Annotated in this window: 54 protein-coding genes and 2 pseudogenes (2 of these 56 cut by a window edge); 31 read left to right on the plus strand and 25 right to left on the minus strand. The window is 71.0% G+C overall.

The genetic code is table 11. The features are described 5' to 3' along the window. Both pgi and AB0B50_RS24010 read left to right on the plus strand, forming a co-directional pair. Positions 1 to 1,220: the 3' portion of a glucose-6-phosphate isomerase gene (pgi, locus tag AB0B50_RS24005; RefSeq protein WP_362335397.1), read on the plus strand. The gene continues 433 nt to the left of window position 1, outside the view; the window shows 1,220 of its 1,653 coding nt (coding positions 434-1,653); its start codon lies off the left edge, out of view; it ends in the stop codon at positions 1,218 to 1,220. Positions 1,221 to 1,498: 278 nt separating this feature from the next. Further along, on the plus strand, positions 1,499 to 1,780 hold the full coding sequence (locus AB0B50_RS24010) for a DUF2087 domain-containing protein (protein ID WP_362335876.1): 282 nt from the start codon (positions 1,499 to 1,501) through the stop codon (positions 1,778 to 1,780). Between the two features lie 144 nt (positions 1,781 to 1,924). On the opposite strand, the gene pgl is transcribed toward AB0B50_RS24010, so the two are convergent. Genes pgl through tkt form a run of 5 tightly spaced genes read right to left on the minus strand, consistent with a single transcriptional unit; the run spans position 1,925 to position 8,569 of the window. Beyond that, positions 1,925 to 2,728, minus strand: coding sequence for a 6-phosphogluconolactonase (gene pgl, locus AB0B50_RS24015; protein ID WP_362335400.1), 804 nt, complete (start codon positions 2,726 to 2,728; stop codon positions 1,925 to 1,927). After that, positions 2,725 to 3,783, minus strand: a complete 1,059-nt coding sequence (gene opcA / locus AB0B50_RS24020) for a glucose-6-phosphate dehydrogenase assembly protein OpcA (RefSeq protein WP_362335403.1) — start codon at positions 3,781 to 3,783, stop codon at positions 2,725 to 2,727. The genes pgl and opcA overlap by 4 nt, the downstream gene beginning before the upstream one ends. After that, on the minus strand, positions 3,780 to 5,312 hold the full coding sequence (gene zwf, locus AB0B50_RS24025) for a glucose-6-phosphate dehydrogenase (RefSeq protein WP_362335878.1): 1,533 nt from the start codon (positions 5,310 to 5,312) through the stop codon (positions 3,780 to 3,782). The genes opcA and zwf overlap by 4 nt, the downstream gene beginning before the upstream one ends. Beyond that, positions 5,309 to 6,427 carry a transaldolase gene (gene tal / locus AB0B50_RS24030; RefSeq protein WP_362335406.1) on the minus strand — a complete coding sequence of 373 codons (1,119 nt, stop codon included), beginning with the start codon at positions 6,425 to 6,427 and terminating at the stop codon, positions 5,309 to 5,311. The genes zwf and tal overlap by 4 nt, the downstream gene beginning before the upstream one ends. Before the next feature lie 45 nt (positions 6,428 to 6,472). After that, the gene (gene tkt, locus AB0B50_RS24035) at positions 6,473 to 8,569 is read right to left on the minus strand and encodes a transketolase (RefSeq protein ID WP_362335408.1); all 2,097 of its coding nucleotides are present in this window, start codon (positions 8,567 to 8,569) and stop codon (positions 6,473 to 6,475) included. A 420-nt stretch (positions 8,570 to 8,989) separates the two neighbouring features. On the opposite strand from tkt, the gene AB0B50_RS24040 reads away from it, so the two are divergent. The 3 genes from AB0B50_RS24040 to AB0B50_RS24050 all read left to right on the plus strand — a co-directional run bounded on the left by AB0B50_RS24040 (position 8,990) and on the right by AB0B50_RS24050 (position 11,585). Further along, positions 8,990 to 9,943 carry a heme o synthase gene (locus AB0B50_RS24040; RefSeq protein ID WP_362335881.1) on the plus strand — a complete coding sequence of 318 codons (954 nt, stop codon included), beginning with the start codon at positions 8,990 to 8,992 and terminating at the stop codon, positions 9,941 to 9,943. 95 nt (positions 9,944 to 10,038) lie between these two features. Next, positions 10,039 to 10,386 carry a hypothetical protein gene (locus AB0B50_RS24045; RefSeq protein ID WP_362335411.1) on the plus strand — a complete coding sequence of 116 codons (348 nt, stop codon included), beginning with the start codon at positions 10,039 to 10,041 and terminating at the stop codon, positions 10,384 to 10,386. 101 nt (positions 10,387 to 10,487) lie between these two features. Continuing rightward, on the plus strand, positions 10,488 to 11,585 hold the full coding sequence (locus AB0B50_RS24050; protein ID WP_362335413.1) for an amidohydrolase family protein: 1,098 nt from the start codon (positions 10,488 to 10,490) through the stop codon (positions 11,583 to 11,585). On the opposite strand, the gene AB0B50_RS24055 is transcribed toward AB0B50_RS24050, so the two are convergent. The 3 genes from AB0B50_RS24055 to AB0B50_RS24065 all read right to left on the minus strand — a co-directional run bounded on the left by AB0B50_RS24055 (position 11,565) and on the right by AB0B50_RS24065 (position 14,326). Further along, positions 11,565 to 12,572, minus strand: coding sequence for a COX15/CtaA family protein (locus tag AB0B50_RS24055; protein WP_362335416.1), 1,008 nt, complete (start codon positions 12,570 to 12,572; stop codon positions 11,565 to 11,567). The genes AB0B50_RS24050 and AB0B50_RS24055 overlap by 21 nt on opposite strands. Before the next feature lie 63 nt (positions 12,573 to 12,635). Further along, positions 12,636 to 13,406, minus strand: a complete 771-nt coding sequence (locus AB0B50_RS24060) for an ABC transporter permease (protein WP_362335418.1) — start codon at positions 13,404 to 13,406, stop codon at positions 12,636 to 12,638. Continuing rightward, on the minus strand, positions 13,403 to 14,326 hold the full coding sequence (locus AB0B50_RS24065) for an ABC transporter ATP-binding protein (RefSeq protein WP_362335421.1): 924 nt from the start codon (positions 14,324 to 14,326) through the stop codon (positions 13,403 to 13,405). The genes AB0B50_RS24060 and AB0B50_RS24065 overlap by 4 nt, the downstream gene beginning before the upstream one ends. A gap of 111 nt (positions 14,327 to 14,437) precedes the next feature. On the opposite strand from AB0B50_RS24065, the gene AB0B50_RS24070 reads away from it, so the two are divergent. Further along, positions 14,438 to 15,217 carry a formate/nitrite transporter family protein gene (locus tag AB0B50_RS24070; protein ID WP_362335424.1) on the plus strand — a complete coding sequence of 260 codons (780 nt, stop codon included), beginning with the start codon at positions 14,438 to 14,440 and terminating at the stop codon, positions 15,215 to 15,217. 25 nt (positions 15,218 to 15,242) lie between these two features. Here AB0B50_RS24070 and AB0B50_RS24075 read toward each other — a convergent pair whose 3' ends face one another. Then, positions 15,243 to 16,034, minus strand: coding sequence for an AAC(3) family N-acetyltransferase (locus tag AB0B50_RS24075; RefSeq protein WP_362335427.1), 792 nt, complete (start codon positions 16,032 to 16,034; stop codon positions 15,243 to 15,245). Positions 16,035 to 16,195: 161 nt separating this feature from the next. Between AB0B50_RS24075 and AB0B50_RS24080 the strand changes: the two genes are divergently transcribed. From AB0B50_RS24080 to AB0B50_RS24115, 8 genes are all read left to right on the plus strand, one after another. Next, entirely contained in the window at positions 16,196 to 16,957 is a 762-nt protein-coding gene (locus AB0B50_RS24080; protein WP_362335429.1) for a metalloregulator ArsR/SmtB family transcription factor, read from the plus strand. Continuing rightward, positions 16,954 to 18,375, plus strand: coding sequence for a Fe-S cluster assembly protein SufB (gene sufB, locus AB0B50_RS24085; RefSeq protein WP_362335431.1), 1,422 nt, complete (start codon positions 16,954 to 16,956; stop codon positions 18,373 to 18,375). The genes AB0B50_RS24080 and sufB overlap by 4 nt, the downstream gene beginning before the upstream one ends. A gap of 67 nt (positions 18,376 to 18,442) precedes the next feature. Next, entirely contained in the window at positions 18,443 to 19,636 is a 1,194-nt protein-coding gene (gene sufD, locus AB0B50_RS24090; protein ID WP_362335433.1) for a Fe-S cluster assembly protein SufD, read from the plus strand. Next, the gene (locus AB0B50_RS24095) at positions 19,633 to 19,977 is read left to right on the plus strand and encodes a bifunctional 3-phenylpropionate/cinnamic acid dioxygenase ferredoxin subunit (protein WP_362335436.1); all 345 of its coding nucleotides are present in this window, start codon (positions 19,633 to 19,635) and stop codon (positions 19,975 to 19,977) included. Before sufD ends, AB0B50_RS24095 begins: the two co-directional genes overlap by 4 nt. 7 nt (positions 19,978 to 19,984) lie before the next feature. Beyond that, entirely contained in the window at positions 19,985 to 20,749 is a 765-nt protein-coding gene (gene sufC, locus AB0B50_RS24100; protein WP_030784213.1) for a Fe-S cluster assembly ATPase SufC, read from the plus strand. Then, positions 20,746 to 22,002, plus strand: coding sequence for a cysteine desulfurase (locus AB0B50_RS24105; protein ID WP_362335439.1), 1,257 nt, complete (start codon positions 20,746 to 20,748; stop codon positions 22,000 to 22,002). Before sufC ends, AB0B50_RS24105 begins: the two co-directional genes overlap by 4 nt. A gap of 16 nt (positions 22,003 to 22,018) precedes the next feature. After that, a complete protein-coding gene (sufU, locus tag AB0B50_RS24110) occupies positions 22,019 to 22,498 on the plus strand; it encodes a Fe-S cluster assembly sulfur transfer protein SufU (RefSeq protein ID WP_362335442.1) in 480 nt (159 codons plus the stop codon). Beyond that, complete coding sequence (locus tag AB0B50_RS24115; RefSeq protein WP_361176177.1) at positions 22,495 to 22,842, plus strand: metal-sulfur cluster assembly factor; 348 nt, start codon at positions 22,495 to 22,497, stop codon at positions 22,840 to 22,842. The genes sufU and AB0B50_RS24115 overlap by 4 nt, the downstream gene beginning before the upstream one ends. A 67-nt stretch (positions 22,843 to 22,909) precedes the next feature. Here AB0B50_RS24115 and AB0B50_RS24120 read toward each other — a convergent pair whose 3' ends face one another. After that, entirely contained in the window at positions 22,910 to 23,986 is a 1,077-nt protein-coding gene (locus tag AB0B50_RS24120) for an oxidoreductase (protein WP_362335445.1), read from the minus strand. A gap of 135 nt (positions 23,987 to 24,121) precedes the next feature. On the opposite strand from AB0B50_RS24120, the gene AB0B50_RS24125 reads away from it, so the two are divergent. The 5 genes and pseudogenes from AB0B50_RS24125 (at position 24,122) to AB0B50_RS24145 (ending at position 27,081) form a co-directional block, all read left to right on the plus strand. Continuing rightward, positions 24,122 to 24,442, plus strand: coding sequence for a multidrug efflux SMR transporter (locus tag AB0B50_RS24125; RefSeq protein WP_362335448.1), 321 nt, complete (start codon positions 24,122 to 24,124; stop codon positions 24,440 to 24,442). Next, entirely contained in the window at positions 24,442 to 24,987 is a 546-nt protein-coding gene (locus tag AB0B50_RS24130; protein ID WP_362335451.1) for a TetR family transcriptional regulator, read from the plus strand. Before AB0B50_RS24125 ends, AB0B50_RS24130 begins: the two co-directional genes overlap by 1 nt. Before the next feature lie 23 nt (positions 24,988 to 25,010). Then, positions 25,011 to 25,334, plus strand: a pseudogene (locus AB0B50_RS24135) (MFS transporter); the annotation flags it as partial. 9 nt (positions 25,335 to 25,343) lie between these two features. Beyond that, positions 25,344 to 26,333, plus strand: coding sequence for a 2,3,4,5-tetrahydropyridine-2,6-dicarboxylate N-succinyltransferase (gene dapD / locus AB0B50_RS24140; RefSeq protein WP_362335454.1), 990 nt, complete (start codon positions 25,344 to 25,346; stop codon positions 26,331 to 26,333). Positions 26,334 to 26,466: 133 nt separating this feature from the next. Next, positions 26,467 to 27,081 carry a hypothetical protein gene (locus tag AB0B50_RS24145; RefSeq protein ID WP_362335457.1) on the plus strand — a complete coding sequence of 205 codons (615 nt, stop codon included), beginning with the start codon at positions 26,467 to 26,469 and terminating at the stop codon, positions 27,079 to 27,081. A gap of 468 nt (positions 27,082 to 27,549) precedes the next feature. Here the strand turns inward: AB0B50_RS24145 and AB0B50_RS24150 are convergent, their stop codons facing one another. Next, positions 27,550 to 28,314 carry a DUF6082 family protein gene (locus tag AB0B50_RS24150; protein ID WP_362335460.1) on the minus strand — a complete coding sequence of 255 codons (765 nt, stop codon included), beginning with the start codon at positions 28,312 to 28,314 and terminating at the stop codon, positions 27,550 to 27,552. A gap of 290 nt (positions 28,315 to 28,604) precedes the next feature. Between AB0B50_RS24150 and AB0B50_RS24155 the strand changes: the two genes are divergently transcribed. Together AB0B50_RS24155 and AB0B50_RS24160 are read left to right on the plus strand one after the other, a co-directional pair. Next, positions 28,605 to 29,168: a SigE family RNA polymerase sigma factor gene (locus AB0B50_RS24155; RefSeq protein WP_362335463.1), complete on the plus strand. Its 564-nt coding sequence runs from the start codon at positions 28,605 to 28,607 to the stop codon at positions 29,166 to 29,168. Continuing rightward, complete coding sequence (locus tag AB0B50_RS24160) at positions 29,165 to 30,397, plus strand: WD40 repeat domain-containing protein (protein WP_362335466.1); 1,233 nt, start codon at positions 29,165 to 29,167, stop codon at positions 30,395 to 30,397. The genes AB0B50_RS24155 and AB0B50_RS24160 overlap by 4 nt, the downstream gene beginning before the upstream one ends. On the opposite strand, the gene dapA is transcribed toward AB0B50_RS24160, so the two are convergent. After that, entirely contained in the window at positions 30,394 to 31,347 is a 954-nt protein-coding gene (dapA, locus tag AB0B50_RS24165) for a 4-hydroxy-tetrahydrodipicolinate synthase (RefSeq protein WP_362335469.1), read from the minus strand. The genes AB0B50_RS24160 and dapA overlap by 4 nt on opposite strands. A 185-nt stretch (positions 31,348 to 31,532) precedes the next feature. On the opposite strand from dapA, the gene AB0B50_RS24170 reads away from it, so the two are divergent. The 6 genes from AB0B50_RS24170 (at position 31,533) to AB0B50_RS24195 (ending at position 35,593) form a co-directional block, all read left to right on the plus strand. Continuing rightward, positions 31,533 to 31,691 (plus strand): hypothetical protein, encoded by a 159-nt coding sequence (locus AB0B50_RS24170; RefSeq protein WP_362335471.1) that lies wholly within the window; start codon positions 31,533 to 31,535, stop codon positions 31,689 to 31,691. Then, positions 31,688 to 32,356, plus strand: a complete 669-nt coding sequence (locus tag AB0B50_RS24175) for a hypothetical protein (RefSeq protein WP_362335474.1) — start codon at positions 31,688 to 31,690, stop codon at positions 32,354 to 32,356. Before AB0B50_RS24170 ends, AB0B50_RS24175 begins: the two co-directional genes overlap by 4 nt. A gap of 206 nt (positions 32,357 to 32,562) precedes the next feature. Next, on the plus strand, positions 32,563 to 33,363 hold the full coding sequence (locus AB0B50_RS24180) for an SGNH/GDSL hydrolase family protein (protein WP_362335884.1): 801 nt from the start codon (positions 32,563 to 32,565) through the stop codon (positions 33,361 to 33,363). Positions 33,364 to 33,453: 90 nt separating this feature from the next. Continuing rightward, the gene (locus AB0B50_RS24185) at positions 33,454 to 34,191 is read left to right on the plus strand and encodes an antibiotic biosynthesis monooxygenase (RefSeq protein WP_362335477.1); all 738 of its coding nucleotides are present in this window, start codon (positions 33,454 to 33,456) and stop codon (positions 34,189 to 34,191) included. 71 nt (positions 34,192 to 34,262) lie between these two features. Continuing rightward, a complete protein-coding gene (locus AB0B50_RS24190; protein ID WP_362335480.1) occupies positions 34,263 to 34,862 on the plus strand; it encodes a helix-turn-helix domain-containing protein in 600 nt (199 codons plus the stop codon). Further along, positions 34,859 to 35,593: an SRPBCC domain-containing protein gene (locus AB0B50_RS24195; protein ID WP_362335483.1), complete on the plus strand. Its 735-nt coding sequence runs from the start codon at positions 34,859 to 34,861 to the stop codon at positions 35,591 to 35,593. Before AB0B50_RS24190 ends, AB0B50_RS24195 begins: the two co-directional genes overlap by 4 nt. Before the next feature lie 39 nt (positions 35,594 to 35,632). Here the strand turns inward: AB0B50_RS24195 and AB0B50_RS24200 are convergent, their stop codons facing one another. Further along, positions 35,633 to 37,492: an endonuclease/exonuclease/phosphatase family protein gene (locus AB0B50_RS24200; RefSeq protein WP_362335486.1), complete on the minus strand. Its 1,860-nt coding sequence runs from the start codon at positions 37,490 to 37,492 to the stop codon at positions 35,633 to 35,635. A gap of 313 nt (positions 37,493 to 37,805) precedes the next feature. On the opposite strand from AB0B50_RS24200, the gene AB0B50_RS24205 reads away from it, so the two are divergent. Beyond that, on the plus strand, positions 37,806 to 39,260 hold the full coding sequence (locus AB0B50_RS24205) for a hypothetical protein (protein ID WP_362335489.1): 1,455 nt from the start codon (positions 37,806 to 37,808) through the stop codon (positions 39,258 to 39,260). 119 nt (positions 39,261 to 39,379) lie between these two features. On the opposite strand, the gene AB0B50_RS24210 is transcribed toward AB0B50_RS24205, so the two are convergent. From AB0B50_RS24210 to AB0B50_RS24225, 4 genes are all read right to left on the minus strand, one after another. Next, positions 39,380 to 39,835, minus strand: a complete 456-nt coding sequence (locus AB0B50_RS24210; RefSeq protein ID WP_362335491.1) for a hypothetical protein — start codon at positions 39,833 to 39,835, stop codon at positions 39,380 to 39,382. A gap of 26 nt (positions 39,836 to 39,861) precedes the next feature. Next, positions 39,862 to 41,025 (minus strand): hypothetical protein, encoded by a 1,164-nt coding sequence (locus AB0B50_RS24215; RefSeq protein ID WP_362335494.1) that lies wholly within the window; start codon positions 41,023 to 41,025, stop codon positions 39,862 to 39,864. A 66-nt stretch (positions 41,026 to 41,091) separates the two neighbouring features. Then, complete coding sequence (locus tag AB0B50_RS24220; RefSeq protein ID WP_362335497.1) at positions 41,092 to 41,331, minus strand: hypothetical protein; 240 nt, start codon at positions 41,329 to 41,331, stop codon at positions 41,092 to 41,094. A 178-nt stretch (positions 41,332 to 41,509) separates the two neighbouring features. Next, positions 41,510 to 42,280, minus strand: coding sequence for an SDR family oxidoreductase (locus AB0B50_RS24225; protein ID WP_362335500.1), 771 nt, complete (start codon positions 42,278 to 42,280; stop codon positions 41,510 to 41,512). Positions 42,281 to 42,395: 115 nt separating this feature from the next. On the opposite strand from AB0B50_RS24225, the gene AB0B50_RS24230 reads away from it, so the two are divergent. Beyond that, positions 42,396 to 43,859, plus strand: coding sequence for an alkaline phosphatase PhoX (locus AB0B50_RS24230; protein ID WP_362335503.1), 1,464 nt, complete (start codon positions 42,396 to 42,398; stop codon positions 43,857 to 43,859). A gap of 12 nt (positions 43,860 to 43,871) precedes the next feature. Here AB0B50_RS24230 and AB0B50_RS24235 read toward each other — a convergent pair whose 3' ends face one another. From AB0B50_RS24235 to AB0B50_RS24245, 3 genes are all read right to left on the minus strand, one after another. Further along, a complete protein-coding gene (locus tag AB0B50_RS24235) occupies positions 43,872 to 46,199 on the minus strand; it encodes a protein kinase (protein WP_362335506.1) in 2,328 nt (775 codons plus the stop codon). Further along, entirely contained in the window at positions 46,196 to 46,345 is a 150-nt protein-coding gene (locus AB0B50_RS24240) for a hypothetical protein (protein WP_362335509.1), read from the minus strand. The genes AB0B50_RS24235 and AB0B50_RS24240 overlap by 4 nt, the downstream gene beginning before the upstream one ends. A gap of 218 nt (positions 46,346 to 46,563) precedes the next feature. Further along, positions 46,564 to 48,966: a PQQ-binding-like beta-propeller repeat protein gene (locus AB0B50_RS24245; RefSeq protein ID WP_362335512.1), complete on the minus strand. Its 2,403-nt coding sequence runs from the start codon at positions 48,964 to 48,966 to the stop codon at positions 46,564 to 46,566. Between the two features lie 593 nt (positions 48,967 to 49,559). Between AB0B50_RS24245 and AB0B50_RS24250 the strand changes: the two genes are divergently transcribed. Both AB0B50_RS24250 and AB0B50_RS24255 read left to right on the plus strand, forming a co-directional pair. Continuing rightward, a complete protein-coding gene (locus AB0B50_RS24250) occupies positions 49,560 to 51,143 on the plus strand; it encodes a TROVE domain-containing protein (protein WP_362335514.1) in 1,584 nt (527 codons plus the stop codon). A 155-nt stretch (positions 51,144 to 51,298) separates the two neighbouring features. Beyond that, positions 51,299 to 51,526 (plus strand): CarD family transcriptional regulator, encoded by a 228-nt coding sequence (locus AB0B50_RS24255; RefSeq protein ID WP_362335517.1) that lies wholly within the window; start codon positions 51,299 to 51,301, stop codon positions 51,524 to 51,526. Between the two features lie 140 nt (positions 51,527 to 51,666). Here the strand turns inward: AB0B50_RS24255 and AB0B50_RS24260 are convergent, their stop codons facing one another. The 5 genes and pseudogenes from AB0B50_RS24260 to AB0B50_RS24280 form a co-directional block, all read right to left on the minus strand. Next, positions 51,667 to 52,896 carry a TerD family protein gene (locus AB0B50_RS24260; protein WP_362335520.1) on the minus strand — a complete coding sequence of 410 codons (1,230 nt, stop codon included), beginning with the start codon at positions 52,894 to 52,896 and terminating at the stop codon, positions 51,667 to 51,669. 107 nt (positions 52,897 to 53,003) lie between these two features. Then, complete coding sequence (locus AB0B50_RS24265; protein ID WP_362335903.1) at positions 53,004 to 53,147, minus strand: hypothetical protein; 144 nt, start codon at positions 53,145 to 53,147, stop codon at positions 53,004 to 53,006. Between the two features lie 39 nt (positions 53,148 to 53,186). Then, complete coding sequence (locus AB0B50_RS24270) at positions 53,187 to 54,176, minus strand: zinc-dependent alcohol dehydrogenase family protein (protein WP_362335523.1); 990 nt, start codon at positions 54,174 to 54,176, stop codon at positions 53,187 to 53,189. Then, positions 54,173 to 54,968 (minus strand): annotated as a pseudogene (locus tag AB0B50_RS24275) (carbohydrate ABC transporter permease). Before AB0B50_RS24275 ends, AB0B50_RS24270 begins: the two are co-directional and overlap by 4 nt. An 89-nt stretch (positions 54,969 to 55,057) precedes the next feature. Continuing rightward, positions 55,058 to 55,094, minus strand: partial view of a sugar ABC transporter permease gene (locus AB0B50_RS24280; protein WP_362335526.1) — the end only. Its footprint extends 926 nt past the window's final position; only the last 37 of its 963 coding nucleotides appear in the window; its start codon lies off the right edge, out of view — the gene reads right to left on this strand; its stop codon occupies positions 55,058 to 55,060.

Here is a 55,094-nt window from a genome sequence, read left to right on the forward strand (position 1 = left end):
CCGGCAAGCGCATCAAGAACGTCGTCAACATCGGCATCGGCGGCTCCGACCTCGGCCCCGCGATGGCGTACGAGGTGCTTCGCTCCTTCACCGACCGCGACCTCACGGTCCGCTTCGTGTCGAACGTGGACGGGGCGGACCTGCACGAGGCCGTGCGGGATCTGGACCCGGCGGAGACGCTCTTCATCATCGCCTCGAAGACCTTCACCACCATCGAGACGATCACGAACGCGACGTCCGCGCGCGAGTGGCTGCTCACCGAGCTGAAGGCCGGTCAGGAAGCCGTCGCCAAGCACTTCGTGGCGCTGTCGACGAACGCCGAGAAGGTCGCGGACTTCGGCATCGACACGGCCAACATGTTCGAGTTCTGGGACTGGGTCGGCGGCCGCTACTCCTACGACTCGGCCATCGGTCTCTCCCTGATGATCGCCATCGGGCCCGGCCGCTTCCGCGAGATGCTCGACGGCTTCCACCTCGTCGACGAGCACTTCCGCACCGCGCCCGCCGAGTCCAACGTTCCTTTGTTGATGGGCCTGTTGGGCATCTGGTACGGCAACTTCCACGACGCGCAGTCGCACGCCGTGCTGCCGTACTCGCACTACCTCTCCAAGTTCACCGCGTATCTGCAGCAGTTGGACATGGAGTCCAACGGCAAGTACGTCGGGCGTGACGGCGAGCAGGTCGACTGGCAGACGGGGCCTGTCGTCTGGGGTACGCCGGGCACCAACGGCCAGCACGCGTACTACCAACTCATCCACCAGGGCACGAAGTTGATCCCGGCGGACTTCATCGGCTTCGCCGAACCCGTCGCGGACCTGCTGCCGGGCCTTGTCGCCCAGCACGACCTATTGATGGCCAACTTCTTCGCGCAGACGCAGGCGTTGGCGTTCGGCAAGACGCCGGACGAGGTGCGGGCGGAGGGTGTCGCGGACGAACTGGTCCCGCACAAGACGTTCAAGGGCAACCACCCGACGACGACGATCCTGGCGAAGTCCCTGACCCCCTCGGTCCTCGGCCAGCTCATCGCGCTGTACGAGCACAAGGTGTTCGTCCAGGGCGCCGTGTGGAACATCGACTCCTTCGACCAGTGGGGCGTCGAGCTCGGCAAGGTCCTCGCCAAGCGCGTCGAGCCCGCGCTCACGGAAGGCGCCGACGTGCCCGGCCTCGACGAGTCGACGAAGGCTCTGGTCGCCAAGTACCGCGCCCTGCGCGGGCGTTAATCGGATGCGGGGGTCCCGCCCGGCGGGTGACACTGCTTCGGCTCTGTCACCCGCCGGGAGGGAACCCCGTCATGGACCAGCTGCTCGCCGCGCTCGCCGATCCCGAGAGGCTGCGGCTGTTCGCGCGCATAGTCCTCGACGACCTGCCGCCCCGCGAGGCGGACTCTCCCGTCGCCCGCAAGCATCTGGGGCGCCTTCTCGCCGCCGGGGTCGTGGAGCGGCTGCCCGACGGTTCGCTGCGGGCCGACCCCGCCGTCTTCCGGCGGGCCCCCGCCCCGGTGGACGCCCATCCCACCGTGCCGCGCCGCCTCACCGGTTTCTTCTCCCACGGCCGCCTGACGGCCATCCCCGTACGCCCCGTCGTACGCCACGAACTCCTCGTCCACCTCACGGACACCCTCTTCGACGCCGACCGCACCTACAGCGAGTCCGAGGTCAACGAAGCCTTCCGCACGGTCCACGACGACACGGCGGCACTGCGCCGCTACTGCGTCACGGACGGCCTCCTGGTACGGGAACAGGACGGGAGCACTTACCGACGCTGCTTCGCCGAAGTCTGAGGGTTTCGCCTCGCCAGAATGGGCCATGCGGGGGCGGTCCCGCCGCAGCGGAGGGGTTCGTCAAGGGCGGGACGCCGGCGCCGTGACCACGAGGGCCCCGCACCGAACAGTGCGGGGCCCTCAGGCGCGTGCGGCGGGGAACCGTTACGCCACCGCCGGCGGATACAGCTCCGGGGGGAGTTGGGAGGCCGCCGCTGTGTCCATGAGCCACAGGGTGCGGCTGCGGCCGTAGGCGCCCGCTGCCGGGGCCTGGATCTCGCCCGCGCCCGAGAGGGCGATGGCCGCGGCCCGTGCCTTGTCCTCGCCCGCCGCGAGCAGCCAGACCTCGCGGGCCGCGCGGATCGCAGGGAGCGTGAGCGAGATGCGGGTCGGCGGGGGCTTCGGCGCGCCGTGCACACCGACCACCGACCGCTCCGTCTCGCGCACCGCGGGCAGCTCGGGGAAGAGCGACGCCACATGGGTGTCGGGGCCCACGCCCAGCATCAGGACGTCGAAGGCCGGCACCGGGCTGCCCGTGGCGGCAGCCGCTGACTGATAGTGCTCCGGGCCCGCGGCCGCGGAGAGCTCGGCGGCGTAGGCCTCGGCGGCCGCCTCCACCTCGAAGGGGCCGTCCGACGCGGGCATCGGGTGCACCCGGGCCGGGTTCAGCGGCACCGAGTCGAGCAGCGCCTCGCGGGCCTGGGTGTAGTTGCGCTCGGGGTCGCCGTCCGGCAGGAAGCGCTCGTCGCCCCACCACAGGTCGAGGCGCGACCAGTCGACCGCGTCCCTGGCCGGGGACGAACTCAGCGCCGCAAGCAGGCCGTTGCCGTTGCGGCCGCCGGTGAGGACCACCGACGCGAAGCCCTTCGCGGACTGCGCGTCGACGATCTTCGTGATGAGGCGGGCCGCGGCGGCCTGTGCCATCAGCTCCTTGTCGCGGTGGACGACCAGCTGCGGTGCGGTGCTCACTTGGCCGCCGCCTTCTTCGCCGCCGTCTTCTTCGCGGAGGCGGCCTTGGCGGGGGCCGCCTTCTTCGGAGCCTCGGTCGCCTTCGCCTCGGTCGCCTTCGACTCGGCCGGCACCGTCTTCTGCTCCGCGGGCTCGCCCAGGCGCTCCACGCCGAACTTCAGCGAGGACGCGTAGGTGTCGTCCGGGTCCAGGCGCCGCAGCTCCTCGGCGATCAGCTCGGCCGTCTCGCGGCGCTTGAGCGCCACCGCGCGGTCCGGCTGCCCCTGGATGGAGAGCGTCGCGAGCGAGCCGTCGGCGCGGTCGAGCACGATGGGGCCGCAGTCGGTTTCCATGCGGACGCCGGTCAGGCCGGGGCCCGCCGACAGCGAGCGCTTCACGGGCACGTCGAGGCGGTCCGCCAGCCACATCGCGAGCAGCTCGCAGCTCGGGTTGAACTCCTCGCCCTCGACCTGCACCGAGGTGACCTTGCAGGTGACCTGGTCCAGGGCGGCGGCGAGCATCGAGCGCCACGGGGTGATGCGCGTCCAGGACAGGTCCGTGTCGCCCGGGTGGTAGGCGTCGGCGCGCGCGGTCAGCTCGTGGATCGGCTGCTCGGCCGCGTACGTGTCCGTGACGCGGCGCTGGGCCAGGGAGCCGAGCGGGTCCTTGGCGGGGTCCAGCGGGGCGTTCACCGGCCACCAGACGACCACGGGGGCGTCGGGGAGCAGCAGCGGCAGGACGACCGACTGGGCGTGGTTGAGTACCTCGCCGTACAGCCGCAGGATCACCGTCTCGCCGGTGCCCGCGTCCGCGCCGACCCGCACCTCGGCGTCCAGGCGCGAGGTGGTGCGGTCACGCGGCGAGCGCGCGGCGCGCTTGATGACGACGAGGGTGCGCGAGGGGTGCTCGCGGGACGCGTCGTTGGCGGCCTTCAGGGAGTCGTAGGCGTTCTCCTCGTCGGTGACGATGACGAGGGTCAGCACCATGCCGACGGCCGGGGTGCCGATCGCCCTGCGCCCCTGCACGAGCGCCTTGTTGATCTTGCTGGACGTGGTGTCCGTAAGGTCGATCTTCATGGCCGACGCCAGCTCCGTCCGTCTCGTGCGAGCATCTCGTCCGCCTCGGTCGGGCCCCAGGTGCCTGCCGGGTACTGCGCGGGCTTGCCGTGCTTGTCCCAGTACTGCTCGATCGGGTCGAGGATGTTCCAGGACAGCTCGACCTCCTCCGTGCGCGGGAAGAGGTTGGCGTCGCCCAGCAGGACGTCCAGGATCAGGCGCTCGTACGCCTCGGGGCTGGACTCGGTGAAGGACTCGCCGTACGCGAAGTCCATCGAGACGTCGCGGATCTCCATCGACGTACCCGGCACCTTGGAGCCGAAGCGGACCGTGATGCCCTCGTCGGGCTGGACGCGGATGACGATCGCGTTCTGCCCGAGCTCCTCGGTCGCGGTGTGGTCGAAGGGGGAGTGGGGCGCGCGCTGGAAGACCACCGCGATCTCCGTGACCCGTCGGCCGAGCCGCTTGCCGGTACGCAGATAGAACGGCACGCCCGCCCAACGGCGGTTGTCCACCTGCAACTTGATGGCCGCGTAGGTGTCGGTCTTCGACTTGGGGTCGATGCCGTCTTCCTGGAGGTAGCCGACGGCCTTCTCGCCGCCCTGCCAGCCCGCGGAGTACTGCCCGCGCACGGTGTCCTTGCCGAGGTCCTTCGGCAGCTTCACCGCGCCGAGCACCTTCGCCTTCTCGGCGACGAGCGCGTCCGCGTCGAAGGAGGCGGGCTCCTCCATCGCGGTCAGCGCCATCAGCTGGAGCAGGTGGTTCTGGATGACGTCACGGGCGGCGCCGATGCCGTCGTAGTACCCGGCGCGGCCGCCGATGCCGATGTCCTCGGCCATGGTGATCTGCACATGGTCGACGTACGACCGGTTCCAGATCGGCTCGAACATCTGGTTGGCGAAGCGGAGCGCCAGGATGTTCTGGACGGTCTCCTTGCCGAGGTAGTGGTCGATCCGGAACACCTGGTCCGGGGCGAACACCTCGTGCACGATCGCGTTCAGGTCCTGGGCGGACGCCAGGTCGTGGCCGAACGGCTTCTCGATGACCGCGCGGCGCCAGGAGCCCTCGGGGGCGTCGGCGAGGCCGTGCTTCTTGAGCTGCTGGACGACCTGGGGGAAGAACTTCGGGGGCACCGACAGGTAGAAGGCGAAGTTGCCGCCCGTGCCCTGCGCCTTGTCGAGCTCCTGGATGGTCGCCTTGAGCTGCTCGAAGGCGTCGTCGTCGTCGAAGTTGCCCTGGACGAAGCGCATGCCCTGGATGAGCTGCTGCCAGACCTCCTCGCGGAAGGGCGTGCGCGCGTGCTGCTTGACGGCGTCGTGCACCTCCTGCGCGAAGTCCTCGTCCTGCCACTCGCGGCGGGCGAAACCGATGAGGGAAAAGCCCGGCGGCAACAGGCCTCGGTTGGCGAGGTCGTACACGGCCGGCATCAACTTTTTACGGGACAAATCGCCCGTGACGCCAAAAATGACCAGGCCCGACGGCCCCGCGATACGCGGGAGCCGTCGGTCTGCGGCGTCACGCAGCGGATTGCTGCTTGACAAGGTGGTCAGCCCTCCGAAGGGGTGAGGCGCTGAAGCTCTGCCTCGGTGGACTTGAGCAGGTCGTTCCAGGACGCCTCGAACTTCTCGACGCCCTCGTCCTCGAGGAGCTGCACGACGTCGTCGTACGAGATGCCGAGCTTCTCCACGGCGGCGATCTCGGCGCGCGAGGCGTCGTACGTGCCCGCGATGGTGTTGCCGGTGATCTGCCCGTGGTCGGCGGTGGCCTCCAGGGTCGCCTCCGGCATGGTGTTCACCGTGTTGGGCGCGACGAGGTCGTCGACGTACAGGGTGTCCTTGTACGCCGGGTCCTTGACGCCGGTCGAGGCCCACAGCGGACGCTGCTTGTTGGCCTGCGCCTTGTCGAGGGCGGCCCAACGGTCGGAGGAGAAGACCTCCTCGTACGCCTCGAAGGCGAGGCGGGCGTTGGCGAGCGCGGCCTTGCCCTTGAGGGCCTTGGCCTCGTCCGTGCCGACGCCGTCCAGACGCTTGTCGATCTCGGTGTCCACGCGGGACACGAAGAAGGACGCCACGGAGTGGATCTTGGAGAGGTCCAGGCCGCGCTCCTTGGCCTTCTCCAGGCCGGCCAGGTACGCCGCCATGACCTCGCGGTAGCGCTCCAGCGAGAAGATCAGCGTGACGTTGACGCTGATGCCCTTGCCGATGACCTCGGTGATCGCGGGCAGGCCCGCCTTCGTCGCCGGGATCTTGATGAGCGTGTTGGGGCGGTCCACCAGCCAGGCGAGCTGCTTGGCCTCGGCGATCGTCGCCGCCGTGTTGTGGGCGAGGCGCGGGTCGACCTCGATCGACACGCGGCCGTCCTGGCCGCCCGTCGCGTCGAAGACCGGGCGCAGGATGTCGGCGGCGTCGCGGACGTCCGCCGTCGTGATCATGCGGATGGCCTCTTCGACGGTGACCTTGCGGGCGGCGAGGTCGGCGAGCTGCTGCTCGTAACCGTCACCGGACGAGATCGCCTTCTGGAAGATCGAAGGGTTGGTCGTGACGCCCACGACGTGCTGCTGGTCGATCAGCTCGGCGAGGTTGCCGGACGTGATCCGCTTGCGCGACAGGTCGTCCAGCCAGATCGCGACGCCCTCTTCGGAGAGGCGCTTCAGTGCGTCTGTCATGGAAAATACATCTCCCGATTTCTGAGATTTCGTCGTATGTCGGCGTCAGCGCTGCGCGGCGTCGATGGATTCCCGGGCCGCGGCGGCAACGGCGTCGGCGGTGAAGCCGAACTCGCGGAAGAGCACCTTGCCGTCCGCCGAGGCACCGAAGTGCTCAAGCGAAACGATGCGGCCGGCGTCGCCCACGTACTTGTGCCAGGTCAGGCCGATGCCCGCCTCGACCGCCACACGCGCCTTGACGGACGGCGGCAGCACGCTGTCGCGGTACCCCTGCTCCTGCTCCTCGAACCACTCGACCGACGGCATCGAGACGACCCGCGTCGGGACGCCCGCGGCCTGCAGCTGCTCGCGCGCCTCGACGGCGAGCTGCACCTCGGAGCCGGTGCCGATGAGCACGACCTCCGGCTCGCCGCCTTCGGCCTCGAACAGGACGTAACCACCCTTGGCGGCGTCCTCGTTGCGCTCGTACGTCGGCACGCCCTGGCGGGTCAGCGCGAGGCCGTGCGGGGCGCTCTTGCCGTAGTTCGCCACACCGGGCTTGCCGCGGCGCAGGATCTCGCGCCAGGCGATGGCGGTCTCGTTCGCGTCGGCCGGGCGGACCACGTTCAGGCCCGGGATGGCGCGCAGCGAGGCCAGGTGCTCGACCGGCTGGTGCGTCGGGCCGTCCTCGCCGAGACCGATGGAGTCGTGCGTCCACACGTACGTCACCGGGAGGTGCATCAGAGCGGACAGACGGACGGCGTTGCGCATGTAGTCGGAGAACACCAGGAAGGTGCCGCCGTAGATACGGGTGTTGCCGTGCAGCGCGATGCCGTTCATCTCCGCGGCCATGGAGTGCTCACGGATGCCGTAGTGGATCGTGCGGCCGTACGGGTTCGCCTCCGGCAGCGGGTTGTCCGCGGGCAGGAAGGAGCTCGTCTTGTCGATCGTCGTGTTGTTCGAGCCCGCGAGGTCGGCGGAGCCGCCCCACAGCTCGGGGATCACGGCGCCGAGGGCCTGCAGGATCTTGCCGGACGCGGCGCGCGTGGCGACGCCCTTGCCGGTCTCGAACTCCGGGAGCTTCTCCTCCCAGCCCTCGGGCAGCTCGCCCGCGGCGATGCGGTCGAAGTCGGCGGCGCGCTCGGCGTTGGCGGTGCGCCAGGCGGCGAAGCCCTTCTCCCACTCGGCCTTGGCCTCACGGCCGCGGTCCAGGGCCTTGCGGGTGTGCGCGATGACCTCGTCCGAGACCTCGAAGGTCTGCTCCGTGTCGAAGCCCAGGACGCGCTTGGTGGCGGCCACCTCCTCGTCGCCGAGCGCCGAGCCGTGCGCGGCCTCGGTGTTCTGCGCGTTCGGGGCGGGCCAGGCGATGATCGAGCGCATCGCGATGAAGGACGGCTTGTCCGTGACGGCCTTGGCGGCCTGGATCGCGGCGAACAGCGCCTGCGGGTCCAGGTCGCCGTTCTCCTTGGGCTCCACACGCTGCACGTGCCAGCCGTAGGCCTCGTACCGCTTCATGGTGTCCTCGGAGACCGCGGTCTCCGTGTCGCCCTCGATCGAGATGTGGTTGTCGTCCCACAGCAGGATGAGGTTGCCGAGCTTCTGGTGCCCGGCCAGCGAGGACGCCTCGCCGGAGATGCCCTCCTGCAGGCAGCCGTCACCGGCGATGGCGTAGACGAAGTGGTCGAACGGGGAGGAGCCTTCGGCCGCCTCCGGGTCGAACAGGCCGCGCTCGTAGCGGGCGGCCATCGCCATGCCCACGGCGTTGGCGACACCCTGGCCCAGCGGGCCCGTGGTCGTCTCCACGCCGACCGTGTGGCCGTACTCCGGGTGGCCCGGGGTCTTCGAGCCCCAGGTGCGGAAGGCCTTCAGGTCGTCCAGCTCCAGGCCGAAGCCGGCCAGGTAGAGCTGGATGTAGAGGGTCAGGGACGAGTGGCCCGCGGAGAGGACGAACCGGTCGCGGCCGGTCCACTCGGCGTCCGCCGGGTCGTGACGCATCACCTTCTGGAAGAGCGTGTACGCGGCGGGCGCGAGGCTCATGGCCGTACCGGGATGGCCGTTGCCGACCTTCTGTACGGAGTCCATGGCCAGGACACGAGCGGTGTCAACGGCCCGCTGGTCCAGTTCGGTCCACTCGAGGTCTGTGGTGGTCGGCTTGGTGCTCACCCTGAGTCAGGGCTCCTCTCCACATGTCGAATGCCGGCGATGGAGATCCCAGCCGGCCGATGTCGAGCCTACCGCTGCTAGAACGTGCATTTTTTCGAGTCATTCCAGACTGCCGGGACATGCCGGGATCCGCCTCCTGAAAGGAAAGCGCGGGGATTGGCCAAGTGAATAAGGAGCCGCTCATGTGTCCGCTCAAAAGGCCGTCGAGTTCGCTCATGTGTCCGCTCGATGGACCCTCGGGTCCGCTCATGTGACGGTCCAACTCGCCGCCGACACGGCTTGAGCGGTCGCACAACACGACCCCACCCCCGCGAAGGGCGAGGTATGGGCAACGTCTACAGTGGCGTGGTACGCGCGAGCCTTTACCGGATCTTCATGTCTGAAGGTGCTGGTCGGCTCGCTGGGATGTCTCTGTCAGGGGTGTGCGTGACGGCCGTTGAATCCCGTCCAGCGGGGGTTTCCGGGACGGACCTTAGCCCGAGCCATCGGCCGTTCGGGGCCCGCGTCAAGGCGTTCGTGGCGCTGACCAAGCCGCGGATCATCGAGCTGCTGCTCATCACCACCGTCCCGGTGATGTTCCTCGCCGAACAAGGGGTGCCCGACCTGTGGCTGGTCTTCGTGACCTGCGTGGGCGGCTACCTCTCCGCCGGGGGCGCCAACGCGCTCAACATGTACATCGACCGCGACATCGACGCCCTGATGGATCGCACGTCGCAGCGGCCGCTGGTCACCGGCATGGTGAGCCCGCGCGAGTGCCTGGCGTTCGGCATCACGCTCGGAGTCGTCTCCACGCTGCTGTTCGGCTTCGCGGTCAACTGGCTCTCCGCCTGGCTCTCGCTCGGTGCCCTGCTCTTCTACGTGGTCGTCTACACGATGATCCTGAAGCGCCGCACCTCGCAGAACATCGTCTGGGGCGGCATCGCGGGCTGTCTGCCGGTCCTCATCGGCTGGTCCTCGGTCACCAACTCCATGTCGTGGGCGCCGATCATCCTCTTCATGGTCATGTTCTTCTGGACGCCGCCGCACTACTGGCCGCTGTCCATGAAGGTCAAGGACGACTACGCGCGCGTGGGCGTGCCGATGCTGCCGGTCATCGCCTCCAACAAGGTGGTCGCCCGCCAGATCGTCATCTACAGCTGGGTGATGGTCGCCGTCTCCCTGCTCCTGCAGCCGCTCGGCTACACCGGCTGGTTCTACACGGCCGTGGCGCTGGTCACCGGCGGCTGGTGGCTGTGGGAGGCGCACGGGCTGCAGAACCGCGCCAAGGCGGAGGTCACGGGCGTCAAGCTCAAGGAGATGCGGCTGTTCCACTGGTCCATCACCTACGTCTCGCTGCTCTTCGTCGCGGTCGCGGTGGACCCCTTCCTGCGCTGAGCCCATGAACGTCGCCGACGGGCGGGGCACGTGGTGTTGAACGCCACGTGCCCCGCCCGTCGCCAGTTGATCTACCCGTCGGTAGCATCCTGCCCATGGCAGAGACGCAGCAGGTTGAGGACAGCAAGCAGGCCGCCCGCGCGGAGCGGAAGGCCGCCAAGCTCGCCAAGGAGATCAGCACCTTCGCCCAGGCGCACGGCGGCGCCGAGGGGCAGGTCGCGTACATCGGGCACGAGGGCACCCGCATCGTCCTCGTCGGCGAGGACGGCGGCTGGGGCGACCTGGTGGCGCCCACCTACGCCGTCGCGCAGAGCGCCGTCGAGAAGGCCGGCATCACCGTCCACGAGGACTTCGACGGCGAGTTCGCCGCGAAGGTGAAGACCGGTCCCTACGAGTGGAGCCGCATGGCGGGCATCCAGATCGGCGGCCCGAGCAACGGCTGACGCCCCGCCGAACGTTCTGCCGACACTGGCCGAAAGCAACACCTGACACCCGGGTCACCCGTTAGGACCGTAGGAGCAAGGTCCACTCGTCGGGAGTCCGGATGATCGAAACGCCGTCCCTGGTGGACCAGTACTGCCATGGCGTCCTCCGCACCGAGCTGGGCCTCGGCACCTTCGAGGCCCACCTCGGCCGCGGCGAGGGACCGCCCGCGCCCGGCACCACCTTCTTCGACACCCAGACCGGCTTCGCGGTGCGCCGCTGGTGCCCGCCGCTGCTCGGCCTGGAGCCGCACTGCCCCCCGGCCCGCTATCTCGCGCGCCGCCGCGAACTGGGCGTCCTGGAGTCGGGTCGGCGGCTGCTGCGGGGCAGCGGCATCACCACCTACCTCGTCGACACGGGCCTGCCGGGCGATCTGACCGGCCCCGCCGAGATGGCCACCACCGGCGACGCCGAGGCCCGCGAGATCGTCCGCCTGGAGTTACTGGCCGAGCAGGTCGCGGACACCTCGGGCACCGCCGACTCCTTCCTCGCCAACCTCGCCGAGTCCGTGCACGCCGCGGCCGCCGACGCCGTCGCCTTCACCTCGGTCGCGGGGGTGCGGCATCCGCTCGCCCTCGCGGCACAGGCACCGGGGCCCGGCGAGGTGCGGGGTGCGGTGGAGCGGTGGCTGGCGGGCCGGCAGGTGGGCGGGGTGCTCACCGATCCCGTGCTGCTGCGGCATCTGCTGTGGGTCGCCGTGGCCTCGGGCCGGCCGCTGCAACTGCACGCCGGGGCCGGGGACCCGCAGACGTACTTCGGGGACTTCGCACGGGCCACCGCGGGGCTCGGCACCGATCTGGTGCTGCTGCACGGCTATCCGTACCACCGCAGCGCCGCGCACCTCGCGGCCGTCTTCCCGCATGTGTACGCCGACCTCGGCCCCGCGCTCGTACGCACCGGAGCGCGGGCGGCGGCCGTCCTCGCGGAGATCCTCGAACTCGCGCCCTTCGGCAAGCTGCTGTTCTCCAGCGGCGCCCACGGACTGCCCGAACTGCACGTCGTCGGGGCGCACTTGTTCCGCGAGGCGCTCGGGCGTGTGCTCGGCACCTGGGTGGCGGAGGGCGCCTGGTCGCTCACCGACGCGCAGCGCGTGGCCGGTCTCATCGCCGCGGGCAACGCCCGCAGGGTGTACGGGCTCTCAGACGGCGGAGAGCCGTGAGTCGTCCGCCTGGGCGGGCAGGTCGGCCGTGGCGACGGGGCGCTCCCGCAGCGAGAGCAGCACGCGCATCACGGCGATCCACACCAGGCAGGAGCCGAACATGTGCAGGCCGACCAGGACCTCCGGCAGGTCCGTGAAGTACTGGACGTAGCCGATGGCGCCCTGCGCGAGCAGGATCAGGAACAGGTCGCGGGTGCGGGACAGCGGTCCGCGCGGCGCGTCGACCGCCTTGAGGACGAACCACAGGGCGAACGTCAGCGTCACCACGATCCACGCGAGGACCGCGTGCAGCTTGCTGACCATCTCCCAGTCGAAGCCCATGCGCGGTACGTCGCTGGAGTCGCCCGCGTGCGGTCCCGAGCCCGTCACGATCGTGCCGATCGCGATCAGCAGCACGGACGCCGCGACCAGGAACCAGACGAGTTGCGCCACGGCCTTGCCGACCAGCGGGCGCGGCTCGGCGTCGCCCTCGCGGGTGCGCTGCCACATGGTGACGGCCACCGCGATCAGGGCGGAGGAGAGCAGGAAGTGCGCCGCGACGGTCCAGGGGTTCAGGCCGACGAGGACCACGATGCCGCCGAGCACGGCGTTGCCCATGACCAGCCAGAACTGGGTCCAGCCGAGCAGGGTGACGCTGCGCCGCATCGGCTTCTGCGAGCGGGCCGTGATGATCGCCCAGCCGACGACCGCGCACAGCACGTACGTCAGCATGCGGTTGCCGAACTCGATCGCGCCGTGGAAGCCCATCTCGCTGGTCGCGGTCAGGGACTCCTCCGTGCACTTGGGCCAGGTCGGGCAGCCGAGGCCCGAGCCGGTCAGCCGGACGGCGCCGCCCGTCACCACGATGACCACCGTCATGACGAGGGAGAGGAGGGCCGCCCGCTGGACGGTCCGCTGGGTGGGGGTCCAGCGCTCGGCGATGTAGGCGAGCGGGTTCCGCACGGCTTGAGCGACGTCGGCTCGGGTCACGTTTGGCACGCGCCCCATCGTAGGGGGCCGCTTGTGCACGCCTTCACGAGGGGGACGTATCCGGGGAATCTGTGACGCCGGTTACTCCCAGCGGAAGAACTTCGCCGCCGCGCCGAGCCCGAGCACCGCCCACACCGCGAGGATCCCGAGGTTCCCCCACGGCATGCCCGCGCCGTGCTGCAGGACGTCGCGCAGACCGTCCGAGAGCGCCGAGATGGGCAGCAGTCCGAGCACCGACTGCGCGGCGTCGGGGAACTTGTCGAGCGGGACGATCACGCCGCCGCCCATGAGGAGCAGCAGGAAGACGAGGTTCGCGGCGGCCAGCGTCGCCTCCGCCTTGAGGGTCCCCGCCATCAGCAGGCCGAGCCCGGAGAACGCCGCCGTGCCGAGCACCAGGAGCAGGAGTACGGAGACGGGGTTGCCGTGCGGCGACCAGCCGAGCGTGAAGGCGATGACCGTGAGAAGCACGATCTGCAGGACCTCGGTGACGAGGACCGAGAGGGTCTTCGCCGTCATCAGGCCCCAGCGGGGGAGCGGCGAGGCGCCGAGCCGCTTGAGCACGCCGTAGCGGCGCTCGAAGCCCGTCGCGATGGCCTGCCCGGTGAAGGCCGTCGACATCACCGCGAGGGCGAGGACGCCGGGCGCGAGGAAGTCCACGGCCTTGCCCTCGCCCGTGTCGACGATGTCCACGGCGCTGAACAGCACGAGCAGCAGGGTCGGGATGACCACGGTGAGGAGCAGCTGCTCGCCGTTGCGCAGCAGCATCTTCGTCTCCAGGGCCGCCTGCGCCGCGATCATGCGGGGGAGCGGGGCGGCGCCCGGCTTCGGCGTGTACGTACCGGCGGCGCTCATCCGCGCAGCTCCTTACCCGTGAGCTCCAGGAAGACGTCTTCCAGAGTGTGGCGTTCGACCGAGATCTTGTCCGGCATCACTCCGTGCTGGGCGCACCAGGAGGTGACGGTGGCGAGCAGCTGCGGGTCGACCGTGCCGCTCACGCGGTAGGCGCCGGGGGTGAGTTCGGCCGCGGCCGAGTCCGGCGGCAGGGCCTTGAGCAGCGAGCCGACGTCGAGCCCGGGGCGGCCGGTGAAGCGCAGGGTGTTCTCGGCGCCGCCGCGGCACAGCGCGTCGGGGGTGCCCTGGGCGATGACCTTGCCCGCGTCGACGATCGCGACGTCGTCGGAGAGCTCCTCGGCCTCGTCCATGTGGTGCGTGGTGAGGATGACGGAGACGCCGTCGCGGCGCAGATCGCGCACCAGCTCCCAGGTCGCCCGGCGGGCCTGCGGATCGAGGCCCGCGGTCGGCTCGTCCAGGAAGACGAGCTCGGGCCTGCCGACCACCGCCATCGCGAGCGCGAGGCGCTGCTGCTGGCCGCCGGACAGGCGCCGGTAGGTGGTGCGCCCGCAGCTGCCGAGGCCGAGGCGCTCGATGAGCTCGTCCACGTCCAGCGGCTGCGCGTGCAGCTTGGCGACGTGGCGCAGCATCTCGTCGGCGCGGGCGCCGGAGTAGACGCCGCCGGACTGGAGCATCACGCCGATGCGGGGCCGCAGCGCGTCGGCCTCGCGGACCGGGTCGAGGCCGAGGACGCGGACGGTGCCGGAGTCCGGCTTCCGGTAGCCCTCGCAGGTCTCGATCGTGGTGGTCTTGCCCGCTCCGTTGGGGCCGAGGACGGCGGTGATGCCCGCCCCGGCGCTGAGGTCGAGACCGTCGACCGCGGTCTTTGTTCCGTACCGCTTGACCAGACTCTCGATCTGGACGACGGGCTCGTTTCGCATGGTGAGCCAGTCTAGGGACGGGTCCGAGGTCCCGGGCGGGCGGGGCGGCGGTCCTCCGGCTGGTGACCTTTTCCGGCCATACGGGGACGGGGCGGGACCTAGCGTCGATGCGTGACCAGCATCGCGGAGAACGTCGAGGAGACATCGGAGCAGGCGGCCCACAAGGCGCACGACCTCAGACGCACCCCGCGCTACTTCGTCTCCGCGGTCCTCGCGGGCGCGTACATCGGGGTCGGCGAGGTGCTGCTGCTGGTGGCGGTGTCGCCGTTCGTGGCGGCGGGCTCGTCGGCGGTCAAGCTCCTGGAGGGCCTGGTCTTCCCGATCGCCCTGACGATCGTGATGTTCGCGGGGGCGCAGCTGTTCACCAGCAATGTGATGGTGATGCTGATCGGGGCGTTGACGGGACGGACCGGCGCGCGGGACCTGGCCGGCAGCTGGGGGCTCTCGCTGACCGGGAACTTCGTCGGGGCGTTCCTCTTCGGCGCGATGGTGCACGCGTCCGGGGTGACGGCGACGGACTCGGCGCGGGCCATGCTCGCGGAGATGGTGCACGGCAAGGAGGCGCTGGCCGGCGGCCAGCTCTTCTGGCGCGCCGTGCTCTGCAACTTTCTCGTCTGCCTGGCGATCTGGATGTTCTACCGGGCCGAGGGCGACGGCGCGAAGATCTTCGTCCTGTGGATCCCGGTCCTGGTATTCGTCGCGGTCGGCTTCGAGCACTGTGTCGCCAACATGGCGCTGTTCGCCCTGGCGATCCTCGACGGCGGGGCGGGCCTCGCCGGCCTGGGGCGGAACCTGCTGTTCACGGTGGCGGGGAACGTGGTCGGCGGTGGGCTGCTCGTGGCCGGGTCGTACTGGTTCATGGGGCGGCCCGAGCGCGAGGAGGACCTCTAGAGGAGGCCCTCCAGAAAGAGGGCCTCTAGGCGGGGGACGCCAGCCACCGCTCCGCGTACGCGACGGCGTCCGCCACGGGGAAGAGCCGCGACTCCGCGGCGCCGACGAACCCTCGTACGACCTCCGTGTCCCGCTCGAAGGCCGCGCCGAGCTCCTCGAAGCGGTCGCTGGGGATCTCCGGTTCCCGCACGGTCGCCCACTGGCGCCCCTGGGGCGTCATGACCGCGAAGGAGCTCTCGGCCTCGGGGCCAGGGATCCGGTACTGGGCCAGGTGGAAGGCGGTGCAGGAGTCGTAGCCCGCGCCGAGCAGCAGCACGCGGGCGCCCGCCTTCTCCAAATGCGCCAGCGGGCTGCGCTCGCCGAAGCTGCAGGCGCGGGCGTGCCCGGCGGTGATCGTGGCGGCGGCGGGGCCGAGCGCGGCGAACGAGGCCTGCGGGTGCGCGCTGCGCAGGGCGCCCGGCCAGGTGCGTACGGCCTCAGGGACGATGCCGACGCCGAAGGAGGGCGAGGTCAGCGGGTCGTACGCGGGCATCGAGGCGCGCAGCACGGGCCACCATTCCTCGGGCACGGGCGGGTTCTGCCACCCCGAGGGTTCGGAGTTGTCCCCGGTGTGGGTGGGGACCACCAGGGTGCCGTCGGGGCCGAGCGCGTCGAGGAGCGCCTGGACGAGTGCGACCACGCCGCCGCTGACCCAGCCGAGCGAGCTGAGCGAGGTGTGCGCGAGGAGCGTCTCACCGGGGCGCACACCGAGCTTCGAGAGCTCGTCCGCGAGCGACGCGCGGGTGCACAAAGGGCCGGTCGGAGGGGGTGTCGGCATGGTTCAGAAGTCTCCCGGACCGGCTCCACCCGCGCCACCGATTTGATCGATCAATGATCGTTTCCGCAGGTCAGCTTAGGTATGCCTAAGTGATGCAGCGCACCAGCCGACGGTTCGGACGCGGGTTGTCAGGCTCTGAAGAATTACGCAACAATGGCGTTGTGAAAAACGTTGGCGAGGCTCCGCAGGAGGAACTCGCGGCTGGGTCGCGCTCGGACCGTTCCACGCGCAACCGGGTCGCGCGGTCCATCCTGGATCACGGCCCGTCCACCGTCGCCGACCTCGCCAAGCGCCTCGGCCTCACCCAGGCCGCCGTCCGCAGGCACCTCGACGCCCTCGCCCACGAGAACGTCGTCGAGCCCCGCGAACAGCGGGTCTACGGCGCGCGGACCCGCGGCCGACCCGCCAAGGTCTTCGCCCTGACCGACTGCGGCCGCGACGCCTTCGACCAGTCCTACGACAAGCTGGCCGCCGACGCGCTCCGGTGGATCACCGAGCACCACGGCGAGGAAGCGGTCGTCGAGTTCGCGCGGGCGAGGATCACCGCCCAGGCCGAGACGTACAAGAAGGCGATGGACGCCGCGCCCCCCGAGCAGCGCACCGAGGCTCTGGCGAAGGCGTTGACCGCCGACGGGTACGCTGCTACGGCGCGCAGCGCACCGGTCGGCGAACAGCTCTGCCAGCACCACTGCCCGGTCGCCCATGTCGCCGAGCAGTTCCCGCAGCTGTGCGAGGCGGAGACGGAAATCTTCTCCACGCTGCTCGGCACGCATGTGCAGCGCCTTGCCACCATCGCCCACGGAGACGGCGTCTGCACGACGTTCATCCCGCGCAGCGGCAGTAGCGGCAGCGGCGACAGCAGCACCACCACACGGACCACCACATCAGCATCAGCAAGCACGGCCGGGAGGAACCCCGCATGACTCTCCCCACGGAGACTGCCCACCCTGAGCTCGAGGGCCTGGGCAACTACGAATACGGCTGGGCCGACTCCGACGCGGCCGGTGCCGCTGCCAAGCGCGGTCTGAGCGAGGACGTCGTCCGCGACATCTCCGCGAAGAAGAACGAGCCGGAGTGGATGACCAAGCTCCGCCTCAAGGGCCTGCGCCTCTTCGACAAGAAGCCCATGCCGAACTGGGGCTCGGACCTCACCGGCATCGACTTCGACAACATCAAGTACTTCGTGCGCTCCACGGAGAAGCAGGCGGAGTCCTGGGAGGACCTGCCCGAGGACATCAAGAACACGTACGACAAGCTCGGCATCCCCGAGGCGGAGAAGCAGCGCCTCGTCGCCGGTGTCGCGGCCCAGTACGAGTCCGAGGTCGTCTACCACCAGATCCGCGAGGACCTGGAGGAGCAGGGCGTCATCTTCCTGGACACCGACACGGCGCTGAAGGAGCACCCGGAGCTCTTCAAGGAGTACTTCGGGACCGTCATTCCCGTCGGCGACAACAAGTTCGCGTCGCTGAACTCCGCCGTGTGGTCCGGTGGCTCGTTCATCTACGTCCCCAAGGGCGTGCACGTCGAGATCCCGCTCCAGGCCTACTTCCGCATCAACACGGAGAACATGGGCCAGTTCGAGCGGACGCTGATCATCGTCGACGAGGACGCCTACGTCCACTACGTCGAGGGCTGCACCGCGCCGATCTACAAGTCGGACTCGCTGCACTCCGCGGTCGTCGAGATCATCGTGAAGAAGGGCGGCCGCTGCCGCTACACGACGATCCAGAACTGGTCGAACAACGTCTACAACCTGGTCACCAAGCGCGCCGTGGCGTACGAGGGCGCGACCATGGAGTGGATCGACGGCAACATCGGCTCCAAGGTGACGATGAAGTACCCCGCCGTCTACCTCATGGGCGAGCACGCCAAGGGCGAGACCCTGTCCATCGCCTTCGCGGGCGAGGGCCAGCACCAGGACGCCGGCTCCAAGATGGTCCACATGGCGCCGAACACGTCCTCCAACATCGTCTCCAAGTCGGTGGCGCGCGGCGGCGGTCGTACGTCGTACCGCGGCCTCGTCGAGATCGGTGAGGGCGCCGCCGGATCGAAGTCGAACGTGCTCTGCGACGCGCTGCTCGTCGACACGATCTCGCGCTCGGACACCTACCCCTACGTCGACGTCCGCGAGGACGACGTCTCCATGGGGCACGAGGCCACCGTCTCCAAGGTCTCCGACGACCAGCTCTTCTACCTGATGAGCCGCGGTCTGACCGAGTTCGAGGCCATGGCGATGATCGTGCGCGGCTTCGTCGAGCCGATCGCCAAGGAGCTGCCCATGGAGTACGCCCTGGAGCTGAACCGGCTGATCGAGCTGCAGATGGAGGGCGCGGTCGGCTAGGACCGGCCGGACGCCCCGCAGCAGCGAGCAGACTTCTTTAACGCAGAGAGAGAGCACGACGACAGCCATGGCTGAGGCTCAGAACATCCCGGTGGGATCGACCACCGCCGGATCGATCGCGGTGGCCGCCGAGTCCACCGTCGCCACCCGCATGAGCGCGCCCCCGTCCTTCGACGTGGCGGACTTCCCGGTCCCGCACGGCCGCGAGGAGGAGTGGCGGTTCACGCCGCTGGAGCGCCTGCGCGGGCTGCACGACGGCACGGCGCTTTCCCGTGGGGGCGCCGACGGCGGCATCCGCGTCGAGGTGAGCGCCCCCGAGGGCGTCACCCAGGAGACCGTCGGCCGGGACGACGCGCGCGTCGGCAAGGCGGGCAAGCCCGTCGACCGCGTCGCCGCCCAGGCGTTCTCGTCCTTCGAGAAGGCCTCGGTCGTGTCCGTCCCCAAGGAGACGGTCCTCACCGAGCCCATCCGCATCGCCGTGCACGGCGAGGGCGGCACCGCCTTCGCGCACCAGGTCATCGAGCTGGGCGCGTTCGCCGAGGCCCTGCTCGTCATCGACCACACCGGTGACGCCGTGCTCGCCGCCAACGTCGACTTCATCGTCGGCGACGGCGCCAAGCTCACCGTCGTCTCCGTCCAGGACTGGGACGACAAGGCGGTGCACGTCGCCCAGCACAACGCGCTGGTCGGCCGCGACGCCTCCTTCAAGTCCGTCGTGGTCACCTTCGGCGGCGACCTGGTCCGCCTGCACCCCCGCGTCAACTACGCGGGCACCGGTGGCGAGGCCGAGCTCTTCGGTCTGTACGTCACCGACGCGGGCCAGCACCAGGAGCACCGCCTCCTGGTCGACCACAACACCCCGCACTGCACGTCGAACGTCGTCTACAAGGGCGCGCTCCAGGGCGACGACGCCCACGCGGTGTGGATCGGCGACGTCCTCATCGAGGCCGCCGCCGAGGGCACGGACACGTACGAGATGAACCGCAACCTCGTGCTGACCGACGGCGCCCGCGTGGACTCGGTCCCGAACCTGGAGATCGAGACCGGCGAGATCGTCGGCGCGGGCCACGCCTCGGCGACCGGCCGCTTCGACGACGAGCAGCTCTTCTACCTGCAGTCCCGCGGAATCCCGGAGGACGAGGCGCGCCGCCTGGTCGTCCGCGGCTTCTTCGCCGAGCTGGTCCAGCAGATCGGCCTGCCGGACGTCGAGGAGCGCCTCATCGCCAAGATCGAAGAGGAGCTGGAGGCGACGGTCGCATGACCTTCGACCATGCCCGATTCGTTCGGGCCTGTGGACTGAGCGAGCTGGAGGAGGACACCCCGAAGCGGGTGGAACTCGACGGCACGCCGGTCTCGGTCGTCCACACCGAGGGCGAGGTGTACGCGATCCACGACATCTGCTCGCACGCGAACGTCTCCCTCTCCGAGGGCGAGGTGGAGGACTGCCAGATCGAGTGCTGGCTGCACGGCTCCGCGTTCGACCTCCGCACCGGCAAGCCGTCCGGCCTTCCCGCGACGCGCCCCGTCCCCGTATACCCCGTAAAGATCGAAGGGGGCGATGTACTCGTTGACGTACACGCCTCCCTTTCCCAGGAGTCCTGAGGCACCCATGGCAACGCTTGAAATCAAGGACCTGCACGTCACCGTCGAGGCCGACAACTCCACCAAGGAGATCCTCAAGGGCGTCGACCTGACCGTGAAGCAGGGCGAGACCCACGCCATCATGGGCCCGAACGGCTCCGGCAAGTCGACGCTCGCCTACTCCATCGCGGGTCACCCCAAGTACACGATCACGCAGGGCACCGTCACCCTCGACGGCGAGGACGTCCTGGAGATGTCCGTCGACGAGCGCGCCCGCGCCGGCATGTTCCTCGCCATGCAGTACCCGGTCGAGGTCCCCGGCGTCTCGGTCTCCAACTTCCTGCGTACGTCGGCGACGGCGATCCGCGGCGAGGCCCCCAAGCTGCGCACCTGGGTGAAGGAGGTCAAGTCCGCGATGGAGCAGCTCCAGATGGACCCGGCCTTCGCCGAGCGCAACGTGAACGAGGGCTTCTCCGGCGGTGAGAAGAAGCGCCACGAGATCCTCCAGATGGAGCTCCTCAAGCCGAAGATCGCGATCCTCGACGAGACGGACTCCGGCCTGGACGTCGACGCCCTGCGCCAGGTCTCGGACGGCGTGAACCGCGTCCGCGAGACGGGCGAGGTCGGCACCCTGCTGATCACGCACTACACGCGCATCCTGCGCTACATCAAGCCCGACTTCGTGCACGTCTTCGCCAACGGCCGCATCGCCGAGTCCGGCGGCGCCGAGCTCGCCGACAAGCTCGAGGCCGAGGGCTACGAGGCCTACACGAAGGGTGGCGCATCCGCGTGACACAGCTGCCGGGCCTCCTCGACACCGAGGCGATCCGCAAGGACTTCCCGATCCTGGATCGCCGGATCCACGACGGCAAGAAGCTCGTGTACCTGGACAACGCGGCGACCTCCCAGACGCCGCGCCAGGTCCTCGACGTACTGAACGAGTACTACGAGCAGCACAACGCCAACGTTCACCGCGGCGTGCACGTCCTCGCCGAGGAGGCCACGGCGCTGTACGAGGGCGCCCGTGACAAGGTCGCGGAGTTCATCAACGCGCCCAGCCGCGACGAGGTGATCTTCACCAAGAACGCCTCGGAGTCGCTCAACCTCGTGGCCAACATGCTCGGTTGGGCCGATGAGCCCTACCGCGTGGACCACGAGACCGAGATCGTCATCACGGAGATGGAGCACCACTCCAACATCGTTCCGTGGCAGCTGCTCTCGCAGCGCACCGGCGCGAAGCTGAAGTGGTTCGGCCTGACCGACGACGGCCGGCTCGACCTCTCCAACATCGACGAGGTCATCACGGAGAAGACGAAGATCGTCTCCTTCGTGCTCGTGTCGAACATCCTGGGCACGCTCAACCCGGTCGAGGCCATCGTGCGCCGCGCCCAGGAGGTCGGCGCGCTCGTCCTGATCGACGCCTCGCAGGCCGCCCCGCACATGCCGCTGGACGTGCAGGCGCTGCAGGCCGACTTCGTGGCCTTCACCGGCCACAAGATGTGCGGCCCGACGGGCATCGGCGTGCTGTGGGGACGCCAGGAACTCCTGGAGGACCTGCCCCCGTTCCTCGGCGGCGGCGAGATGATCGAGACGGTCTCGATGCACTCGTCGACGTACGCTCCCGCGCCGCACAAGTTCGAGGCGGGCACGCCCCCGGTCTCCCAGGCCGTGGGCCTGGGCGCGGCCGTGGACTACCTCTCCGCGATCGGCATGGACAAGATCGCCGCTCATGAGCACGCGATCACCGAGTACGCGGTCAAGCGGCTCCTGGAAGTCCCGGACCTGAAGATCATCGGTCCGACGACGGCCGAGGACCGCGGCGCCGCGATCTCCTTCACGCTCGGCGACATCCACCCGCACGACGTGGGCCAGGTCCTCGACGAGCAGGGCATCGCGGTCCGCGTGGGTCACCACTGCGCGCGTCCCGTCTGCCTGCGCTACGGAATTCCTGCGACCACGCGAGCGTCGTTCTATCTGTACTCCACGCCCGGCGAGATCGACGCCCTCGTCGACGGCCTGGAGCACGTACGGAACTTCTTCGGCTGAGGGGCTGGCTGGGAACGTGAAGCTGGATTCGATGTACCAGGAAGTCATCCTGGACCACTACAAGCATCCCCACGGGCGTGGTCTGCGCGACGGCGACGCCGAGGTGCACCACGTCAACCCGACGTGCGGTGACGAGATCACCCTGCGCGTGAAGTACGACGGGTCGACCATCGCCGATGTGTCGTACGAGGGGCAGGGCTGCTCGATCAGCCAGGCCAGCGCGTCCGTCCTGAACGACCTCCTGGTCGGCAAGGAGCTCGCCGAGGCGCAGCGGATCCAGGCCACGTTCCTGGAACTGATGCAGTCCAAGGGCAAGCTGGAGCCGGACGACGCGATGGAGGAGGTCCTGGAGGACGCCGTCGCGTTCGCCGGGGTCTCCAAGTACCCGGCACGTGTGAAGTGTGCTCTGCTGAGCTGGATGGCGTGGAAGGACGCGACGGCCCAGGCGCTCGGCGAGACCGACTCCGACGCCGTCGCCGAGAGGAAGAGCGCATGAGCGAGAACGGTACGCCGGAAACACTGACGACGAAGCCGGCCTCCGAGGAGGAGGTCCGCGAGGCGCTGTACGACGTCGTCGACCCCGAGCTGGGCATCGACGTCGTCAACCTCGGCCTGATCTACGGCATCCACGTCGACGACGCCAACATCGCCACGATCGACATGACGCTGACGTCCGCGGCCTGCCCGCTGACCGACGTCATCGAGGACCAGGCGAAGTCCGCCACGGACGGCATCGTCAACGAGCTGCGGATCAACTGGGTCTGGATGCCCCCGTGGGGCCCGGACAAGATCACGGACGACGGCCGCGAGCAGCTTCGCGCGCTCGGGTTCAACGTCTGAGCCGGCCTGTCCGAGCCGAACTGCCTCGAAGCCCCCCGGAGGATTCTCCGGGGGGGCTTCGTCGTCTTCACGCCGCCGTGTGCAGGGTGTGGGCCAAGCCCTCTGTGCGGATGCGGCGGTCGATGTAGAGCAGGGCTGTCACCAGGGGGAGGAAGACCGCTGCGATCAGCTGGGTGAGGAGTGTGCCGAGCAGGCCCACCAGGGCGTACAGGCCCGACTGGGAGCGGAGTTGGTCCAGGAGGACGGTGGAGGCCGAGGTGTTCGGGTCCGCCGGGCGCGGCTCGGGTGCGGTGAACTGCAGCGGCAGTTGGAACACCAGGGACGCGATCGTCACGATCACGCCGGCGAGCAGTGAGATGCCGAACGTGCGCCACCAGGCCCCGCGCACCAGGCGTACCGAGCGGCGCAGTGCCGTCAGCGGGCCCGCCGTCTCCAGGACCGCGGCGGCCGGGGCGAAGGCGAACAGGACGTACAGCCAGGCCGCCAGCGGGATCACCACGAGCAGCAGCAGGAAGACCAGGCCGATGGGGATCAGCGACTGGGTCAGGAGCATGGCGACGAAGGAGAAGAGGAACAGGGCGAACGCGCCCACCGGCAGCATCAGGACGAAGGCGAGCAGCAGTGTCACGGCCGCCACCGCGGGAGTGCGCGACCAGGCCCTGCGGCACACCGCGCGGAAGGTGGTGGGCCTGCCGAGCACCGCCTCGTGCAGCGTGGCCGCGCACGTGGCCTGTACGAACGAGTTGACGGCGAGCGCGCCGAGCGCGCCGAGGGCCCACAGGGAGCCGAACGCGATCAGGATCGGCCCGCCGTGCTCCCAGGAGAAGGTCGCCTGCGCGCCGAGCGCGTCGACGTCGTCCCGCGTGGTGGCGTACGCGATGCCGAACGCGGCGACCATGACGACCGCGAGCACCGCGTACGCCGCGAGCGCCGGGCCGAACAGCGGCTTCGCGTAGCGCCGCATGGTGGCGAAGGCACCGCCGAGTATCTGGTCGACGCCGAGCGGTGCCAGGGGTATGACGCCCGGCTTCGGCGGCGGAGGGGGCGGTGGACCCCATGGGTTCGGGTACCAGCCGTGCGGGTTGTGGTGCTGGTGCCAGCCGTGCGTGCCCGGCTGCGGTCCCCACCCCGATGTGTCCGACATTGCTCTTGCGCTCCATGGTTCGAGTCGTACGTCCTGTGGCCCCCCACAGTGATCGCGTCACCTTAGCCCGAGTCGGCCCGGTGAATCGGGGAGCGTTGTGTACGGGCGTACGTAACGATATGTACACTCGTACGCATGGGATACGCACTGCTGGCCGCGGCCATCGCGGCGGAGGTGGCGGGGACCACCGCCATGAAGTACAGCGAGGGGTTCAGCAGGCTGTGGCCCTCGCTGATCACGGTCGCGGGGTATCTGCTCGCCTTCACGCTGCTCGCGCAGACCCTCAAGACCCTCTCCGTGGGCACCGCGTACGCGATCTGGGCGGGCATCGGTACCGCCGCCGTCGCGGCCATCGGGATGCTGTTCCTGGGGGAGTCGACCAGCGTGGTCAAGGTCGCCGGGATCGCCCTCGTGATCGCGGGCGTCGTCGTGCTCAATCTGGGCGGGGCCCACTGATGGCCCGGCGCTACGACCCCGAGCGACGGCAGCGGATCATCGACGCGGCGATCCGCGTGGTGGGGAAGAAGGGCATCGGCGGGCTCAGCCACCGCTCCGTCGCCGCCGAGGCCGACGTGCCGCTCGGCTCCACGACGTACCACTTCAAGACGCTCGACGAGCTGATGGTCGCCGCGCTGCGGCAGTCCAACGAGGGCTTCGCCAAGGTGATGGCCGCCAGTCGCGCGTTCGACGATCCCGAGGCCGACCTCGCGGCCGAGCTCGCGCGGGTCCTCGGTGAGTGGTTCGCGGGGGAGCGGGCGGGGGTCGAGCTGGAGTACGAGCTCTACCTCGCGGCCCTGCGCAGGCCCGCGCTGCGGCCGGTGGCCGCCGAGTGGTGCGAGGGTCTCGCCGAGGTCATCGAGCGGCGCACCGATCCGGTCACCGCGCGCGCCCTCGTCGCCCTGATGGACGGGATCTCCCTGCAGGTGCTGCTCACCGGCGGCGAGTACGACGCGGCGTATGCGCGCGCGGTGCTCAACCGGCTTCTGGTGTCAGGCGGTTGACCGCGGCGAGCGCCGCCTCGACGATGCTGCTGCTCACCGCGGGCGAGATCCTCTACAAGACAGCCGGCCACCGCGTACGTCGCCGACCACGCGCCCGCCCATGCGCAGGGGCGCTTCCAGAGCCTGTGCTCGGGGGTCTCGGTCAGCGGCGTCGTGCTGTCCGCGCCGCTCGGCGGGGCCTTGTACTCCGTCGCGCCGGGGCTGCTCTGGCCGGTGTGCGCGGTGCTCGCGGGGGTGGCAGGGTGTGCCGTCCTCGTCGCGGGGCGGCCTGCCTCGGAGCCAGGACCCGGCGGCCCGTCCGACCGGACGCTGAGACCGGTTCGCCCGCGCGGCGCCCGTCCGGTTAGGTTTCACCCATGACCGACACCACTGCTTCTCGCACCACCGGCGCCGTCGCCGCAGGCCTCGCCACCGTCACCGCCGACGGCACCGTTCTCGACACCTGGTTCCCCGCGCCCGAGCTCGTCGCCGAAGCGGGCCCCGCGGGCTCCGAGCGGCTGAGCGCCGAGCGCGCCGTGGAGCTGCTCGGCGAGGGTGCCGCCAAGGCGATCGGCCCCGACGCCCGCCGTGGCGTGGAGGTCGTCGCCGTTCGTACGGTCATCGCGTCCCTCGACGACAAGCCGCTGGACGCCCACGACGTGTACCTGCGTCTGCACCTGCTCAGCCACCGCCTGGTCAAGCCGCACGGCGTGAACCTGGACGGCCAGTTCGGCTTCCTGGCCAACGTCGCCTGGACCTCGCTCGGCCCGGTCGCCGTGGACGACGTGGAGAAGGTGCGGCTCAACGCCCGCGCCGAGGGCCTGCACCTCGCCGTGACGTCCATCGACAAGTTCCCGCGCATGACGGACTACGTCGCGCCGAAGGGCGTGCGCATCGCCGACGCCGACCGCGTCCGCCTCGGCGCGCACCTCGCCGAGGGCACGACCGTCATGCACGAGGGCTTTGTGAACTTCAACGCGGGCACGCTCGGCACCTCCATGGTCGAGGGCCGCATCTCCGCCGGTGTCGTCGTCGGCGACGGCTCGGACATCGGCGGCGGCGCCTCCACCATGGGCACCCTGTCCGGCGGCGGCAACGTCCGCATCGTCATCGGCGAGCGCTGCCTGGTCGGCGCCGAGGCGGGCGTCGGCATCGCGCTCGGCGACGAGTGCGTCGTCGAGGCGGGCCTCTACGTCACCGCGGGCACCCGCGTCACGATGCCCGACGGGCAGATCGTCAAGGCCCGTGAGCTCTCCGGCGCCTCGAACATCCTCTTCCGTCGCAACTCGGTCACGGGCACCGTGGAGGCCCGCCCGAACAACGCGGTGTGGGGTGGCCTCAACGAGGTCCTGCACAGCCACAACTGACGTACTCCGTACGCCTGTCGAGAGCGCCCTGCCGATTCCGGTAGGGCGCTCTTCGCCTGTCGCGGGGGTGTTCGGCGAGTCCCCGGGGGGCCGCCGTGCGTGCGTATGCTGCGCGAGACGACAGGAGAAGGACATGCGCAGAGCGGGTATCCGGGCCGTGGCCCTGGGGGCGGCGGCGGTCGGGCTCGTGGCCGGGTGCGGTCAGAGCGTGGGGCAGGACGAGGCGACGGGGCGGGGCAAGGCCACGGGGCGGGAGGCCACGCGGCAGGTGGACCGGGCCGTCGCCGGTGACCACAGTTACCCGCTGCAGAAGAGCGACATTCCTTGGAGCGGGAGCCCGAGCCCCTTCAACGCTCAGGTCGAGCTCGCCGACGGGCGGCGCGTGGCCATGCACTATCTGCGCGGCAAGGGGCTCTTCGTGCAGGACTACAGCCCCCGGGCCAAGGGCTGGTCCAAGCCGGCCGTGGTCCACAAGACCAAGACCGACGCCTGCCAGGGCATCACGCTCAAGGCCAAGGACGGCACCGTCGCGGCCTTCGGCGACTTCGGTGTCTACTGCGCGGACGGCGAGCCGCCGACCGAGTCGGTCGCCGCGGTCGCCGTCGGTCCGCTCACGAAGTGGGACAAGCACCTCACGAAGGGCTTCGACGGCTGGGAGAAGATCGTCGTCGCTCCCGGAGGCAAGAAGGTCACGTTCAGCAGGGGCGGCGAGACGCTGCGCTGGACCAGGGCGGGGGGCTTCCAGTAGTCGCGGGTGGTGGCCGTCACCTGGTCGAGTGGTCCTGAAGCGGCCCGCGCCGCCCGGCCTTTGGCCCGAGAATCAGCCCGGGATCCCCGTCGCCCCTCGGTCCACGGGGATCTCGCGGCATCACAACTCCTCGTAGGCTGCGGCCCTGCCATGCCCGAGCAACGTAGGTGAAGCGTGAACTCCGTGTGCGGTGCTCTCCGCCCGTGCCTGCGATGCCTGTTCGAAGGAACGGAATGAGAATCACCAGGCGACTGGACACTCCGGCTGAGGGTTGTCTCAACGATGCCAACTGTCCTGCGGTCTTCTCTCTATCCACCGGAGATGTCGCGTTCATCGGTGCCGAGGCTTCCAACGAGCTCTGCGCGACTCTCCCCACCGGCTCAGGGGTGGGCGAAGGGGAGCGGCTCGTGGTGGTTCCACGAGAAGTCCTCCTGAGCGCGGGGTGGGCCCCGCCGGTCGGCTGATCTCTCAGTGCGGTTCGGCGAGGCTATCCGAGTCGGACCGCGCTCCGATCCTCATCAGCTGATGCTGGTAAGCGAGTTCGCACAGGTCGTAGAACTCTCGCATCCCACCGGTATGCGGTGTGGATGAGTCACGCGGTATGCGAGCCGTTTCCCAGAAGTCAAGAATTTTTGCGCTGCTGAACGTGTGAGACAGGGAATCGACGATCTCTGCCTCGCTGTAGTAGCCGAGTTCGTAGCACATGCACCAATGCGAGATGATTAAGTTCGCGTACATGAACTGCCGCTGGCGTTCCTCGCTCACATCGGGGCCGTAACCTGGCCAGACTGCCATGAGGGTCGGATCATCGATCGCCATCTGCAGTAAATGGCGATGCTGTCCCCGAACTGCCGCTTCGGCGACTCGTCGGCTGGTTTCGTGCTGATTCTCTGCCACTCCACGCTGCAGCGAAAGTTCCGTTCTCTGCGCTTCGAGGGCCTCGCGCTGCATACGGGCCTCTTCGCCCTGCCGGTGAAAGGTCCGCGCGATGTAGACCAGCACCACCACCGACGAGGCAGCTGCTGCCGCTCCGAATGCCTCCCCTGCGTATCCGGTTTCTGCGGATTGAATGCTGGTGAAGCTCGTCAGGAATATGGTGAGTCCCACAGTGCTCACGCAGGACGTCATGATGACGGCAAGCATGATCAATACCTCGCGAGCGAGGTGAGACCGTGCCATGGCACCCCCGGTAAATGGCTCGCATGCCGATCTGGCATATTCTTCGATCCGCATGAATTGTCCCCTTGGCGTGTTCTCCGAAAACGGCGGGGAGGAGCAGGGAGGGCGCATCGAGGCATGAGCGCCGGTGTCGCGCCCCGGGAATGCCATAATCCACTTCATTGGAGTGCATATCGGGGCGGGAGTGCAATGGCGGGGATTTCCTGTGTCGTTGGGAAGTTCTGTGAGGTGCTGCGGGGCGGCGCCCCGAGACGGTTCCCGGACGCAGGCATAGCGGGGGAGCGTCGCGTGCGTCATGAGGGGTGGAAGGCGCGTGCGGCGCGGCAACGAGAAGAGGGGTGGCGATGGATGCTGAGGGCGAGACACGGTTCCGGGAGTTCGTGGAGACGAGATCGTCGGCGCTGCTGAAGACCGCCGTCCTGCTCTCCGGCGGCGACCGGCACGCGGCGGAGGACCTGCTGCAGAGCGCGCTCGTCAAGGCCGCGGGGCGGTGGCAGCGGATCGACGAGCCGGAGGCGTACGTCCGGCGGATCCTGTACCGGCAGCAGGTCAGTCGGTGGCGGCTGAAGTGGCCGCGGCGTGAACTGGCCGTCGCCGAGCCGCCGGAGAGCGCCGACTCCAAGGACGGCGCGTCCGCCGCCGAGCTGCGGATCATGATGCGCGGGGCGCTCGCCAAGCTCACCGCGCGCCAGCGCACCGTCCTCGTCCTGCGCTACTTCGAGGACCTGCCGGAGGCGGACGTGGCCCGGATTCTCGGCTGCTCCGTCGGGACCGTCCGCAGCACCACCCACCGGTCCCTCGCCAAGCTGCGCGCCCTCGCGCCCGAACTCGCGTCGCTCGCGGGACCCGGGGCCGGGGCGCCCGAATCACCCGCCGGTGGCTTCTCCCCCCTGGAGGTCCGTCCATGAACGTCGACGATCTGGTCCGTGACGCCCTCCGGGCGGAGGCCGCCGACACGGCACCCGTGCCCGACGGGTTCGCCGACCGTGTGCTCGCCGCCCGCAGACGCCGCACCAGGCGCGGCCTGCTCGGTGCCGCCGCCGTCACCGCCGTGGTGGTCGCCGTCGCGGTGGCCGTGCCCGTCCTCGACGGCTCCGGCAAGGAGGACGTGCGGCCCGCGAGCCAAACGCAGACCGCCGACGTCATCGCCCACCCCGACCAGTCGCCGCCCCGCGACCTGATCGCGGCGGGGAACACGGCGCTCGCCGGATACACCACCGGCAAGCGCATCAAGCTGGACAACGGCGACGAACTCTTCAAGCGGACGTTCTGGGTGCTCGACCAGAAGACGGGGAAGTACGAGAAGGCCGACAAGCGGTGGGCCTGGATCGATGTCGCGCCCGGCATGCGCACCGCCGCCGTCCTGGAGGGCGAACTGCCCGCGCGCCGCATCGGGTTGCTGAACCTGCTCACCGGCGAGGTCGAGCGGTGGATCCCGGTGGACCACCCGATTGCGGGCGTTGAGTGGTCGCCGGACGGCAGCCGCCTCAGCGCGACCGCCTACAGCAAGAACCCCGACCGGCTGATCGACCTGCCGAACGACCACCCCGACAACGAGCCCCAACCGCACGGCAGCCGCACCGGATTCATGGTCGTCGACGTCGACTCCGGGAAGGTGGGGCCCTTCCGTTCGCTGCCGCAGAAGAAGACGGACGACAAGTTCGGGATGTTCCTCGGCAATTCGCGCGAGGACCTGCGATGGAGCCACGACGGGACGCTGCTGTACGAGCAGTTGGCGATGGGCGGCGACGGCGAGAACCGGAAGTGGTACACGCAGGAGGGACAGAAGACGAAGCCCCCCGCGGGCGAGCGGTACGCGGGCTGGCCCGAGGCGGGGCTCTCCCCCGACGGCAAGACGCTCGCCGGTGACGGCAGCGACAAGGGCTCCCCGATCTTCGACCCGGCCACCGGGAAGCAGATCGGCAAGGTGCCGGGGCAGCAGCTGCTCGCCTGGGCCGACAACAAGCGGATCATCGCCTGGGGTTGCGATCCGAAGAAGTGCGATGGCAAGGGCGAGTTCCGCAACCAGCTGCTGCTCGTCACCGTCGGCAGCCGGAAGGCCGTCCCGCTGAGCGACTTCCGCAAGGCGTCGGACGACTACCCCGGACGCTGGAGCCCGCTGTTCGCGGACCGCTAGCCGAGCGTGGCGCGCGATTCGCCGTACGTGATGCGCGGTCCGTCGTACGTGGCGCGCAGCTCGTCGTACGCGGTACGCAGCCCGTCGGTCGCCTCGCGGCCGGCGGGCAGCAGCGGTGCCCGCACCGGGCCCGCGGGCAGGCCGAGTTCGCCGAGCAGCGCCTTCGCCGTGACCGTGCCGGGCAGGCCCGAGGCCATCATCAGCTCGATGAGAGGGGTGGCGGCCAGCTGGCCCCGGCGTGCCGCCTCCGTGTCGCCCGCGTCGAACGCGTCGAGGACCGCGCGCAGCTGGCCGGGGATCGCGTTCGACACCGTGCTGACGTACCCCGCGCCGCCCACCGCGTACAGCGCCAGGTTGTACTCGTCGCAGCCCGCGTAGTACGCCAACTCCGTTCGGGAGATGACCTTCTGGCTGCCGAGGATGTCGTAGGCACAGTCCTTCACGCCGACGACCCGGGGGTGGTCCGCGAGGCGCAGGATCGTCTCCGGCGCGATACGGGTGCCGGTACGGCCCGGGATGTCGTACAGGAGCACGGGGAGCCCGCAGCCGTCGGCGACCGCGCGGAAGTGCGCCTCGACGGCGTCCTGCGGCGGCTTGCTGTAGTACGGCGTGACCACCAACAGGCCGTCGGCGCCCGCCTTTTCGGCCGCGAGGGCCTGCTCCGCGGAGAGCCGGGTGTCGTTGCTGCCGACGCCCGCGACGACGGACGCGCGGCCGGCCACCGCGTCGGCCACGGCCCGTACGAGGGCGGCCTTCTCGGCGTCGGACGTGGTGGGCGACTCACCGGTCGTGCCGGACAGGACGAGGCCCTCGCAGCCGCCGGTCACCAGGTGGTCGGCGAGCCGCTGGGCGCCGTCGAGGTCGAGGGCGCCCGCGTCCGTGAAGGGCGTGATCATCGCGCACAGGGCGCGGCCGAAAGGGGCGGGAGGCCGGGAGGTCGCAGAGCTCATGGACGCAGTCTCGGCGCAGAAGCGCTGAAGCTCCACTTAATTCTCCTACGAGGTAAAGCGCAGCAATGCTAAGAGGTCGACTCCGGGGGCGCGGACGGGAAGCTGGACGTACGGGGACGGGTACGGGTGCCAACTCGCCCCTGTATGGGCCACCATGGCGGAACAGTCGGTCCCTAGGAGGCGTCATGAGGCTCGGCAAGGCACTCGCCACCGGTATCGCCGAAGAGCAGCCGCTGCGCGACGAGCAGTCGCAGGAGTACGGGACGTCCGTGCCCGAACCGGGGCCGCGGGCCACGGAGTCGGTCGAGGAGCCCCTGCCGGTCGAGGCCGCGGCGGCCCGATGAGGCTGCGGCTCCCCGAGGAACGCCCGAAGGAGCCGCCGACCGGATACAAGATCGCCCGCCCGGTGCTGTCCCAGGACGGCACCCGGGCCGGGTTCACCGGCGTCTCCCTCGGCGCGGGCCTGCCGTACGGAGTCCTCGACGAGGCGGGCTGCGTCTACGGCAGGCGGCACCGCGCCCCGCACCGCCGCTGCGACTGCGGCTTCCACTGCGTGCACGACCGCACCACCGCGGCGGGGCTCCTGTGCACCGCGGAGCACCGCAAGGCCGCCCTGCTCGAAGTGACGGTGCTCGGCGCGTACATCCGCTTCGAACGCGGCTTCCGGTACGCCAGGCAGCGGGTGCGCACCGCGACGGTGCCGCCCTGCGACTGCGGCACGGCGGCCTCGCTGCTCGCCGACGGCGGGTGGGGCAGGCCGGGGTGGTGGGGCGTCGAGTCGGCGTGCGAGCGGTGCAGGGGCACGCGCCCCGCCGTGTCCGTCGTGGAGTTCGCGCGGCTCGCGGGGGAGGGGCTGAGGGTCGTGGCCGCGGCTCCGACAGTGTCCGCGGGCGGTCTGCCGGGGCTCGGGATGCCCGAGCTGATGGCCGAGGCGGCGCTGCTGCAGGCGCGACTCGACTGGTTCCAGAGCGAGTTGGGCCGCATCACCAAGGACGACGATCGGGGGTAGTGCGCCCGGGGCGGTGCCCTGCGGGCCCGCAGGGCCGTGTGGGGCGCCCCGAGGACATCGCCGAGGCGGTGGTCGACCTCGCCAACGCCTCGTACATCACCGGGGAAGTACTGCTCGTCGACGGCGGCGGCCACCTGTTGGGAGCCCCCGGCAGCCGGTGCCTGGCCCGCGTTGACGGGGCCCGGCACCCGGAGCAAGCTCGGCCCATGACCACGACGCAGCATCATCCGTACGCGCGCTACGTCGCGATCGGCGACAGCCAGACGGAGGGGGTCGGGGACGGCGACGAACGCCGGGGCTACCGAGGCTGGGCCGACCGGCTCGCCGAGATCCTGGCCGCGGGCCACCCGGACTTCACGTACGCCAACCTCGCCGTGCGCGGGCGCCTGACGGCACGGATCAAGGCGGAGCAGCTGGGGCCCGCCCTCGCCCTCAAGCCGGATCTCGTGACCGTCATGGCGGGCATGAACGACCTGGTGAGGCCGGGCTTCGACGCCGCGCGGGTCGCCGCCGACGTCGAGGAGATGTTCACCGAGCTCACCGGGGCGGGTGCGCGCGTGGCCACCGTGACCTTCCCGGACATCGGGCGGATCTCCCCGCTCGCGCGGCGCGCGCTGCCCCGCGTCCTGGACCTGAACGCCCGCATCCGCGCGGCCGCCGACCGGCACGGCGTGATCGTGTTCGACACGTTCCCGCACCGGATCACCACCGACCCGCGGCTGTGGAGCAGGGACCGCATGCACGCGAGCCCGCTCGGCCACGCCAGGATCGCCGCGGGGATGGCGGAGGCGCTCGGCCTGTCCGGGCACGACAGCTGGCTGAGGCCGCTGCCGCCGCTGGCCCCGGTCTCCGTGTTCGGTGCGGTGACGGCGGAGGCGCGCTGGTTCGCGGGGTTCATGGGGCCGTGGATGTGGCGGCGGGTGCGGGGGCGTTCCTCGGGGGACGGACGCGCGGCCAAGCGCCCCGCCCTCGAGGCGGTCGTCGCGCCGGATCACGAACGGGCTTGACCTGAAGCATGGTTGAGGCCGGAACGTGGTGCGTGCACGGAGCGGCATCCGCTCCGGGACCCGACTTCGACCGAGACGGACGGACCCGCCATGTCTGCGACCACCACCCTCAGCACCGGCACGCACCCGGACCCGGCCCGCGCCGACGGGGGCCTCACCTTCATCAGCACCTGGAGCACCGGCTCGCCCGACCGGCAGCGCGCCACCCTGGACGCCATCGCGAAGGCCTGGGAGACCCGCCCCTGGCCGCACGAGGGACTGCTCTCGTACACGGTGTACGCCGGCTCCGACGGCTCGACGGTCCTGCACCACTCGCAGTGGCGGGACGAGGAGGCGTACGAGGAGTTCTTCGCGAGCGCCGCGAACGGCAGGGACGCGCGGAACACAGAGATCGACGCGGCCGTGCCGGGGGTCGAGCGCCTCGGGCTCAACAAGACGCGCCTGTACCGCAGTTGGACCGACGGGCGCGGGCGCGAGGGGCGCGAGCCCGGCGCGATCGTGATCGTGCAGGTCGACTTCGACGGGCCGGACGCCGACCGGCAGCGCGCCTGGGTGGACGGAGTCGTCGACGCCCTGGACAGTGACCCCGCCGAGGGCCGCGCGCTGTACTCCGCGCACTTCCACGTCAGCACGGACGGCACGCGGGTCGTCAACTACGCGGAGTGGGAGTCCGAGCAGGCCCACATCGACGCGCTCGCCGCGGCCGGCGAAGGGGTGGGGTCGCCCACGCCGCAGTGGCGGCGCGTGCAGGAGTTCCCCGGGGTCGTCGCCGATGGAGCGGTCGCCCGGTACCGGTTCGCCTACGGCTTCGTACCGAGCCAGGCGTAATTTCCCGGCGCCGTGCCGCCCCCGGCCCCGTCCGCCTGGACAGCAATAGTTGTCGGCGGGACGGTGGAGCCATGCTGGACGTCACCGCCATCGAGGACCCGGCGGCCGCGGCAGCGTCGCTCGATCCCACCAGGGCACGGCTGCTCGCCGAGCTGACGGCGGGCCCCGCCTCGGCGGCGATGCTGGCGGGCCGCGTCGGACTGCCCCGGCAGAAGGTGAACTACCACCTCAGAGCCCTGGAGCGGCACGGCCTCGTCGAGCTCGCGGGGGAGCGGCACAGGGGCAATGTGACCGAGCGGCTGATGCGGGCCCGCGCGGCGTCGTACGTCATCTCGCCGCTGGCCCTTGCTGCCCTGCAGCCCGACCCGGAGCGGGCCAGGGACCCGTGGTCCGCGCGGTGGCTGCTCGCGGTGGCCGCGTGCCTGGTGCGGGACGTCGGGACGCTGCTCGCCCTGGCGGCGCGGGCGCGACGGCGGCCGGTCACCTTCGCGTTGGACGGCGAGGTGCGGTTCGCCTCCGCGGCGGACCGGACGGCGTTCGCCGAGGAGCTGGCCGCCGCGGTCGGCACCCTGATCCACGCGCACGGGGCCCCCGAGGGCCGGCGCGGCCGCGACCACCGCCTGGTGGTGGCCCTCCACCCGTCCATCGGCCCGTACAGGGAGTCGGCATGAGCCGTGGCAAGGAGTTCGAGATCGCCAGGGAGATCGAGGTCGAGGGCTCCCCGGCGGAGCTCTGGGACGCGCTCACCACCGGCACAGGCGGCTGGCTGCGCCCCATGGCGTACGAGCCCCGCGAGGGCGGTGCCGCCCCCTCCGGCGGCACCGTCACCCGCTGGGACCCGCCCCACCGCCTCACCGCCCGCGTCGAGGACCCGGACAGGGTGGCGGGGCAGACCTTCGACCAGCTCGACCACACCATCGAGCCCCGCGACGGCGGCCGCCGCTCCTGGCTGCGCTATGTGCGCAGCGGCGTCTTCGTCGACGACTGGGAGGCGCGGTACGACGGGGTCGCCCGGCACACCGACTTCCATCTGCACACCCTGCGCCAGTACATGGCGTACTTCGCGGGCCGCCCCGTCGCCTACTCCGCCCTCAACGGCCCGGCCGCCTCCACCGCACCGGACTCCTTCGTGATGCTCGCCCGCGCCCTCGGTCTGCCCGACGACGCGTCCGAAGGCGCCCGCGTCCGCGTGGACGCGCCCGTCGAGGAGCTGGACGCGGTGATCGACTTCCGCAGCCCGTACTTCATCGGGCTGCGCACGGACGACGCCCTGCACCGCTTCTTCGGCCGCAACCGCTCCGGCGCCCCGGTGGGCGTCTGCGTCCACGACTTCGGCCCGCACGCGGACGCCAAGCGCACCGAACTGGCGTGGCAGGACTGGCTGGACCACCTCTACGGCTGAGGCGGCCCGGCCGGTCCGTCGCGGCCGGTGCCTCGCGTGCTACGGCCTGAAGCGCAGCACCTGCGGGTCGTGGTCGCTGTTCTGCTCCGCGAACTCCGCGTTGATGTGCACGCTGTCGTAGGAGAAGTCGTCCGCGTCGCCCACGCCGGGGCTGGTCAGGATCTGGTCGAGGACCTGCGAGTTGCCCTGGTAGACGTACGAGTAACGCTCGCTCCTCGGCAGCGACCCGGTGGCCGAGCGCAGGGCGCCGCCGTCCTCCAGGGCCTTGGTGGTCGCCGAGAACTCGAAGTCGTTGATGTCGCCGAGCACGACGACGTCGGCGTTCCGCTGGACCTTGCGGATGTCCTTCACGAAGCCGTTCACGGCCTGTGCCTGCTGGAGCCGCTTGGCCTCCGAGGAGCGCACCGGCGGCTGGTGGTGCGAGGTCAGGCCCTCGTCGCCGCCCTTGGACCCGAAGTGGTTGGCGATCACGAAGACCGTGCGCCCGCGGAAGACGAACTCGCCGGCCAGCGGCTTGCGGCTGTCCGCCCAGGCGGTGTTCGCGGGGTCGACGCGGCCGGGGGAGTGGCTCAGCGCGGCCCGCTTGCCCTGGCGCACGACCTCGGTGGGCGTCGTCGCGTCGCCGGGCGCGCGGTCCGTGAACGAGACCCGCTCGGGGTTGAAGAGGAAGACCTGACGGATGTTGCCGCCGGGCTCGCCGCCGTCCTTGTTGTTCGCCGGGTCGACGGAGCGCCACTCGTAGCGCGGCCCGCCCGCGGCGACGATCGCGTCCGTGAACTTCTTCAGGGTCTGGCCCGCGGAGACCGTGCCGTCGTTCTTCGCGCCGTTGTCGTCCTGGATCTCCTCCAGGGCGACGATGTCGGGCGAGGAGAGGTTCGAGACGACGGCCGAGGCCAGCGCGTCGAACTTCTTCTGCGGGTCTGTCGGGTCGAGGTTCTCGACGTTGTACGTGGCCACGGCCAGCTCGCCCTTGGCCTGCCGACGCGTCTTCTCGCGCACCAGGCCCTTGTCGGCGACCTCGCCGAGCTCGCGGGCCACCAGGGTGTAGCCGCCGAACTGGTTGAAGTCCAGGGGGCCTTCGGCGCCGCCGGTCAGGACGTCGCCGACGTTCGCCTTGGGGAACGGCTTCTCGGAGACGGGGGCGAGCTGCTGGATCTGCAGCCGTCCGCCGTTCTGCGCGCCGTAGGAGCCGTAGACGGTGCCGCCGCGCCGGTTGCGGTTCTCGTGGGGCTTCACCGTCACCCACAGCTCGTTGTACGCGTCGGTCGCGCCGACCACGCGCGAGCCGCCGACACGTACGTTCATGCCCTCCAGCGACTCGTACAGGTCCAGGGCGTACGAACGGGGCTTCAGCGGAAGGGAGTTGATGCTGCCTCCCTGGGCGGGGTCACCGGCGGGCGCGTACGCGGAGGGCACGGACTTCGCGCCGATCGTGACGGGCTTCGGCAGCGCGTTGCCGGACGACTCCACGGTCACCGTCGGCTTGGTGATCTGGGTGAGGGACTGGTTGCCGGAGTTCGCGCCCCCGGGGACGTACTCGCCGACGGTCCCGGAGACCCGCACGGCGTCGCCCGGCTTCACGGTGAGCGGCGCCGATCCCGTGAAGACGAAGACCGCCTCGCTGGTGGCCGGGTCCGCGTCGGCCGTGCCGTCCGCGGACTGGATCCAGAAGCCCTTGGAGCCGTAGCCGCGCACGCCCGTCACGATGCCCGCGACATCGCCGACCTGCTGCCCCGCGAGCGGCGACGTACGCGTGGTGCCCTGGATGTCGTGGACGGCGACGGCATCGGCCGACGCGGTGGACGAGGTGGCCGTGAGCAGCCCGGCGGCGAGTGCGGTGGCGACGACGGCGCCGACGGCGGCGGATCTCGGTACGCGGGGCGTCGGTATGTGCGACATCAGGAAACTCCGGGTGAGGGTGAGGGAACAGAGTGAGAGAACAGGGTGAGAGAACAGAGTGAGAGAGCAGCAGTGAGGGGACGATGCGGCGGTGCGGGGCCCGAGCGGGCGCTCTACGCGCGTCAATCTCTTGTGTGACCAGGGCAGTTGTCAAGGTTGTCGAGGTGTTCAACCGCTGTACGTTTTCTGACAGGGACATGAACCGGGCGGCATGGTGCCAAATCCGTCTAGGCTTGCGCCTTGCCAAGCCATCCCCAAGCTCTCGGCCGCGCTCGAGCAGGGGAGACCCCATCCGCCCGAGGAGAACCAGTCGATGTCCGTAAGCCCCGCCACCCTGCCGCCGGTGCTGCTGCACTCCGAAGCGGAGCTCGCGCGGGCCGCGCTCGCCACGCCCCTGCTCTCCCGCGCCGTGCGGCTCGCCCGCTGGGCCGGCCCCGACACCCGGGTCGGCGCGGGCGGCGAGCTCGTCGACGCACAGCTTCCGGCGGCCGCCGCCGAGCTGGGCCTGGACGCGGACGATCCGGACGCGGCCGCGTACGCGAGCGAGGCCTGGCGGGTCGCCGTGGACACCGGCCTCGTCGAGGTCACCGACGCCGAGGAGGAGGGCGGCGAAGGCACCGTCACCCAGGGCGAGGACCTCGCCGCGCTCTCCGGCGGCAGCCCGCAGGACGTCCTCGGCATCTGGCTGGGCGCCCTGGACACCGTGTACGCGGACGCCACCGTGCCCGACATGGAGGACCTCCTCGACGTCCTGGAGGAGAACGGCGAGGTCGACTTCTCCGAGCTCGGCTGGGACCCGCAGGCCGAGGCCGACTTCCTGGACGGCGTCCTCGGCAACCTCTACCTGCTCACCGTGGGCGATGGCGCGGCGGGCGAGGAGCCGGTGCCGCTGCCCGCGCTCGCCGCCTCGATGATCGTCCCCGACGACATGGGCGAGCCCACGGACGACATCCTGGAGCAGGTGTCGGACGCGATGATGAAGCTCGACGACCAGTTCCGGCTCTTCGAGCCGCTCGGCCTCGTCGAGTACCAGCCGGTCGACGAGGCGCTCATGGCCGACATCGACGACGAGACCGCGGCCGACGCGCCCGCCCCCGACGACGAGGACGTCAGCCGCTACGGCATGGTGCGGCTCACCCCCCTCGGCCTGTACGGCATCCGCGCCCGGATGCTGGAGGCCGGCGTCGACGCGCCCGCCGTCGGCGACCTCGCGGACAAGGGCGCGGACGCCCTGCTCGACGGCACCTCCGGCTTCCCGCAGGCCGCGGCTCAAGCGGAGATCGAGCAGTGGCTCGCCCGCCACGAACCGCTGGACGCCGCACGGGAGTTGCTGACCGCCGCGCGCGGCGGCGACGAGGGCGCGCCGCTGCGCAGGCTCCGCTGCCAGCAGGCGCTCTCCCTGGTCGGCGACGAGGCGGAGCCCGCGCTGCGCGACGTCCTCGACGACCCGGAGCTCGGGGGCCTGGCCCGGGTGTGGCTCGCCGAGCACGGCGCCACGGACGTGCCCGCGCCGTCCGAGGCGCTCGTCTTCTGGCTGACCATCGACACGATCGCCGCGCAGCTCGCCGCCGAGGGCAACTCGGACGAGCTGCAGGGCCTGGTCGAGGGTCTCGCGCAGCAGCACAGCGGCTTCTTCGACACGGCGTGGCGGGTCGAGCACCCGGCCACCGCGGACGTCCTGGAGGCGATGGGCCGCCTGCACCCCGACAAGAAGGTGGCGAAGCAGGCCCGCAAGGCGGCCTTCAAGGCCAGGTCGCAGCAGGGCTAGAGCGCAGCAGGGCTGGAAAGCCCGTCCGGCGTTTGAGGACGAGCCCGAAGGGCGATCGACAGCGGCCGGGCGGGCCTCGCAACGAGGCCCGCCCGGTTCTGCTCACCGTGCCGGAGGCGTCAGCACTCGTAGCGTGTCGTGTGCTTGAACGACGACGTGGCGCCGTCGAAGCCGTACGTACCCCGGTACGCCGGAGGATTCTGGTACTCGCCCACGATCGTGATCGTGTTCGCGCACGAACCCTGCCCGGCCCGCTTCGCGTCCAGCCGCATCGTGTCGCCGATGAAGCCGCCCGTGATGTCCCACGGGGCGCCGCAGATGCCGGAGGTGATCTGTCCGCCGGTCACCACGTGCGGATAGGTGTTGGGGTTGTACTTCACCTCGATGGCGAACGTGACGGCGCCGGCGTGCAGCGTCAGCTTGCAGTCCGTCGACAGGGCCTCGGCCGACACCTCGGCCATCGGTGAGGCGAACGCCTCGTCACGCGTCTTGACCTCGGCACCCTGCGGGTTGTGGAAGCGGTGCTCCGACATCCGCGACTGGCCGCCCTTCTGCTTACGTGCCTGAGTGGTCATGGGAAACCCTCCTTCCGTCCTGACCGTCAGGCCAGCAGCTCGGCGATCTCCACGCGCAGCAGCGCGCGGACGTTCTCGATGTGGTTGAGCACGGTCACGGTCGAGGAACCGGCGAAGAGCAGGCCCAGCGCGACGTCGTCCTGCGAGGTGACCAGCGAACCGGAGTCGCCGCCCGCCGAGATGTTCGTCGTCAGGATCTGGTCCTTGAAGCGGGCCGTGCCCGCCGTGCCGTAGTTGACGTCGATCGTCGCGTCGACCGAGATGATCCGGCCGAAGCTGATGTTCGTCGTCCTGCCGGTCTTCTTCACCAGGTCGCCGACGGCCACATTGGCCTTGCGGCGCCAGGCGCGCGGCGCACCGCTGAAGTACGTCTCACGCGTCGCGTCCTGGAAGTCGACCGCGCCGAGCGCCGCGTCCACGACGTTGTTGTGCCGCTCCAGCGGGATCTGCGGGGCGAACTGGATGGTGATGAAGCGGTCCAGTGTCGCGATGCGGTCCGCCGGGTCCTGCCCGCCGTCGAAGACGCCGGGCTGCACGATCGCGCTGCCCAGCTGCGCCCGGTTGGAGTCGGCGAGCACGTGGTTGTTGGAGAGGATGTAGAACTTCGCCGGGACGCCGAGTCCGGCGCCGGGCGGGTCGACGGAGGCACCGGGCAGGAAGTCGTAGACCACGCTGCCGAGCGTGCCCGCGGTCACCCGGACGTTGCCGACCGAGAAGCCGGAGGGGCACGGGCGCATACGGCGCTTGAGGAGCTGCGGCTCGAACGCGCCGCGCCCCGCGAGCTCTTCGAGCTGCGGCTGGCCGAGGCCCGCGAGCTGTTCGCTGACGCTGCCGTCGGGGCCGTACGTCACCGAGGCGCGGTCGTCGGCGCGGCGGCCGCCGGCCCTGCTCTGCTGGCGCTGCGCCGCGATGTGGCCCACCGCGACGACATCGGTCGGGGTGCCGTCGTCCATCTGGCGCGGGACGACGTCCCGCTCCGGGAGCATGGACTCCGGGACCTTCTGGGTGACGAACACCAGCACGGCGGGTTCGCCGGTGGGCTGTCCGTCGGACCACTTCACGCCGTGGCCGAAGCCGACGACATTGGCCAGCGGCTGCTGGGGCCGCAGGAAGTCGGACGTCGCCTGTTGGCGGGAGCTGTCGCTCAGCTGACCGCCGGTGGGTCCTCGCATCAGTTCGGGCTGGCTCACCACGCCAGACCACCTCTTCCCCTTTGAAGGGTGGGAGTTCCGCGCCGTGCCCGTGCGTCGCTCTCGCTACGCCCCGCCGTCCTGCGCGTCGACTTCGCCGATGGCGAGCACGCGTACGGGGACACCTTCGAGCACGTGCGGAACCACGTCTTCGTCGCGGAGGCGGTCACGGGGCACTCGGTGGGTGACAAAGACGACGATCACGTCCTGACCCGAGTGTTCGTCCCTCCCGGTGCCGACTCCGGTGACATTGGCCAGCTTCATCAGCCGGCCCTCATGGAGGCTGCGTGCCTGCTGTGCGTCCACTCGGCTCGCCTCCCCGTGCGGGTGGTGCGGCGCTGCACGTAGGTGATGTCTATTGCGGTGTGCATCGCGGGTCAAGGTGTTCTGCGTTGATTCTTCGCTTTGCTGGCGATCCGCTCCTGTTGACCTTGTTTACGAAGTCTCTTCGCGTACGGGAGTCTCTTCACGTACGGAAGTCTCTTCACGTACGAAGGTGGGAAGCCCCGTTGAGGTCGAGCACCGTCCCCGAAGCCCACTCGGCCACCGGCGACGCCAGCCACAGCACCGCCGCCGCGATCTCCTCCGCCGTCCCGGCCCGTCCGAAGGGGCTCTGTGCGCGGATCGCCTCGCCCTCGGCGCCGCCGAGACGGTGCGCGACCCGTTCCGTCTCGAAGAAACCGGGGGCCACCGACGCCACTGCGATCCCGTGCGGCGCCAGCGACACGGCGAGCGACTGGCCGAGCGCGTGCACCGCCGCCTTCGTCGCGCCGTAGGCCGGGTGGTCCGGCTCGCCACGGAACGCGCCGCGCGAGCCGATGTTCACGATCCGGCCACCCGTCCCCTGGTCGATCATGCGGCGGGCCGCGAGATGGCTGAGATTCGCGGTGGCGAGCAGGTTGACCGAGACGTGCCGCTGCCACAGGGCGGCCCAGTCGTCGTACGACGTGTCGGCGAGGGGGTGCGGAAGGTTCACGGCGGCGTTGTTCACCAGGACGTCGATGCCGCCGCCAAGGCCCTCGGCCGCGCGCCCCGCGACGTCCGCCGCGCCCGCCGGGTCCGACAGGTCCCCGCCCACCAGGACGTGCCCCTCGCCGCTCAGCGAGGCGAGCGTCGCCCGCGCCTCCTCCTCGCGCGAGCCGTAGTGCACGGCGACCCGGTCGCCGTTCTCCGCGAAGGCTCGGGCGAGCGCGCGGCCGAGGCCCCGGGAGGCCCCGCTGATCAGGACACGGCGACCGATGGTCGGCAGGTTCATGGAAGGAAGCCCCTCGACGTCGAACGGTGTTCAACCGCCGTTTATACGCGAGCGGGACGGTGGCGCCGACAGCAGCCCGGTCGTACGCAGCCACCCTCGCGCCTCAGGAGAAACCATGTCGCTCACCCGCAGGGACTTCGCCAGACGCTCCGCGTTCACCGGCGCGGGGGTCGCCCTGGTCGGCAGCGTCGGCGCGCTCGCCACGGCCCCCGGCGCCCTCGCCGCGACGGACGTCGAGGGCGTCCAGGACCCGGAGGACGCCAGGGACCACGGACATCACGGCCACCACGGCCCCGGCTACGGCCCCCTGATACCCGACCCCGACGGCCTGCTCGCGCTGCCCGCCGGATTCTCGTACCGCGTCCTCACGCACAGCGGGAAGACCAAGCTGGAGAGCGGCGAGTTCACGCCCTCCAACCACGACGGCACCGCCACCTTCGCGGGCCCGCGCGGCACCACCCTCCTCGTCAACAACCACGAGCTGAGCGGCCCCCGCAGCAAGTGGCTGCACCCCGTGCCGCTCACCGAGGGCCTCGTCTACGACCCCGCGGCGTCCGGCGGCTGCACCGTCGTCGAGGTCCGCCGCGACGGGCACGTCGCCGAGTGGGTCGGCATCGCGGGCACCTCGACCAACTGCGCGGGCGGCAGCACTCCTTGGGGCACCTGGCTCACCTGCGAGGAGACCGAGGACAAGGCCGGCAAGAACGGCATGACCAAGGACCACGGCTACGTCTTCGAGGTCGACCCCCTCGATCGGCGCGCGAACCGCGCCCCCAAGCCCATCAAGGCGCTGGGCCGCTACGCCCACGAGGCCGTCGTCGTCGACCCCAAGCGCGGCCACCTCTACCTCACCGAGGACGCGTCGGGGCCCAACGGCCTGTTCTACCGCTGGACTCCGCCGCACGGCTTCACGCACGGCCGCGGCAAGCTGCGCACCCTCGCCGACGACGCGGGCGTCCTGAAGGCCCCCAAGTGCTACGACTCCGGCGGCCGCTTCGTCGACGACCTGTCCCGCGCCACGAAGATCGGCACAGTCTACGGCGTGGACTGGGTCGAGGTGCCCGACCGCGACGCGCGGACCGTGCCCGTGCGCCAGCAGTTCGACGACGGCGACATCACGCGCGCCCGCAAGCTCGAAGGCATGTGGTGGGGTGACGGCGGCGCCTACATCGTCGCCTCCTTCGCCCGCGACGAGAGCCCCGTCCCGCACGACGGGCAGGTGTGGTTCTACCACCCCGGCCGCCGCACCCTGACCCTGAAGGTGCTGCTCGGCGTGAACCCGGACCCCGGCAAGGACGGCGCCTTCGACGGCCCGGACAACATCACCGTCTCGCCCTACGGCGGCCTGGTCATCGCCGAGGACGGGGAGGGGATTCAGCACCTCTTCGGGGCGACCGAGAGCGGACGTACGTACCCCATCGCCCGCAACGAACTCAACGCGGGCACCTCGGAGAAGCCCGAGTACAGCGAGTTCACCGGCGTCACGTTCTCGCCCGACGGCAGGACTCTGTACGCCAACATCCAGACGCCCGGCATCATGCTGGCGATCACGGGGCCGTGGAAGCGGCAGAGGCGCTGAGCGGCCGCGCGACTAGGGCGCGTTGACGGCCCGCAGGGAGGCGTCGCCCAACCGCGCGTACCAGCCGTCGTCGTCGGCGGCGAGCTCGGCGGCGGGCTCGGCCAGGGTCCACTGTCCGCGCCGCTCGCCGCCACGCAGCGTCAGAGCCCGGCACAGGCGGCCCGCGCCGACGTAGACCAGGCCGCCGCCGACGGCGGGAGGGCACCGGGCGGTGTCGTCGAACGACGTCCGCCAGAGCTCCTTGCCCTTGTCGACATCGATGGCCTGCAGGGTCTTCGCGTCGGTCCAGTGCAGCAGGACGCCGTCGGCGGCCACGGGCGCGTGGCCGCCGCCCGCGCGCCTGCGCCAGCTCATGTCGAGCCCGGCCGTGCCGAAGCGCCAGAGCTCCTTGCCGTCGGCCGGGTCGAAGCCGAGGAGGTGGCGGCCGCCCGCGAGCAGCAGGCCGGTGCCGAAGGCGTACCCGAGGGCCGTGGTGCCCGCCCCCGTGGTCACCTCGATGCGCCCGCGGCCGACGGGCTCTCCGGTGCGGACGTCCAGGAGGTGCAGCTCGCTCTCCTCGGTGAGCAGCGCGAAACGGGCGGGGCGGCCCCCGCGCGCGGGCAGCGTGGCGGGCGCCGTCACCGCCGGCTCGTCCCCGCCGGGCCCTTCCTTCACGGGCCGCTGCCGCCCCGTCTCCGCGTCGAGGAGGACGCACTCCGTGGTGTACGAGCCTGCGGTGGGGGCGAGCAGCAGGGTGGAGCCGGAGACCGCGGGCCGGTGCCAGGCGAAGGGTGTCCTCACCGTCCGGGGCGACGAACCCGTGGGCAGCGTGTGGAACCGCAGGGTGAAGTCGTTGCCCGATGACTGCCCCTCGACCAGCGCGACAAGGCGGCGGCCCGCGGCGGCGAACCACCGCACCGGCCCGGGCCAGGCGTCCTTCGGCTCCCACGGGTCGCCGTCACGCAGGGCGAGGGCGCGCGGCACGTGGTCGGGGGCGATCAGCATGCCGCGCCCGACGCCCCACGAGGTCGGCGCGTCCGCCCCGGTCCCCGCCCGCCAGCGCCGGGCGCCGTCCGTGGCGGCGACCGCGCGGAGGTGTCCTTCCGTACTGGTGTAGGGCTGCTTGGCGTGGACGAGCACGGTGGAGCCGGACAGCAGGAAGGCGTCGAGGCCGCCGCCCGGTTCGGCGGTCAGCGTCCACCGTGCCTTGCCTGCGCGGCGCGCCCCCTTCGCCGTCACCAGCCGAAGGCCGTCCTCCGCGGCCGCGGGCGCCTCGCTCCGCGGCCGGGTCAGTATCCAGCCGACGAGGCCCGCGAAACCGGCGCCGATGGCGCCGAGGAGGGTGCGGCGGGCGAGGGGGCGGCGGCGGTCGGCGGGGTAGGGGTGCTCGGCGGGGTGGGGGTGTTGGTCGCGGGTCAGGGCGCGGGTGGTGTCGTACACCTCCTGCTTCTTCTGCGGGGGCGACTTCTTCTGTGGGGGCGCCTCGCCGGAGATCAGTGACCGCAGCGGCTCCTCGCGCCACCACAGCGGGGCGTCCGGGGACGACGTGCGGGCGAGGACGTCCGCGACGGAGGGCCGCCGTGCGGGGTCCTTGTCCAGGCAGGCGGTGACGAGGCGGCGCAGGCCCGACGCCTCCGGTACGCCGTCGAGGTGCGGTTCCTCGTGCGTGGCGCGGTAGAGCAGCACGGCCACCGGGCCCGAGCCGAAGGGGTGCTCGCCGCTGGCCGCGTGCGCGAGGACCGCGCCGAGCGCGAACACGTCGGTGGCCGGGCCCACTTCGCCGCCGCCGATCTGTTCGGGCGCCATGAAGCCGGGCGTGCCGATCATCGCGCCCGCCTCGGTGAGGCCGGGTGTCCCGGCCGCGCGGGAGATGCCGAAGTCGATGACGCGCGGCCCGTCGGCGGTGAGCAGCACGTTCGACGGTTTGAGGTCGCGGTGGACGATGCCCGCCGCGTGGATGCTCGTCAGGGCCTCCGCGAGGTGCGCCCCCAACGAGCGCACCGCGTCCGCGCCGAACGTCGGGCAGAGGCTCACGGCACGGCTCAGGGTGATGCCGGGCAGGAAGGCCGTGGCGAGCCAGGGGACCGGCGAGTCGGGATCCGCGTCGAGCACGGCGGCCGTGTGGGCGCCGGTGACGGCCCGCGCGGCGGTTGCCTCACGCCGGAAGCGTTCTCTGAAGTGCGGGTCGGCGGCGAGGTGTTCGTGCACGGTCTTGACCGCGACGAGCCGCCCGCCGGGGCTGCGGGCCAGATAGACCTGCCCCATGCCACCGGCACCGAGCCGCCCGACGACACGGTGCCCGCCGATCGTCCGGGGGTCGCTGGGCAGCAGGGGACTGCCGGACGGGGGAGCGGCCGTCACACGGTCTCCCGTCCGGTCTCCGGGCCGGTCTCCGCGTCGGTCTCCGAGCCGACCTGCCGGGCGGGGCCGGGCGCGGTCACGAGGCCGTCTCGGGGCCGGTCACCGCGTACGGCACTCTGCGCGTGCGCGGGTGGCGGCGCGGGCACGTGGTGGTCTCCGGGGCGCCTACCGCGTACGGCTTTCCGTCCGGGCGCAGGTGTTTGGGCCCTTGTGCCGGGGCTGTTGCGGTGGTTGGGGGAGGGCGGCGCTGCCTCCCGGGCGGTCTCCTGGGCAGGGCCGGTTGCGGCTTCCCGGTCGGTCTCCTGGGCAGGGTCGGGTGCGGGATCCCTGCCGGTCATCTGTCCCGTCTCCTGGGCGCGTGCGGTCACTCGGCGGTCTCCGGGGCGCTCACCGCGTGCAGTTTTCCGGCCGTGCACAGGTGGACCAGGCCGTCCTCCGCCGTCGCCGCGTCGATTCCCGCGGTCGTGTCCAGGGCGGCCGCCCAGGCCGTGCGGCCCGTTGTCGCGTCCAGTGCGTATAGGCCCCACGTGGGGCGGCTCTCCTTTGCGGAGCTGCCGGGGGCCGGGCCGATGGCGTACGCGAACGTGTCGTCCATCAGGGGCGTGTCGTCTGCCGTGCGTATCTCCTGGACGTCGGTCCTGCTCCAGCGCGGCGCTCCGGAGTCCGCGTCCAGCGCGCGGATCCCCTCGGCCCCCGAGGCGTGCACCAGGCCGCGTGCCGCCCTCGGGGCGATCGCCGTGTCCGACTCCGAGGGGCGGCTCCACAAGGTGCGGCCGGTGGCCAGGTCGACCGCCTGAATGCGTCCCGGCGGCGCCTGATAGCCGACGCCGGTCGCCCCCGGGTGGGCCCGCGGACGCCGCGCGCCCTTCGGTATCTCCCGCTCCACGGTGCCGGTCGCCGCGCGCAGCACGACGAGCGGATCGTCCTGCGCGTACGCCGTGTCCTGGGCGCCGCCCCGGTCCGCGGTGGCGGCCACGGCGATGCGGCCGCCCGCCTGGTCGACGCCGATCACCCCGGCCGCGCGGCCCTGGTGGTACCAACGGGGCTCCCCCGTACGCGGATCGAAGCCGTACGCCCGCCAGGGCCTGTCCCCGGCGCCGCGGCGCGCCTGCAGAGTGCCGTACGAGGTGTAGGTGATCAGGCAGACGATGCGGTCGGAGACGGTCGACTCCGAGTACTCGCCCTCCAGTTCGCTCGCCGGGGCGTCGAGGGGGCGGGGCGGACGGTGCGGGTTGCGTGTCAGCAAGCCCGAGTCCCACGCCTCGCGGCCGGTGCCCAGGCGGAGCGCGACGAGTTCGTCCTCGAAGAGGCCCGTCCTGCGTACGTAGACCAGGTCGCCCTGGGGGGCGACGCCGCGCAGGTTCTCCGCCGGGTACGTCCAGTGGACCGTGCTGGTGCGGGCGTCCATGCGGGTGAGCTCGGCGTCGTCGGTGATGTACAGGTCCTTGCCGCTGCGGAACAGGCCGCCGCCGTAACGGAGTTCACCGACGGGGCGGCTCCACAGCACCTTGCCCGCGGGTGGCCGCGGCCCGGCGTCGGACGATGCGCCGTCGCTGTCGTCGCTGTCGTCGTCACCCCCGGGCAGCGTGACGGCCGCGGTGGCGGTCCCTGCGACGGCGACCGCCGCCCCGACCCAGGCGAGCAGGCGGCGCCGGGAGGGTCGGCGCGGGGGGTCGGGCCGGGGGTGGGAGCCGGGCTCGGAGGGGGAGTCGGCGGCGTCGGCGCGGGTTTTCGGTGTGGAGTCGGCGCGGGGCTGAGGGGCGGAGCCGACGTGGGACTGAGGGGCGGATTCGGCGCCGGGTCCCGCATCCCCGCCGGGTCTGCGGCGGTCACCGCCACCGCGGCTGTCATCGGCACCCTCGCCTGCCTCCTCGACTGCGCCCTCGTCCTCCCCACCCCCCTCCCGCCGCAACAGCTCTGTCACCTCGTCCTCCTGGCGGCGGATCAGGCCGGCCACCGGATCCTGTTCCCACCACGGGCGTCGAGCCGCCCGCTCGCCGCACCAGGCCAGCGCTTCCTGGACCGTCGGCCGATCCGCCGGGTCCCTGGAGAGGCAGCGGGCGAGGAAGCCGCGCCAGACGGCGTCCGGCACGCCGACCAGGTCCGGCTCGTCGCGCAGGGTGCGGTGGAGGACCTCCGGCGCGCCGCCCGAGCCGAACGGACCGCGCCCGGTCGCCGCCACCACCAGGACCGCGCCGAGCGCGAACACGTCGGCCGCGGGCCCCGGCCGCACCTCCCGCGCCAGCTGCTCGGGGGCGATGAATCCGGGTGATCCGACGACCTCGTCGGCGGCGGTGAGGCTCGCGTCGGCGGCGCTCCTGGCGATGCCGAAGTCGAGGAGCTTGGGGCCGTCGCGGGTGATGACGACGTTGGACGGCTTCACGTCGCGGTGCACGACTCCCGCCGCGTGCACCCCCGTCAGGGCCTCGGCGAGCGCCGCGCCCAGCGTGGCGAGGTCGGCTGAGTCGAGCGGGCCGTGCGTGGCCACCGCCCGCGGCAGGCCGGGCCCCGCGCAGAACTCCACGGCGAACCAGGGCTGTTCGGCCTCCGGGTCGGCGTCGAGCACGGCCGCGGAGTACGGTCCCCTGACGGCGCGCGCGGCGACCGTCTCACGGCGGAAGCGCTCACGGAACTCCGGGTCGGCGGCGAGGTGCGCGTGCACCGTCTTGACGGCGACCGGCCGCCCGGAGGCCGAACGCGCCAGATACACACGACCCATGCCGCCCTCGCCGAGCCGCGCGACGATCCGGTACCCGCCGACCTCCACGGGGCGCTCCCTCCAGCGGGACGAACTGACGCTCTGTGCGACGCCTGTGAGGCATCGTACGGTTGCGTCCGCCGGGAGATCAGGGAAGAGAACAAGCGGCGTAAAAAACCTTTGGCGCCTCCCCGGTTCACTCTCCTAAAGTGATGCACGTCCAGGTGCGAAGGCAGGACCTACTTCCACTCATAATGGGGAGGTCGCGGGTTCGAGTCCCGCCGCCGGTACCAACAGGCCGGTGTAGCTCAGGGGTTGGAGCGCCATAACAGTTCCGCCGAAATGACCTCTGGACACCATAACTTCATGCAGTTCACGCACCTCCCGGTGCGCAGGGCGGCGGCTACTTCCTTTCCAGAAATCACGCCGCGGCCCCTCTTGATCTCGGGAGGCTCAGCAGCTGGTGTGCCCGGTGCGAAGGCAGCGGTTACTTCATTGGATCAGAGGGTTGCGGGTTCGAATCCCGTCATCGGCCCAGGGCCGGTGTAGCTCAATCCGGTAGAGCATCCGACACAAGTCCGTCGCCGACCTCAGAACTCGGGCACACCATGCCGCGCGCCTCCCCCCGTACGGAAACGCACGACGAATTCGGGGGAATTCTCATGGCACGCTTCAACACCAAGTCCGTCAAGGCGCTCGTCACTTCGCCGGTGAAGTCGACCGGCCGCACCACGCGCACGCACGAGGGCGGCACGGGCCATCTGCGAGACGCGCGCTCCGAGACCTTCCTGCTCGCCGTCGCCAACTTCGTCTCCCAGCAGACCTTCTACGAGACCGGCGACCGCCGCGACGACCGCTTCGCCGCGCTCGTGCGCCGCCTCGCCGTCGAGGACCCCACGTGGACCGCGGGCCTGCTCGGCTGGCTGCGCGGCGACGGCAACATGCGCACGGCATCCCTCGTCGGCGCCGCCGAGTACGTGAAGGCGCGCCTCGACGCGCAGGCCACCGAAGGGCCCTCCAATCGGCAGGTCGTCGCCTCCGTGCTGCGCCGCCCCGACGAGCCCGGCGAATTCCTCGGCTACTGGACGGCGACGTACGGCCGGAACGTGCCCAAGCCCGTCAAGCGCGGCATCGCCGACGCCGTGCGCCGCCTCTTCAACGAGAAGGCGCTCCTGAAGTACGACACGGCCTCCAAGGGCTACCGCTTCGGCGACATCCTCAACCTCGTGCACGCGTCGCCCGACCCGGACAAGCCGTGGCAGGGCGCCCTCTTCCAGTACGCGCTCGACCGCCGGCACCACCCGGAGACGGCCGTGGTGCCCGAGGGCGCGCACGTGCTCGCCGCGCACCGTGAGCTGATGGCCCTGCCCGTCGCCGAGCGACGCGCGGTGGTCACCGGTGAGGGCGGCGCCGAGCGCCTCGCCGCCGCGGGCATCACCTGGGAGGCGCTCGCCGGCTGGCTGCAGGGCCCCATGGACAAGGCGGCCTGGGAGGCCGTGATCCCGTCGATGGGTGCGATGGCGCTGGTCCGCAATCTGCGCAACTTCGACGAGGCGGGCGTATCGGACGAGGTCGCGGCGACCGTCGCGGCCAAGCTCGCCGACCCCGAAGTCGTCGCGAAGTCCCGGCAGTTCCCCTTCCGCTACCTCGCGGCGTACCAGCACGCGCCGTCGCTGCGCTGGTCGTACCCGCTGGAGCGGGCGCTCGGCCACTCGCTCGCGAACGTGCCGTCGCTGCCGGGCAGGACGCTGATCCTGGTCGACCGCTCCGGCTCGATGTGGTCGCCGCTGTCGGACCGCTCGCAGCTCAACCGCGCCGACGCGGCCGCGATCTTCGGTACGGCGCTCGCGATGCGGGCCGCCGACGCGGACCTGGTCCAGTTCGGCTCCAGCAGCGCGCGGGTGAAGTTCCGCAGGGGCGAGTCCGTCCTGAAGGTCCTCGACCGCTTCGGCGACCTCGGCGGCACGAACACCACCGAGGCGGTGCGCCGCTTCTACAAGAAGCACGACCGGGTGCTGATCGTCACGGACGAGCAGGCGACGCACAACTACTACGGCGACCCGACCGAGCAGGTCCCGGCGCAGGTCCCGGTCTACACCTGGAACCTCGCGGGCTACCGCGCGGGCCACGGCCCGTCCGGCCAGGGCAACCGCCACGTCTTCGGCGGCCTCTCGGACGCGGCGTTCCGCATGGTGCAGCTGATCGAGGCGGGCTCGGGCGCCGACTGGCCCTGGGCCGCGGCCTGAGGGGCGGCGCGAGCGACGGCGCGGTGCCGAACACGGACATCGCGCTGTTCCCAGGTGCTCTTTCGAGTTACTTGTGTGTCTGTTCCATACCGATGTGAGGGCGGTGTGAGTACGGAGCATGGTGTGCCAGGCCGCCGGGGGCCCATACTGCGGACATGACGAGGCCCCCCGGCTCCCGCCGCCACCTGCCGAACAGTCCCTTCAACCGGCCCGCCCAGCCTGCCCCACCCGTCGAGCACTTCGAGGTGGGTGACCGGGTCTCCCACGACCAGTACGGCCTCGGGAGGATCGTCGGCGTCGAGGGAGAGGACGCGGTGGTCATCGACTTCGCGGGCCGCCAGGGCCGCTTCCTGAGCCCGTACCCGAAGCTGGCCAAGCTCTGACTCCGACGACCAGGACGACTCCGCGGATCCGGACCCGCAACGCGTGAGGGACGATCCGGACCCGCAACGCGTGAGGGGCGGTGGACCGCACCCCCGGTCCACCGCCCCTCACGCGCGGGATTCCCGCAGGCCCTGCCGCCTTACAGGGCCTGCGCCGCGGGCTTCACCATGCCGCGCACCGTGCGGGACTTCACGAACTGCCCCATCGCGGTCATTTCCCACTCGCCGGTGAACTGCTTGATCAGCTTCGCCATCATGACGCCTGTCTGCGCCTCGGCGTTGGTCAGGTCGAAGCGGACCAGCTCCTCGCCGGAGGCCGCGTCGATCAGACGGCAGTAGGCCTTGGCGACCTCGGTGAACTTCTGTCCCGAGAACGAGTTCACCGTGAAGACCAGGCCCGTGACGTCCTGCGGGAGGCGGCCGAGGTCCACGACGATCACCTCGTCGTCACCGCCGCCCTCGCCCGTGAGGTTGTCGCCGGAGTGCTTGATCGCGCCGTTCACGATCGACAGCTTGCCGAAGTAGCAGCTGTCGACGTGGTTGCGCTGCGGGCCGTACGCGATGACGGAGGCGTCCAGGTCGATGTCCTTGCCGCGGAACGCGGGCTCCCAGCCGAGGCCCATCTTGACCTGCGAGAGCAGCGGACGGCCGCCCTTGACCAGGGACACCGTCTGGTTCTTCTGGAGGCTGACGCGGCCCTTGTCCAGGTTGATCTTCCCGGCGCCGGGCGCGGGCGGGGCGGGGGGAGCGGCGGGCGCGGCGGGTGCCGCCAGGCGCGGGTCGGCGACCGGCGGGGGCGGGCCCTGCACGGGCTGGCCCACCGGGGGCGCCATCGGTGCGGGCGGCGCGACAGGGGCGGCGGCCGGGGCCGGGGCGGGCTCCTCCACCGAGACACCGAAGTCCGTCGCGATGCCCGCGAGGCCGTTCGCGTACCCCTGGCCGACCGCTCGGGCCTTCCACGCGCCGTTGCGCAGGTAGATCTCGACGATCACCAGGGCCGTCTCGGCGCCGAGCTGCGGCGGCGTGAAGGTGGCGAGGACCGAGCCGTCGTCGGCGTTGCGGATCGTGGCGGTGGGCTCGATGCCCTGGAAGGTCTGGCCCGCCGCGTCCGGGCTCGCGGTCACGACGATCTTCTCGATGCCGGGCGGCACGGCGGCCGTGTCGACGGTGACCTTGTCGGGGGTCGTGCCACCGCCCGACTGGTAGGTCACACCGGGGCCCGAGGGCTGGTTGAAGAAGATGAAGTCGTCGTCGGAGCGCACCTTGCCGTCGGCGGTGAGCAGCAGGCCCGATACGTCGAGCCGCACCGGAGCGGCGACGTCCACCGCCACGCGGGCGGCGGTCAGCGGGATGTTCGAGCCAGGGGTCATAGCTGTCATGCCAGGGGTAACGAACGATCCCGCTTTACCGTTCCCTTACCCGCACACGGATTTTTCCCCGCCCCGTCGAGGGCTTCTCGGCCGTGGTCGCGCGGGTCTCAGCCGCGGTTACGGGGGTGCGAGCGCGCGGTGCGTTCGTTGCCGTGCTTGTAGTTGCCGGTCCAGCGGGCCATCACCAGCTGCGGATCGCCGCTCTCGATCCATGAGGTCTCGGCATGGCCGGGAGCGTACGTCCCGGCCATGCCGAGCGGTACCGAATCAGAGCGCCGGCACGCTCCTGGTCACGGCACCACGACGATCTTGCGGCCCACCCCGGAGGCGAACTGGTCCAAGGCCTGCGGATAGGAGTCCAGCGGCAGCCGGTCGCTGATGAACACGTCCGGGTCGAGCACCCCGCCCGCGAACAGCTCGGCGGCACGCTCGTAGCTGTGCAGGACCGCCATCGACCCGGTGATGGTGATCTCCTGGTTGTAGATGCGGTACGGATCGATGGACACGCGCGTGGCGTAGTCGGCGACGCCGAACTGGAGGAACGTGCCCGCCTTCGCGACGCGTTCGAGCCCGTCCTGGATCGCGGCCGCGTTGCCGGTCGCGTCGACGACGACGTCCCAGCCCTGCGGGCGGTCCAGTTCGTCCGCGTTCGCCGCCGACCCCGTCACGCCCAACTGCCGCGCCGTGGCGAGGCGCTGCGGATTGAGGTCCACGACGTCCACGCTCGCCGCGCCCGTGCGCTTGGCGAGCTCCAGCATCATCAGGCCCATCGTGCCCGAGCCGTAGATCAGCACATGCGCGCCGAGCCGCGCGCGCAGCACGTCGTAACCGCGCACGGCGCAGGACAGCGGCTCGATGAGCGCGGCGTCCTGGGTGCGTACGTGATCGGGCAGGCGTACGCAGTTGGCGACGGGGGCGACGGCGAACTGCGCGGCGCCGCCCGCGGTGGTCACCCCGATCGCCGCCCACCGCTCGCAGAGGTTGCCCCTGCCGTCGCGGCAGTAGCGGCACTCGTGGCAGTGCAGCGAGGGATCCACGGCGACCCGGTCGCCGACGGCCAGTTCGCGCACGTCACGGCCGAGGCCGACGACGGCGCCCGCGAACTCGTGCCCCGGCACCACCGGCAGCGTGGGCGCGAACTCGCCCTGCAGGATGTGCAGATCGGTGCCGCACAGGCCGCACGCGGCGACCTCCACGACGACCTCGCGGGGCCCCGGCGTGGGGTCGGGCACCTCGCCGACGACGACCTTGCCCACCGACTCGACGATCGCTGCCTTCATTTCACGGCTCCCAACGACAGGCCCTGGACCAGCTTGTCCTGGGCGGCGAACCCCGCGGCGAGCACCGGCAGGGAGATGACGAGCGACGCGGCGCACACCTTCGCAAGGAACAGGCCCTGGCTGGTGATGAAGCCGGTCAGGAAGACGGGCGCGGTCTGGGCGACGACGCCCGTGAGCACCCGTGCGAAGAGGAGTTCGTTCCAGCTGAAGATGAAGCAGATCAGGGCGGTCGCGGCGATCCCGGGGAGGGCGACGGGCGCCACCACGCGCGCGAGGATCGTCGGCAGGCGTGCCCCGTCGATCTGCGCGGCCTCGATGATGGGCTTGGGCACCTCGGCGAGGAACGACTGCATCATCCACACCGCGATCGGCAGGTTCATCGAGGTGTAGAGGAGGACGAGCAGCCAGATGTTGTCGAGCAGGCCGGTGTTCTTGGCGAAGAGGTAGATCGGCAGGAGGCCCGCCACCACCGGCAGCATCTTCGTGGACAGGAAGAAGAAGAGCACGTCCGTCCACTTCTTCACGGGCCTGATGGACAGGGCGTACGCGGCCGGGAGCGCGAGGAGGAGCACGCACAGGGTCGAGACCACGGGATGCCACCGTCGAGTTGATCAGCGAGGGCCAGGGGCTCGCGCCGCCGCCCGCTCCGAAGAAGTCGCGGTACCCGTCGAGGGTGAGCGAGGCGGCGAGCGAGGGTGGGTTGGTCGCGGCGTCCTCCTCGGAGTGGAAGGAGGTCAGCGCCATCCAGGCGACGGGCAGGAAGAACAGGATCCCGGCGAGCCAGGCGACCAGGCCGAGCGCGGCCCCACGCGCGTGTGGACGGTCCTTCGCGCCGTGTGGACGGTCCTTCGCGCGGGGGCGGGCCTTCACGAGGGTGCCCATCAGCGGGACGCCTCCTCACGGAACAGGGACGAGACG

The organism is Streptomyces sp. NPDC041068 (assembly GCF_040647455.1).
Classification (GTDB): Bacteria; Actinomycetota; Actinomycetes; order Streptomycetales; family Streptomycetaceae; genus Streptomyces.

What these genes read in the sequence shown, in the direction of transcription:
- AB0B50_RS24060 (WP_362335418.1), bottom strand. Translation starts at nt 13,406, where the DNA reads ATGAGCGCCGCCGGTACGTACACGCCGAAGCCGGGCGCCGCCCCGCTC.
- AB0B50_RS24185 (WP_362335477.1), top strand. Translation starts at nt 33,454, where the DNA reads ATGTCTGCGACCACCACCCTCAGCACCGGCACGCACCCGGACCCGGCC.
- AB0B50_RS24265 (WP_362335903.1), bottom strand. Translation starts at nt 53,147, where the DNA reads ATGGCCGGGACGTACGCTCCCGGCCATGCCGAGACCTCATGGATCGAG.
- AB0B50_RS24230 (WP_362335503.1), top strand. Translation starts at nt 42,396, where the DNA reads ATGTCGCTCACCCGCAGGGACTTCGCCAGACGCTCCGCGTTCACCGGC.
- AB0B50_RS24170 (WP_362335471.1), top strand. Translation starts at nt 31,533, where the DNA reads ATGAGGCTCGGCAAGGCACTCGCCACCGGTATCGCCGAAGAGCAGCCG.
- AB0B50_RS24115 (WP_361176177.1), top strand. Translation starts at nt 22,495, where the DNA reads ATGAGCGAGAACGGTACGCCGGAAACACTGACGACGAAGCCGGCCTCC.
- AB0B50_RS24095 (WP_362335436.1), top strand. Translation starts at nt 19,633, where the DNA reads ATGACCTTCGACCATGCCCGATTCGTTCGGGCCTGTGGACTGAGCGAG.
- AB0B50_RS24150 (WP_362335460.1), bottom strand. Translation starts at nt 28,314, where the DNA reads ATGCGGATCGAAGAATATGCCAGATCGGCATGCGAGCCATTTACCGGG.
- AB0B50_RS24175 (WP_362335474.1), top strand. Translation starts at nt 31,688, where the DNA reads ATGAGGCTGCGGCTCCCCGAGGAACGCCCGAAGGAGCCGCCGACCGGA.
- AB0B50_RS24145 (WP_362335457.1), top strand. Translation starts at nt 26,467, where the DNA reads ATGCGCAGAGCGGGTATCCGGGCCGTGGCCCTGGGGGCGGCGGCGGTC.
- AB0B50_RS24055 (WP_362335416.1), bottom strand. Translation starts at nt 12,572, where the DNA reads ATGGGGCGCGTGCCAAACGTGACCCGAGCCGACGTCGCTCAAGCCGTG.
- AB0B50_RS24270 (WP_362335523.1), bottom strand. Translation starts at nt 54,176, where the DNA reads ATGAAGGCAGCGATCGTCGAGTCGGTGGGCAAGGTCGTCGTCGGCGAG.
- AB0B50_RS24160 (WP_362335466.1), top strand. Translation starts at nt 29,165, where the DNA reads ATGAACGTCGACGATCTGGTCCGTGACGCCCTCCGGGCGGAGGCCGCC.
- AB0B50_RS24075 (WP_362335427.1), bottom strand. Translation starts at nt 16,034, where the DNA reads ATGCCGACACCCCCTCCGACCGGCCCTTTGTGCACCCGCGCGTCGCTC.
- AB0B50_RS24250 (WP_362335514.1), top strand. Translation starts at nt 49,560, where the DNA reads ATGGCACGCTTCAACACCAAGTCCGTCAAGGCGCTCGTCACTTCGCCG.
- sufC (WP_030784213.1), top strand. Translation starts at nt 19,985, where the DNA reads ATGGCAACGCTTGAAATCAAGGACCTGCACGTCACCGTCGAGGCCGAC.
- AB0B50_RS24180 (WP_362335884.1), top strand. Translation starts at nt 32,563, where the DNA reads ATGACCACGACGCAGCATCATCCGTACGCGCGCTACGTCGCGATCGGC.
- AB0B50_RS24045 (WP_362335411.1), top strand. Translation starts at nt 10,039, where the DNA reads ATGGCAGAGACGCAGCAGGTTGAGGACAGCAAGCAGGCCGCCCGCGCG.
- AB0B50_RS24130 (WP_362335451.1), top strand. Translation starts at nt 24,442, where the DNA reads ATGGCCCGGCGCTACGACCCCGAGCGACGGCAGCGGATCATCGACGCG.
- dapD (WP_362335454.1), top strand. Translation starts at nt 25,344, where the DNA reads ATGACCGACACCACTGCTTCTCGCACCACCGGCGCCGTCGCCGCAGGC.
- AB0B50_RS24195 (WP_362335483.1), top strand. Translation starts at nt 34,859, where the DNA reads ATGAGCCGTGGCAAGGAGTTCGAGATCGCCAGGGAGATCGAGGTCGAG.
- AB0B50_RS24190 (WP_362335480.1), top strand. Translation starts at nt 34,263, where the DNA reads ATGCTGGACGTCACCGCCATCGAGGACCCGGCGGCCGCGGCAGCGTCG.
- AB0B50_RS24120 (WP_362335445.1), bottom strand. Translation starts at nt 23,986, where the DNA reads ATGTCGGACACATCGGGGTGGGGACCGCAGCCGGGCACGCACGGCTGG.
- AB0B50_RS24050 (WP_362335413.1), top strand. Translation starts at nt 10,488, where the DNA reads ATGATCGAAACGCCGTCCCTGGTGGACCAGTACTGCCATGGCGTCCTC.
- AB0B50_RS24155 (WP_362335463.1), top strand. Translation starts at nt 28,605, where the DNA reads ATGGATGCTGAGGGCGAGACACGGTTCCGGGAGTTCGTGGAGACGAGA.
- AB0B50_RS24065 (WP_362335421.1), bottom strand. Translation starts at nt 14,326, where the DNA reads ATGCGAAACGAGCCCGTCGTCCAGATCGAGAGTCTGGTCAAGCGGTAC.
- sufB (WP_362335431.1), top strand. Translation starts at nt 16,954, where the DNA reads ATGACTCTCCCCACGGAGACTGCCCACCCTGAGCTCGAGGGCCTGGGC.
- AB0B50_RS24200 (WP_362335486.1), bottom strand. Translation starts at nt 37,492, where the DNA reads ATGTCGCACATACCGACGCCCCGCGTACCGAGATCCGCCGCCGTCGGC.
- AB0B50_RS24255 (WP_362335517.1), top strand. Translation starts at nt 51,299, where the DNA reads ATGACGAGGCCCCCCGGCTCCCGCCGCCACCTGCCGAACAGTCCCTTC.
- AB0B50_RS24205 (WP_362335489.1), top strand. Translation starts at nt 37,806, where the DNA reads ATGTCCGTAAGCCCCGCCACCCTGCCGCCGGTGCTGCTGCACTCCGAA.
- tal (WP_362335406.1), bottom strand. Translation starts at nt 6,427, where the DNA reads ATGACAGACGCACTGAAGCGCCTCTCCGAAGAGGGCGTCGCGATCTGG.
- AB0B50_RS24125 (WP_362335448.1), top strand. Translation starts at nt 24,122, where the DNA reads ATGGGATACGCACTGCTGGCCGCGGCCATCGCGGCGGAGGTGGCGGGG.
- dapA (WP_362335469.1), bottom strand. Translation starts at nt 31,347, where the DNA reads ATGAGCTCTGCGACCTCCCGGCCTCCCGCCCCTTTCGGCCGCGCCCTG.
- sufD (WP_362335433.1), top strand. Translation starts at nt 18,443, where the DNA reads ATGGCTGAGGCTCAGAACATCCCGGTGGGATCGACCACCGCCGGATCG.
- AB0B50_RS24210 (WP_362335491.1), bottom strand. Translation starts at nt 39,835, where the DNA reads ATGACCACTCAGGCACGTAAGCAGAAGGGCGGCCAGTCGCGGATGTCG.
- AB0B50_RS24225 (WP_362335500.1), bottom strand. Translation starts at nt 42,280, where the DNA reads ATGAACCTGCCGACCATCGGTCGCCGTGTCCTGATCAGCGGGGCCTCC.
- opcA (WP_362335403.1), bottom strand. Translation starts at nt 3,783, where the DNA reads ATGAAGATCGACCTTACGGACACCACGTCCAGCAAGATCAACAAGGCG.
- AB0B50_RS24260 (WP_362335520.1), bottom strand. Translation starts at nt 52,896, where the DNA reads ATGACCCCTGGCTCGAACATCCCGCTGACCGCCGCCCGCGTGGCGGTG.